This window comes from Bradyrhizobium sp. GW821-FHT12B03 (genome assembly GCF_058807535.1).
In genome coordinates this window covers 1-55,837 of record NZ_JBXAQU010000014.1, presented here as the reverse complement: position 1 = coordinate 55,837, position 55,837 = coordinate 1, and the positions used below count along the sequence as shown (strand labels likewise).

The following is a 55,837-nucleotide window of genomic DNA, read 5'->3' as shown; positions in this document are numbered from 1 at the left end:
ACACGCTCACGGGCTCGTCCGGCGAAGTGGATTTGCCTTGCCGAGAGAGATCCAGCATTGCGGGGATCGACTCTGACGTAGAGCATCTCCTCAGGCGTAAACGCCGCATGGATTTTATCAAGCATACCGACACTTAGGACGGAAAACCGCAATTGAGAGGGTTCTGAGCGGGCCATAAGGCGTCGCGTACGCTCAACGTCCCTCACGGCGAGGGCAGTACTCGTATACGGAAGCGTTCCGTAGGCCAACGCAAAGTCGTCGGCGAATCTCTCGTAATCTATGTTGTCGAACGGATCGGTGCCGCTGTAGCAAATGCTCCGGGACGCTGCCGGTCCTAGAATGTCCGACAGGGCATCCAGAATTCCGCGCCACAGCCGCGCATTTTCAGTTGTATACCGGAACACGTCCCCAAGTCTCGGCGGGTTCGCGCTGCAGAACCAGCAGCCGACCGAACATCCCCGAGACAATTCCAGACTCGCCGCGATATGAGGGTTCGCAACCATCGAAACGCCAGCCTCGAGACCAACGCGATAAACCTGTCGTTTGCGCCAGCTTTCGAACCGCTCGTCCTTCGCAACACCCCTTTGTTCTTCGTATTTCGCAACGAGAGAGTCACGTTCGAAGGCATAGAACCGCTGAAGGGCTGGAGAAACTTTCGCTTGATCGGGGTACAACTCACAATTGTCCCATATGGGACGCACGATCTCTGAACCAACTCTTAGCCTGGCCTTTCGTCCCACTTTTTCCGGATCGCGCGGATAAGTGTCGCGGAAATCCTTGTCGGCCCGCCATCGTTCAACGAACCGTTTGATGTCGGCCATCAACTGCATGTCTTCCGAAAGAAGACGGTCCCACTTGGGAAACGCAGTCGATGCCTTCACGCAACTCCCTCGCTCGGCTGTCCCGGGGCCCCCGGTTACGGCTTAAACCTGGAGGGAAAGGACGCGGGAGCGAAGCCTACCCCGGCAACGCCACCGGATACTTGATCCAGCATCCTGTCGCTGAGCTCCTGGATTCGACCGTCCGCAAGATCCTGCTCCGTAAACTCGCACCCCTTCGACCTTGCGAGTGACAATATCTGTGAAATATCTCCGCCGCGGATGACATCCTCGGCGTGCTCGTCCAGAGAAATGCTCTCTACAAACCTGGTCCACTCGTCGATTGTCATACCGCTTCCCTCCTCTCATGCGAATGTCCGAGACGAAATTCGCCCGATGACCAGGCTCCATATCATGGTCTCCGTCGCCGGGGGGATACGGCAGATGCCGTATTTCGTCGCCGGTCAGATCACCAGGCAAAGGCCCGAAAACAGCAACAAGCCCAGGACAATTCGCTTGAAGGCCAGTTCGTTTATCCGTCCGAACAGGAAGATGCCTCCGGCCGTTCCAGCAGCCAAGGCGGGCAGAGAAATGCCAAAATCGATCAAGACCTTTGACGAGATATTGTGGTGCGCAAGCATGAGAGCGAGCGCGAACAACTGCATGATTCCTATGTAAGGTTGGACCACGCCGCGCTGCTGGTTTTTCGGAAGACCATGGATGTCGCACCAGATCGCAGGAAGTGCGCCGGGCATGGCTGTCAACCCGCCGACCAGTCCCCCACCAAACCCTACCAGCGCATTCCTGATTTGGCTCTCCATCTGGCGCAAATAGGCAGGTGTCGACCGGAACAGGGCATACGTCGCGTAGAGCGATACGAGGGACCCGAAACCCAGCCTGAAGGTCACGGTGTCCACATTCTGCAGGAGATAGAGCGCGATCGGAATGCCCAACAGTCCGCCAGCGATGAAAACGAGGCTGGCTTTCCACTGCATGCTCTTGCGCAGCGCAAACAGATTGGCGCCTTGGACAGTGATGCTGCAAGCCATCATCAATGGCACGGCTTCCATGGGCGGAAGAAAGTGCAGCAGAACGGCGCCGGCGACCGCCGAGAACGCGAACCCGGAAAGGCCGGACACGAACGCGCCCGCAAAGACCGCGCCGCTTAGTGCCAGATAAATCACTGTGTCTGACATGGCATCGCATCGCCTGGAACGGTGATCGTCGCCGTCGTGGAACGGCGTGAGATCGTCCGGACTCGCTCAAATGGCACGCAACCGATCCATCTAGTCGCCCTGGATCGCCGCTGCCGCCGTTTCGATCGGCCGGATGCTCGCCGCGTGGTGCAGCGAGTACCCTGCCGCAACGTGCAAAATGCCGAAGCCAGCCAGGACTGCGATTGTCCACGCCTTGAGACGCGGCGATGGACGTCGGGCATGGAAGCCGTTGGCAATTGCCGCATCCGAACTGCGCCTTGCACGCGCTCGAAAATTCAGCGATGCGCAGTCCCCCACGATCAGATGTCGGTATTGGCGTAGTACATGCTTCGCCTGATAGCGCCGCGATTCGCGGAGGGGGGCGAGGAAATTCTTGAGAACACTTCGCATCTTGCTACCGTAAATTGATATTGAGGAGAACCTGGTTCCACTGTCTGTCAATCGAAGAATCGCGCCGTACATGACACATCGCCTGCTTCTCGTAGTGGAAGCGTCATGCCGCAAATTCAAAATCGACTGTCGCCGCTGGGTGGAATGGCACCGATAAACCCAGCGACGAGCGGCGAAGACGTGACTTAGATACCGTTGGATCAACGCGGGAGCGATACGGCAGATGTCGTATTTCGTCGCCGGCAAGGGGCTAAGTCGATAGCCGTGCACAATCTCCGGTCGTGGCGCGCAGGAGTTCGGCGGCGCAACACGTTCTCGGCCATCGGCGGGCTGATGGCCAATCTGAGAACGCGATCATTCCGTCAGCTATCGATCGGGGCCTTGCCACCAACGCAGGCCGCAACGATCACGTCGTGCAGTTCCTCGCCGCTGATCGGCTTGTGCAGGATGCGATAACCGCTGGCGGTCGCTTCCTTGATGCGCGACGGCGACGTATCGCCGGTCACGATAAGGGCCGGGACCGCGCGGCCGATATGGGCGCAAAGAGCCTCGATTGCGTCCAGGCCCGTGGCACCGTCTTCGAGGCGATAGTCAGCGATGATGAGGTCGACCGGGGCATCGCCGACCACCCTCGCCTCGGCATGAATTCGCTGCACCTCGGCGGCCGATTGGCCGGCATACACGCGATGTCCCTGCAACGTGAGCAGCTGCACCATTGTTTCGCGAACATCCTGCTCGTCTTCGACGACCATGATGCTGACGGCGATGCCCGCGGGTGACACCCTCGCATCGGACAAGGGAGTCGACATCGCACTGGCTATCGGAGCTGTGATGGAAAACATCGAGCCGCGCCCCATGACGGAAACCAGCTTCAGCGGATGTTCCAGCAGCGCGGCGGTGCGGCGAACGATGGCGAGGCCAAGGCCAAGGCCTTGCGTGCGATCTCGCGCCGGGTTCTGCAACTGCACGAACTCCTCGAAGACCATCGCGTGCTGATCTGCGGGGATGCCGGGCCCGGTGTCCCAGACCTGGATTTCCACCGAAGCGCCGCGCCTGCGGCAGCCGAGCAGAACGCCACCGGTTCTCGTGTATCGAAAGGCGTTCGACAGCAGATTGCCCAGGATCCGTTTCAGCATCATGGGATCGCTGTCCACGTGAAGCCGGCTTTCAACGACACGCCAATCAAGGCCGCGATCATTCGCAGTCGGCGCGAATTCGTTGCTGAGCTGGTTGAAAAGCTGGGACAGATTCACCGTCTCCCTCTCAACGGTGACGACGCCGGCATCAAGCCGGGAGATGTCGAGCAGTCCGTTCAGAAGGGCGCTGAGGTTGCCGACGATGGATTTCGCCTTGCCGGCCAAGTCGCGCGCATCGCCGGATTGGACGGCGCCACGGCGACTCAGCGTCGCGAGCGTGGTAATCAGCAGACTCAGGGCGTGGATCGGCTGGCGCAGGTCATGACTGGCGGCCGCGAGGAAACGTGTTTTCGCATGATCGGCGGCTTGCGCGCGGTCGCGTTCTTGCTCCAGGTGGCCAACCAGCTCGACATTTTCCAAGCGCAACCTGATGGTCTCACGCAGCATGCGGTGCGTTGTGCGGCAGTAATAGAGGTTGATGGTCACGAGTCCCGTAAGCAGGGCGAGATATGCGCCGGAGGTATCACCTCCATTGATAAAGGCGCGTACCATGACCGGCAGCACCGTTGCGATGATCGAGCCGACCAGAGCCGGCGGAAAGGCCGAGAGCGACGGAACCGTGCCGCAGACCAGACCGGTCAGGGCAACAATGGTGAATAGGAAAGCAACGGGGTGTTCAGGAACGAAGCCGACCCAGCCGAGCATTCCCCACAGCAGTCCTGACACGCACGAAAACGCAGCCGCGAGCCACGCCCATCGCAACACAGACGCCGGTTCTCGATTCCGGCTGAAGAACCGGCGCGCCGCCAGGACGCGCATGGCGGTGAGCAGATACAGCGCACCGAGCCATCCGACCAACCAGCTCGGCGGCACAGTGCTCCTCAGTACGTATGCCGCCGCCAGGGAGATCAGGACGTTGGAAGCCACTACTCCATAGGAATTGCGATACAGGAGCTCGACGAGCGCCTCGCGTATCTTGTCTTCTTGCATCGGAAACCTCTCCGTGCGTCGGCTTCGTTTGCGAATTGCCGTGAGCTAACCTGCTGGAAGGCCGAGGCGAACCGCGTAGGCTGTCAATTCCGCACCACTGTGAAGATCGAGCTTCCGCATCAGATTCTCGCGATGTTTCCGGGCAGTAAGCACACTAATACCGAGACGGTTGGCGATGTCGCGGTTGGTGGCGCCGTGAGGGATCATCGCCAGGATTTGCCGCTCGCGCCTTGTCAGCGCAACCGAAGATATGATCGCTGCCGAGGGCTCCGGGATTTCGCTCGGGCCGTCATGGCGCTCGACTGCAAAGCGAACCTCCTGCGCCACATAGGTGTTGCCTTTCCTGACGGCATCGATCGCAGCGATGAGTTCGGATGGATCGCCACTTTTGGTCAAATAGCCGCTCGCGCCTGCGGAAAAAGCCGCCCGAACGGAACGTGGCTCGACATTGGCGGTGAGAACGAGAACCCGTAGCTCCGGCCAAGCGGTTCTCAGGTGAGCTATGAATTGAAAGCCGCTCACACCGGGCATGCCGAGATCGAGGACGAGAAGATCGGCCGAGTTTTCGTTCAGCAGGCGCTGAACGGCCTCTGCGTCCGCCGCTTCCCCACTGACAATCAGTCCGTCCACGGTCGACAGAAGCTGCTTCAGACCTTCCCGCATAATTGCGTGATCGTCAGCAATGATCGTCCGCACCGGTCCGCACCTGTGTTGCCCGCCAGTAACGGTAAGGTATCAATCAACTCCAATCAAGATTGGGAGCCGCAAATCCTTTGCCGGCTGAGGTCGCCTAGGCAGTTTGCAGTGGTCGTGCCAGTTGCCGTGTTGGACGGCTGGCGGCGAGTGGACGCTGATCCCGATCGATTCACCGCGTTTCGGCCTTTTCAAGAGCGGCTCTTGACCACCTCCGGTTGTCCGCGCCGTGCGAGGCGTGGTTGCCTGACTACGCGGCGGAGCTGCAGCTTCGCAGCACAAGGGCCCGGCAATGCGTCATGACCGCAATGGTTGTAACGCCGGCCACCACGACTGCGCCAGGGCGACGCGCCAGCGCAACGTGCCGGGCTCAGGTCCGTGCATCCGCTTCCATCGAACCGCGGCGCCCTTCGCATCATGGCGGCAGACTGTCCGCTTTGCCCGCCCCCGATATCCTATTCTACGACGGGCAGGCAATTGACCTGTATCATCGGGGGCTGCGCGCTGTATCAAACGGATGGATGAAGATACAAGGAAATCGCACGACGGGCTGGCCGCACGACATCCGCCCCCCATAAGCGACGCGCGAGACGCGTCTTTGTTCGGATGCCGGAAATGAAAAAAGCTCTGGATCAGCAGGAGCTTGAAATGGTGGGCGCACCAGGGCTCGAACCTGGGACCCGCTGATTAAGAGTCCGCCACGGGTAGAGAACAATCAATGACTTACTGGTCGCACCACTGGGCTTGTCCGATCTAAAATGGGCATTCGTCGCACGATCCTAGTCATTGCACTGTCTGGTGTCTGAATACGCGTTACTCTGAATTTACGGGGTGAAACTGCGGCTAAAAAGCCGTCGATCGATAGGTTCAAATGGGGGGCACAACCCACGGATACGGGCATTCGGTTCAGGTCGCGATCTGAGCTTGGTCGGCGCCATGTCCGTATACTTCCTTCTTTGGACATGCGTGAACGGCCCCGTTTGGTTCAAGCTCGTTTCGACCAATTGTCGATTGCGACTTAGGTGTGGTGTTTCCCAGCGAAGCGGAACGTGACGCCCGTTGCGTGTTCCCGAGCCGCCGGCAGCAACGCCGAACCGTTGGAGCGCCGTTAGCAGCAATCGCACTGTAATCGCAGCAATCGCACTGGAATGACGAGGTGGCAGGTCTGCTAGATCGTTGCGGGTGTCATCCCCAGAGCTCCCAACGTCTCAATTTCCGACCGCCACGCTCGCGGCGATCATCGATGCACTGAAAGCGGTCGGCGGTGATCCGCCAAAGGTACGCACGAGCTTTGCCAAGGGCAGATGCGTGCGCGGCACCTATATCCCGTCAAATCGGGCGGAGGAAATTACGAGATCCCGGAGCTTCACAAAACCATCGCGCGTGCTGGGGCGCTTCTCGATCGGCAGCGGCAATCCCAATGTCGCGGATACCGAGAACCTCGTGCTGCGCGGCTTGAGCCTCAGGCTCGGGGACATTCACCACCGCTCGGACATTCTCGCGCAAAGTGCCCCCGTACATTTTGCGAAAACGCTGGACCAGATGCTGGCTTTCCTCAAGGTGCGCATTCCCGGGCCAGACGGCAGTCCGGATATGGAGAGGGTCAAGGCATTCTCCGCCGCCAATCCCGAAACGCTGCATCAGGCCAGTTACATCGCCGCGCATCCACTGCCCCGGAGTTTTGCCGGCACGACCTACTGGGGCGTGCATTCGTTTCCTGCGACGAATTCGGCAGACGAGACACGATTCATCAAATTCAAGGTCGCACCCGTCGGCACGGAGGCCACGCTGACGGAGAGCGAAGTCACGGCGAAGTCCGCCAGCTTCCTGCACGACGACCTCCAACATCGGGTTACCAGCGGTGGCGTCCGCTTCAGTGTAATGGCGCTGCTCGATCGTCCCGGCGATCCCACCATGGACGTGACCATCCGATGGCCCGACGAGGACAGTCGCGAAGAGGTTAGGCTCGGAACGATCGTGATCACTGGCCTTGAGCCAGACGAAACGTGCGACGTCTCCGTCTTCGATCCGGCCAATCTCGCCGAAGGCATTGCCCATCCGCCCGACGAGATCTTCGCGGCGCGCAGCGCCGCCTACGCCATCTCGCTGGGGAAGCGTCGTTGACCAGAGGATGCGCGCGCATCCCCAATCACTTGTCGTTTTCCGTGATGTCCAGTGATTCGCGACGCCATGTCGCCGGACTAACGCCGACCTGCACCGAAAACACCTTCGTAAAGTGGCTTTGATTGGCAAATCCGATCGCGATCGCAATTTCGGACAGCGGCAGGTCCCGCACGGTCATCAACTGCATGGCCGCCTTCACGCGCTGGCGCAGCAGCCATTGATGCGGCGGCAAGCCGGTGGAGATACGAAACGCGCGCGAAAAATAACTGACCGAGAGACCGAAATCGGCTGCAACCCGCTGCAACGAAACCGTCCCGCCGAGATCGGAGTCGAGCTTTTCGCAGGCTCGCTTCAACTGCCATGGGGCAAGACCGCCCCTGGGCACTCTGACGCCCCACCTCAGCCCGCCATAGGCCTGTGCGGCATGCGTGGTAAATGCGAGCATCATGTAGTCGATGAAAAGCTGGTTGGTCTCAGCCGGCCGACGCAACGCTTGCAGGAGCGCCCCGCCGATATGACGAATGATCGAATCGTCATGGCCGACGCCGAGCTGAGTGGGGAGCTCACCGACGCGCGGCGCGGCCGACTGCTCAGCGATGCCGTCGAGCGCCGAGCGTGGAAGATAGAAATGAAGGGAGTGGAACGGCTTGTCGATGATGAACCGCGGATCTTTCTTCATGTCGTACAGATATGTTGCACCGGCCCGGATATCGGCCTTGATGGCGCACCCTCGCTCCCAGACCTCGCAATTCGGGTAATCGTTGAGTTTCAGGCTGACAACATAGGCATCCTGAAGGCCCATCGCGCCGGAAGGGCCTGACAGGGGAGCATCGTCCCGGGTCTCGGTGACGGCGATCTCGGCGTTGCGCAGCGAACGCGTGATCAACGACGGCGGTTCATGCTCCAGATGCAAGAACTGCTTCACCGTCTGACCGTAAAAACCCATCGGCTTCATGTGTACCGCCTCCTTGATTGGAGTTGGACCGAGTGACTATTCATGATCGACCAAAAATCGCGACCTCATGAGCATCACGAAGCAACCCTCCCAGGGTAACCCGTATGATCATGTCTCGCCCTCGGAAACTCCCAGTGATTCGCGACGCCAAGTCGCCGGACTAACGCCGACCTGCGCCGAAAACACCTTCGTAAAGTGGCTTTGATTGGCAAAACCGACGGCGATCGCAATTTCGGACAGCGGCAGGTCCCGCACGGTCATCAACTGCATGGCCGCCTTCACACGCTGGCGCAGCAGCCATTGATGCGGCGGCAAGCCGGTGGAGATACGAAACGCGCGCGAAAAATAACTGACCGAGAGACCGAAATCGGCTGCAACCCGCTGCAACGAAACCGTCCCGCCGAGATCGGAGTCGAGCTTTTCGCAGGCTCGCTTCAACTGCCATGGGGCAAGACCGCCGCGAACCGGTCGGGTCATGCCATGCAGCCCGCCATACGCCTGGGCAATGTGCGCAGTGAATGCGAGCATCATATGATCGATGAAGAGCTGGTTGGCCTCGGCCGGCCGACTGAGCCCTTCCAGCAGCGCTGCTCCGATATGACGCATGATCTTGTCATCATGGCCGAAGCCGAACTGACAGGCGAGATCATCAACACGCCGCGCACGTGACTCCCTTGCGATGCCGTCGAGCACCGAACGCGGAAGATAGAACTGGAGGGAATGGAATGGCTTGTCGATAACGAAGCCCGGATCACTCCGGAGGTCGTACAGATACGTCGTGCCTGCCCTAACATCCGTTTTCATCACGCACTTGCCGTGATCCCAGAGCTCGCAGTCCGGATAATTGTGAAGCTTCAGGCTGACAATATAGGCCTCGTCGGCCACCGAGCCGGAACGGCCCGGCACGGGGTTGTCATCGCGGGTTTCGGTAACCGCGAGTTCGATACCGCGCCGTGAGCGCGTGATCAGCGAGGGCGGCGCATCCCTCAAGTGCAACTGCTGCCTGACCCTCTGTCCGAAGGTACCCGCCTGTGCCATATGGGTCGGCCTTGTCTGGAGTTGGGACCCGCCGGGTCACCGAGCCCACGACGCCGAAACCATTATTGGAGATTGACAAGCTGCGGTCCAGCCTTGCTCACGGAATCGACATCTGCGCCAATCGGCTTCGATCAGGTCTCGTCCGAACGATTTTCAGAGCAATTCCAATGAGATTTAGCTCCTTCCAGCCTCGCCCCAGCCGGGCTCTAGTCCGGTTCCATCGTGCGTTTGTGAAATCCCGACGGGGCTTTGTCCGGCGCATGTTCAGGCAGACGCGGCATCGAAACCTGCCTCCACGAGGATTCTGGCAAGCCGCTTGCGCGCGTAAAAGATCCTGCTCTTCACGGTCGCCCGCGGAATGCCGATGATTCCGCTGACCTCGGCGACGGAATTTTCGCGATAGTAGAACAGGTCGATGATTTCCCGATGAGCCGGGGAGAGCTTGTCGATGCATGCGCGCAGGATGCCCTCCGTGTCCTTGCGGTCCAGGGCGACATCCGGCGCATCCCGGGCGTCGACGATTCCACGGGCATCGTCTTGATCGATATTCTCGTGCGTTCGCTCTCGCCACGAGTTGATGGCCTTGAACCGGGCGATCGAGAGCAGCCATGTGGAAACGCGCGCGCGACTCTCGAACAGATTTGCGGTGCGCCACACATCGAGGAACACCTGACTGACGATATCGTCGACGATCGCCGGATTGCGAACCAGGCGTCGAATGAATCGGGACACTCTTTCGCGGTGGCGCGCAAAAATAATGTGCATTGCCGCTTTGTCGCCCATCGCAACGTTCTTGAGCAGCATCTCGTCGCAGGCAGCTTCCTGCACAAAGCGGAGATCGATTGCCTGATCGCGTGACTCGCGTCCTGCAGCCGGCTCCGACTCCCCTGTTTGGAAAACGGCAAAAACCAGTTCCTCATGAGTCACCGCGCTGGAGGATCCTTGCCACGACTTGGGCCCGTTGCCGGCCCTGCACGGGCTCACGCCCTGGCGGGGCGGCGCGTGGCCGGATGAGGAGATTCTCGACCGAGGTCGACGTAACCTTGCAGGTTCCCCTTGTTGCCGCCCTTCGGTGATGGACATCGCCCTCTCCGCTTGTTTTTGACGCGATAGCGGTGAGGATGCGTCGCACGAGGCTGTTCGGGCTATCCTACGAGGGGCTCATGTTTCTAATCCCCTGGTCTAGGATGATCAGCCGTCGGCAGAACATGGGCTGAGCCGCGAGCCCTGCTCCAGTCAACCGTCACTTTCCGAGGCGCCGTGCAGCGCGTTCATCACATGCAGGTGCGCAGGGGCGGCTTGGAGCAGAATCTGACAAAGCAGGCCTGTTTTGGGAAAGACGGTGGTACGGCGCAACCTTAAGACCCGTAAAACCCCGGGTGGCCGTTCCTTGAGACGAGGCTTCAAGACCCTCTGTGAAAGGCACGCCGACAAATCGGGCAGCAGGAAGCGATCAAGGGACCACGCCATGCTCGAGACAATCGCCGGCTCTCGTACCTTACATCGCCAATCTCGCTATCCCATGACCGTTGATGCCGATTCCACAAATCGCCCGCTTGTCGTGATCGTGGACGACGACGAAGAGGTCCGCTTCGCGCTTCGCGAACTGCTCCTGTCTGTTGGACTCGATGCGTGCTGCTTTGGTTCAACGCAGGAGCTGCTGCATGCCGATCTTCCGGAGCGGCCGGGCTGTCTCATCCTCGACGTTCGCATGCCCGGAGCGAGTGGCCTCGATCTCCAGCAGCATCTCGTCGCGAACGGCCACACGCTGCCGATCATTTTCCTGACAGGTCATGGCGACATCGCAATGACGGTGCAGGCGATGAAGGCGGGAGCCATCGACTTCCTGACCAAGCCTGTCAGGGATCAGGCGCTGCTCGATGCGGTCGCCGCGGCGATCGAGAAGGACACCGCGCAACGGGCGGCGGCCCATCACGTCAGGCAACACGTCGACCGCTACGCGACACTGACCCCTCGCGAGCGCGAGGTGTTGCGCGAGGTGGTCAGGGGTCGCCTCAACAAGCAGATTGCATTCGATCTGGGCATCACCGAGATCACGGTCAAGCTGCATCGCGGCAACGCGATGCGCAAACTGCAGGCCGGATCGGTCGGCCAATTGATCCGGATCTGGGAATCGCTGCCTGCCGCACTCCAAGGGAAGCAATCGGCCTACACCAAAGGATAGGTACAACCCGGCCTACATAGGGCGGATGGTCGTCGGGCCATGCCAGCCAAAACGATCCGTTCGCCCAAACTGCCCGTCGTCGCGGTCGTAGATGACGACGAAGCTGTGCGAGAGGCGCTTTCCGATCTCCTCGTCGTGCTGGGACTCGCGTGCCAGACATTCGATCGGGCGGAAGCTTTCATGGCCGAATACCGGCCGCATCACTTCGACTGCCTGATTACCGATGTGAGCATGCCAGGCCGGAGCGGCCTCGAACTCCAGGAAAGATTACGGGAATTGGGTTCGTCAATGCCGGTCATCATCATCACCGCAGATACAAGTCCGGCCACACGGGCACGCGCGCTCGGCGGCGGGGCTCTCGCCTGCTTGACGAAGCCGGTCAATGACGACGTCCTCTTGCACCATCTGCAGTCCGCGCTGGACCGCGCAGGCTGTTCGCGCGGCGACGATCGCCGGGATACGCCTTCAGATGAGTAACCTGTTCCAACGGGCCGCGGGAGGTGACCACACTTTCCCTCACGCCATGGAGTTGGCCGATCTCGCCTCCGAAAGCATCATCGTCAGTGACGCACACGGCGTAATCAGATACTGGAATGCTGCCTCCGAAGCTCTCTACGGCTGGCCTGCCATGGCGATGGTGGGGCAGCGCGTCCAGACGATCGGCTCCCTCGCCCACAGCGGCACCGATCATTTCAGCGAACTCCTGCGCGAAGGCCGGTGGGAGGGAGTGGTCCTCCGGCGCGGTCTGACCGGAACGGACATCATGGCTGCGGTGAGGCAAATCGTCCGCCGGGATGCAGCGGGAGGTTTTCTCGATATTGTCGAGTTCGGCCGGAACGCGGGCTCGCTCTCTCAAACGGCCTACCTGCGCATGGATGCCGAGCTGCAATCTTCCCTCGCCGCGTCCTGGGAACTCGATACGTCGCCCGCGCGCCACTTGCTCGATGCGATCGCCGAGCATCGGCGCGGCGGCATCCCCGTCGATTTCGACCAGCACCCGGATTGGGTCGACGAGATGCTGAGCGCAACCCGCATCCTGGTCGTCAACGATCGCGCGGTCCGCATGTTCGGCGCGCACGCCGGTTACGAGCAGATGATAGGAAAATCCATCAGCGACTTCTGGCCGGCCGAGAGCCGCGCGTTGCTGGCCACACTGATCGAGAGTGTCGCGAGCGATCGCACGCGTCTCGAGATACGCAAGATGATCTTGAGCGGAAGCTTGCGCAATCCCGTGGTCAAGGCCTGGCATTCGGCCGAGCCAAAGCCGCCCGACACGGTGTTCGTGACGATCAACGGCGTGACGAATGATGACCGGACGACCTGGGAATTGCAGGCCAGCGAAGAGAGATACCGTCAGCTCGTGCAATATCTGCCGACCGCGCTCTGGCAGGTCGATTCCCGTCGCGCGGGCGAGGCCTTCGACCAATTGAAGGCAAACGGCGTCCGCGATATCGCCGGCCATCTCGAGCGCAATCCGGACCTCGTCGAACATGCCAAGGACGTCGTCCGCGTCACCGACGTCAATCGCGACGCCGTATCGCTGTTCCGCGCCCACAACCCTGCCGATCTCATCAAGCCGGTCCGGTACATTTTCGCCGCTGCCCCCGGGCTCGCCGAACGGGTCATGGTCGCGCATTTCGAAGGCCGGCGGAACCTGATCGAGGAAACCAGGATTCGCGCTTTCGACGGCTCGATCATCGACGTCCTGTTCACGGTGACCTATCCGGTGCCGCCCGAGCAGCTCGACAACACCTTCATTACCATGCAGGACATCAGCGAGCGATTGAACGCCGAACAGCAGCTGCGGAAACTGCAAGCCGACTTCACGCATGCCGGACGGATCGCAACGCTCGGAGAGCTCGCGACGTCGATTGCGCACGAGATCAACCAGCCGCTTGCGGCCATCGTGACCAACGGCGAGACCAGCCTGAGATGGCTCGCGCGCACGGATCAAAACACGGAGAAGGTCACACAGCTCACCTCCCGAATCGTATCGAACGCGCGGCGCGCCAGCGACATCATACATCGTATCCGCGGCATGGCGGCGAAGCACGAACCGGAGAAGTGTCTCATCGACTTGAACGAGGTGGCCGAGGAGGCGCTGTTGTTCATCCGCCATGACATCGATTCAAAGTCGATCATCCTGTCGGCGACCTTTGGCGCTGACCTCCCCAAGGTCCTGGGCGACCGGATTCAGTTGCAGCAGGTGATCATCAACCTGCTGGTCAACAGTGTCCAGGCGATCGTACAGTCGGGCCAGCCGAAGCGCCGGATCGAGATCAAGACGTCGGTCGATGACGAAGACTCGGTCGTGCTCTCCGTTGCCGACAATGGGCCGGGCGTTCCCGCCGCGGATTTGGCGCACGTCTTCGACAGTTTCTTCAGCACCAAGGACGCGGGGCTCGGCATCGGCCTTGCCATCTGTCAGTCGATCATCACCGCGCATGGCGGCCGCATCGCGGGCGCGAACCGTCCGAATGGTGGCGCGCATTTCCACTTCGCGGTTCCGGTACCGAGGGTACCCAGCCTGGAGCCGGGGTAGGACACGTCAGCGTGAGGCGCGTCCCGCGCTCCGGTGAGCCGCGGCTTCAGTGCGAATGATCGGGCCAAGCTCCGCCCGCCCTATCCCAAGGTACAGGTGACTCTAGTCGCTGAACCAGCGAGACCACACCCGCTGCACGATAGCACCGAGAGCTGCTTCCCATATCGTTACGCACACGATCGAGGCAACCGCTCCGTTCGCCGGCCAATGAAGCGGCCGGCGAGAATTGAACGCAAGACCTCCGCCAAACACGAGCACAATCCATGAGCACGCCGATGGTCGATCCCCAGAACGCTCTGCCGGCCGAATCCAGGACGCGCGAGAGAGACCTTCCGGCCAGCGACCGGCGCGCTGCCGATATGGAGATGACGCGCGTTCTCCACACCGCTCCACTTCATATGGCATTGGACGCCTCCGGTGCCGGGATCGCCCACTGGCAGCATGAACCATTGCACGACGTCGTCGAGCCGATGAGCCACCACGTCATCATGGCCTACAACGGCTCGGTGCAGCGCATGGAGCGGCGGTCTGGAAGCTCGGTCGTCAAAGGAACGTTTCGTCCCGGGGTCGTGATCATCATCCCGGAAGGCTCAAGCTCCCGGTGGGACATTCCGAAACCTGTCGACGTCGTCCAGCTTTATCTTCCTCACGCCATATTGAGGCGCGTTGCCGACGAAGCCGAGACCCACGACCCGACCGACCTTTTGGAGCGAACTGCACATCCCGATCCCATTACATCCCGATTGCTCCTGAGCGCGGCCGGTGTGCTGGAGGGCAACCGGGCACTGGATGCGCTATTCAGGCATCAACTGACCGATCTCCTGGCCACACGTCTCCTGGCCGCGCATACCGGCTCGCCAACGACGTTCCAGCCGACCGCGGGAGGGCTTTCAGCGAAGGTCCTGCTCCGTGCCGTCGAGCGCTTGCGCTCGGACAGCGATGCGGACGTCTCCCTCGATGCCCTGGCTTCGGACGCAGGCCTGTCGCGCTTCCACTTCTGCCGCGCTTTCAAGGAGAGCACCGGGCTTTCACCTCTAGCCTGGTTGCGGCAACACCGGCTCGAGCAGGCGATGATTATGCTGCGCAACACCGACGCATCGATCGTGGCGGTGGCGGTGGAGCTTGGCTATGCCTCCCAGACCGCGTTCGCTGCAGCATTCAAGCGATCGACCGGGGAAACCCCGAGCGATTGGCGGCGGCGCATGCGTTAGCAACTGTCCCCCTGCAGTTAACGAAGTGCCTTTCGAACGCGAGGAACAGCCCGATGAACCAGCCAATCCTGAAGGATCCTTTGAAGGCTCTGCTCGTCGACCCCGGCGCTCGACATCGCGACACCGCGGTCACCGAGCGGCGCCGCGCCGACGTGGAAATGGCGCGCGTCCTCAAGACCGCACCGCTCCAAATGGCTTCGGACCCTTCCAGCGGCGTCATCGCGCATTGGAAGCACGGGGCGCTGCATGACGTGGTCGAACCCATGACCGACCACGTCATCATGACTTACCCCACAGGTGTTCAGCGTCTGGAACGTCGCTCCGGGACATCGGTTGCGATTGGAACGGCGCGCTCCGGGGTTGTGACAATCATTCCGGCCGGTTCACGCGCAAGATGGGATATTCCCGGGTTCGTCGACGTCATCCAACTCTACCTTCCGCATGCGGCGCTCGAACGTATCGTCCGCGAAGCCAACGCGCCCACCCTCGGCGACCTTCTGGAACGAACGGGTCATCCAGACCCCGTCCTATCCGGATTGCTGATGAGTGCAGCGGACGTGCTGGAAGGCAATACGGCCTTGGATCTGCTGTTCAGGCAGCAGCTGACGGAGGTTCTGGCCACACGTATCCTGGCCGAGCACACTGGCGTGCCCACGACGTTCGAGCCGATCATGGGCGGCCTGTCCTCCCATGTTCTGCGACGCACGATCGAACGCCTGCGCTCGGACATCAATTCTGACGTGTCGCTCGCGGCGCTTGCTTCGGATGCCGGCCTGTCGCGCTTCCACTTCTGTCGTGCCTTCAAGGAAAGCACCGGGCTTTCACCTCATGCCTGGCTGCGCCAGCAGCGGCTGGAGCAGGCGATGAACATGCTGCGCGAAACCGATGTGCCGATCGTGTCGGTGGCCGCCAAGCTCGGCTACGCCTCACAAACTGCGTTCACCGCCGCATTCAAGAAACTGACCGGCGAAACCCCCAGCGATTGGCGACGGCGCATACGGTAACAGCAATCGCGATGCAGGTGCCGCAATCGCACTGGCGCAGACGTAGCGTCGATCCGGTAAACGATCAGGGTCCCCCACGCTCCAATAGACGGAGACGAACATGACCTCGAAGACCTTCAGCCTCTCTGCAATCGCGCCGCGACGCAGACTAGTCGCAGGCACAATCGTCTACGGATTGTCATTGGCGGTACGCTTCACCTCTGCAACGGGCGAGGAAGTGGAAATTCCACCCCAGTCCATGCACAGGACGACTCCGGCGATGTCCGTCATGCTCAGCGACGACACACGGCTCCCCTACGCCGACTGGAGCGGCCCGAACGCCGCCGGAGCGGCTTTCTTCCGCCGCTTGTCCCTGCGGGCGTCGTCGATGCCGAGCTGTCCCTCCCCTTAAGACCGGCGACTTCGTTTCACGTCTTCGCGTCGTCGTCGAGTTCGAGTGGCCGCATCCAGGCAGCGGCGGCGGCAACGCGCGTATGCCCGAAGAGCAACCACAGGAGAAAGTCACATGCGAATAGTCATCATTGGCGCCGGTTTCGCCGGCATGTACGCTGCACTTCAGCTGCCCGTTTGCGCGATATCCAGGGCGTCTTGCCCGAAGAGCTGGAGATCGCGCTGGTGGCTCCCGAGCCGACACTGGTGGTTCGTCCGCGACTCTACGAAGGGAAGCCCGAAACGCTGACGGCGCCGCTGCAGGATGTCCTCAAGGCCATTGACGTCGTCTACGTGCAAGGCAGCGCCGAGACGGTCGACACCACGGCTCGCACGGTGGAGATCGCCGGTATCAAGGGTGCGAAGAAGCACCTGTCCTACGATCGGCTGGTGGTGGCGACCGGCAGCCGGCTGTTTCGTCCGAATATCCCCGGCCTTGCCGAGCACGGCTTCAGTGTCGACCAGCTCGACGATGCAATTGCGCTCGACCGGCATCTTCACGGTCTGGCCGATCGGCCGGCAAGGAACGGACGCGACACCGTCGTCGTTGCCGGCGGCGGCTTTACGGGGATCGAGACGGCCACGGAGATGCCCGCCCGGCTTCGCGCGATCTTCGGCAAGGATGCCAGGCCGCGCATCGTCATCGTCGATCGGAACAGTGCGATTGCACCCGACATGGGGGCCGGCCCCCGCCCCGTCATCGAGGATGCGCTGCGCACGCTCGGCGTGGAGACCCGGCTCGGTGCCAGCGTCGCATCGCTCGATGAATCCGGGGTGACACTGACGTCCGGCGAGCACATCGAAAGCGAGACCGTGATCTGGGCAGCGGGCATGCGGGCAGCGCCTCTGACCGCGCAGATTCCCGCCGAACGCGACAATTTCGGGCGGCTGCTGGTCGACCGCGACTTGCGCGTGCTGAACGTCGCCGGCGTCTTTGCCACGGGCGATGCCGCGAGAGCTGCCAGCGACAACATCGGCAATTACGCGCTGATGTCGTGCCAGCACGCCACGCGGATGGGCGCCTTTGCCGGCAACAATGCCGCGGCCGAGCTGTTGGGAGTCGCCACGAAGCCGTATCACCAGGAGGCATATGCGACCTGTCTCGACCTGGGCGAGGCCGGCGCGATCTTCACGCGTGGCTGGGATCGGGCGCTCGAACTCGTCGGGACCGAGGCCAAGAAGACCAAGCAACAGATCAACACCGTGTGGATCTATCCGCCGCCGGCCGAGCGTGCCGCCGCGCTCGCCGCAGCCGATCCCGAGCGTGTCGGCGAGGTGTAGGCCGCCTCACCAAACCAGGCCCGCGCTTCTCGCGCAGGAGCGCGGCCCGCTCAAAATCGACCAACCTGGAGATCACCGCAATGAAACCCGAGACCGTCCGCGCGACAGCGTTTGCGATGCCGGTGACGAACCCGGCTTTTCCGCCGGGCCCCTACCGCTTCGTCAACCGCGAGTACTTCATCATCCAGTACCGGACCGACCCCGAGGCGCTGCGCCGGATCGTGCCCGAGCCGCTCGCGCTCGCGGAACCGGTCGTGAACTACGAGTTCATCCGCATGCCGGACTCGACCGGTTTCGGCGACTACACAGAAAGCGGTCAGGTCATCCCTGTGTCCTATCAGGGCCAGGCGGGCAGCTTCACCCACCAGATGTTTCTCAACGACCATCCGCCAATCGCGGGCGGGCGTGAGCTGTGGGGATTTCCCAAGAAGCTGGCACAGCCGAAGCTCGCGGTCGAGATCGATACGCTGGTCGGCACCCTGAACTACGGCTCGGTGCGCATCGCAACCGGCACCATGGGATACAAGCACCGCGCCCTCGACAGCGCAGCCGAGGCGAGGAAGCTCGCCGCGCCCAATTTCCTGCTCAAGATCATCCCGCATGTCGACGGCTCGGCTCGAATCTGCGAGTTGGTCCGCTACCACCTCGAAGACATCACCGTGAAGGGCGCATGGACCGGCCCCGCTGCGCTCGATCTGTATTCGCACGCGCTCGCCCCCGTCGCTGAACTGCCGGTCCTTCAAGTGCTGTCGGCCAAGCACATCGTGGCCGATTTGACGCTCGGGCTCGGCACCGTGGTCCACGACTACCTCTCGCCGGGCGCAACCGCGCAGCGACGCGGATCCAGATCCGAAATCCTTATCGAAGCGAACGCGGGCTGATCGGATCAGCCACAATATCGGAGGGTTCGAAATGCTTAAAGTCATGCGCGAGCAAATCAGTCCGGCGCCGCAGCAATTGGGGTCGATGCCATATGACGTGGTCGCTCTGGTCCTGCAGGGCGGCGGAGCTCTCGGCGCCTATCAGGCCGGAGTCTATGAAGGCCTGCACGAGGCCGGCATCCGGCCGAACTGGCTGGCCGGAATCTCGATCGGGGCCCTCAACGCCGCCATCATTGCCGGTTCGCCTGAAGGCGAACGCGTGCAAAGGCTGCGCGAATTCTGGGAAACCATCTGCGCCTTCTCGATCGAGTGGCCCCCAGGCGAAGGGCTGGCCAATGCCTTGCCCTTTGCCTTCGACATCAACTCGGTGCGCAACGCGATGGCGGCGGCCAGAGCCCTGGTCCAGGGCCAGCCCGGCTTCTTCAAGCCGCGCTTCCCCTCGCCGCTGTGGTCGCCATTCTCGGGCGATGCCGCAACGAGCTTCTACGACACCGCACCGTTGCACCGAACGCTGGAGCGGCTCGTCGATTTCGACCGGCTGAACTCGGGCGACGTGCGCGTCAGCGTCGGCGCGGTCAACGTCCGCACTGGCAATTTGACCTATTTCGACACCGCCGAACGTCGGCTGGGACCGAAACATTTCATGGCATCCGGTGCCCTGCCGCCAGGATTCCCCGCCGTCGAAATCGAAGGCGAACATTACTGGGATGGCGGCGTGGTGTCGAACACGCCACTCTCCCGTGTCCTGTCCGGCGAGCCGCGCGACACCCTGACGTTCCAGATCGATCTCTGGTCGGCCAGAGGCCGCGTTCCCTACGACCTGATGGACGTGTCGAGCCGTCAGAAGGACATCCAGTATTCGAGCCGCACACGCTCCGTCACCGACCAGGTGTTGCGGATGCAGAAGATGCGCCGGGCATTGCAACGAACGATGGAAGAGTTGCCGGAGAGCGCAAGGGCGAAGCCGGAAATCCGCGCCATTGCAGATATGGCCCGGCACCGCGCCTACAACATCGTTCACCTGATCTACCAGTCCAAGACCTACGAGGGTCATTCCAGGGACTACGAGTTCGGGCTGAGTGCGATGCGCAGGCATTGGCAGAGCGGGCTCGACGACATCCGCCGCACCCTGGCCGACCCGGGCCGCCTGGACCCGCCGTCACCAGAACTCGGCATCGTCACTCACGATATTCATCGCCGCGATTGAGCTCTAGCGCTGCCCGCAGCTTCAGGAGAATGCCATGTCGACCATTTCTTTTGTTCCCGAGGAAAAAGCCCAGACCAAGCTTCGCCCGTCCCGGCAGGCGATCAGGCGGGCAGCGCTGGCGTTTGCCGCAGCGCTCGGTGTCGCCGGGGCGGCCGAGTTCGCTCGCTACTACCTCACGATCGGCCGCTACCTGGAAACCACCGACGACGCCTATGTCAAAGCCGATTCCACGATCATCGCGCCGAAGGTCTCCGGCTACATCGCCGAAGTCCTTGTCTCCGACAACGAGCCGGTCAAGACCGGTCAGATCCTGGCGCGGATCGACGACCGCGATTTCAGGACGGCGCTCGATCAAGCCCACGCCGATGTCGCCGCAGCCGATGCCGCGGTGCGTAACCTCAATGCGCAGATCGAACTGCAGGAGCCGGTAATCCAGCAGCAGGCCGCATTGGTCGAGGCCGGTGAAGCGGGGCTTGAATTCGCGCGGGAAGAACAGGCCCGTTACGACGGCTTGATGAAGACCGGCTCCGGCACCATCCAGCGCGCGCAGCAGACCGACGCGGCGCTACGCGAGAAGTCCGCCCAGTTGCTCGGAGAGAAGTCGGCATTGATCGCCGCCAACAAGAGGATCGAGGTGCTCGCGACCGACCGCGCCAAGGCGGTTGCCCAGCTCGATCATGCCCGCGCGGTCGAGCAACAGGCAGCGCTTAACCTGTCCTATACGCGGATCACCGCGCCCGTTGACGGTACGGTCGGCGCGCGCTCGCTGCGGGTCGGCCAGTTCGTGCAAGCCGGCACCCAGCTGATGGCAGTCGTGCCGCTCGATGCGGTCTATGTGGTCGCCAATTTCAAGGAGACGCAGCTCACCCATGTGCGCGACGGACAGCCGGTCGAGCTGCGGATCGACAGCTTCCATTCGACCAGACTGACGGGCCGTGTCGACAGCCTGTCGCCGGCGAGCGGCCTGGAATTCGCGCTGCTGCCGCCCGACAACGCTACGGGCAACTTCACCAAGATCGTGCAGCGCGTGCCGGTGAAGATCGTGCTCGACGACCGCAGGCTGAAGGGCCTGCTACGCCCCGGCATGTCGGCGCTGCCGACCATCAACACCAAGACCGCCGTCCTCGCCGAGCGCGAAGCCGAAAAGCGCGTTGCATCGCGCGCCCCTCAGCCCCGTAGCTGAACGACAATCGTTCCTCCTGCGCACGCGAAGAGACGGCCATGACCACGGATCGAACCATCGGCGACGTCGCCCCAACCGGCGATGCCGGGTCGCCCGGCGCGGCCCCGGCTGCTCCCGTCGTCTCCGCAAGAACCTGGCTTGCGGTGATCGGCTCCACGCTTGGCGCCTTCATGGCGGTCCTCAACATCCAGATCGTCAATGCCTCGCTTGCCGACATCCAGGGCGGGATCGGCGCGGGGATCGACGATGGCGGCTGGATCTCGACCTCGTATCTGATCGCCGAGATCGTGGTGATCCCGCTCAGCGGCTGGCTCGCACAGGTATTCTCGGTTCGCATCTACCTGTTGACCAACGCCGTCCTCTTCCTGGTGTTCTCGGCGGCCTGCGCGCTCGCACAGGACCTGTCGCAAATGATCGTGCTGCGCGCCGTGCAGGGCTTCACCGGTGGCGTGCTGATCCCGATGGCGTTCACGCTGATCATCACGCTGCTGCCGAAGGCGAAGCAGCCGATCGGCCTGGCGCTGTTCGCGATTTCCGCGACCTTTGCGCCCGCGATCGGACCGACCATCGGCGGCTATCTCACCGAGAATCTCGGCTGGGAATACATCTTCTACGTCAACGTCGTGCCCGGCGCGGTCATGATCGCCATGCTGTATGTCTCGCTGGACGCGACGCCCATGAAGCTCTCGTTGCTGCGCGAAGGCGACTGGGCCGGTATCGTCACCATGGCGATCGGGCTCGCCGCGCTGCAGACCGTGCTGGAAGAAGGCAACAAGGACGACTGGTTTGGCTCGCCGTTCATCGTCCGTCTCGCCGCGATCGCCGCAATCTCGCTCACGCTGTTCGTCGCGATCGAGCTGACCGCCAATAAACCGCTGCTGAACCTGCGCCTGCTGGTTCGCCGCAATTTCGGCTTTGGCGTTCTCGCAAATCTGCTGCTTGGAGTCGCTCTATACGGCTCGGTCTATGTCCTGCCGGTCTATCTCTCGCGCATCCAGGGCTATAATTCCGAGCAGATCGGCATGGTCCTGGCCTGGACCGGGTTGCCGCAGCTCCTGCTGATCCCACTGGTGCCGCAGCTCATGAAGCGCGTCGACCCGCGCATCGTGATCGGCGCCGGCTTTGCGCTGTTCTCTGCCTCCAACTTCATGAACATCTACATGACCAATGACTATGCCGCCGATCAACTGTTCTGGCCCAACGTAATCCGCGCCTTTGGTCAGGCCCTCTGCTTCGCGCCGCTTTCAGCGGTCGCCACGGCCGGCGTCGAGTCCGAGAATGCCGGGTCTGCATCCGCGCTGTTCAACATGACGCGGAATCTCGGCGGCGCCATCGGCATCGCCGCGCTGCAGACACTTCTCACCAAGCGCGAGCAGTATCACTCCAACGTGCTGATGCAATCGGTATCGATGTTCGAGCAGGCGACCCGGACCCGGATCGAGCAGCTTACGCAGTATTTCATGAACCACGGCATCATCGATCGCGTCGACGCTGCGCACCGCGCCTATGTTGCGGTCGGCAAGGTCGTGCAGAAGCAGGCTTTCATCCTGGCCTTCAGCGACACCTTCTACGTACTCGGTGCAGCCCTGATCGTCGCGCTGCTCGCCGCGTTGCTGCTGAAGAAGTCCGGCCCGCTCGAGGCCGGCGGTGCCCATTGATCATCGTTCAACCCGCATCTCCTAAGGAAAGGAAACTCCCATGTTGAAGAACAAGGTTGCCGTCGTGACCGGATCGACCAGCGGCATCGGGCTCGGCATCGCCAGAGAGTTGGCCAGGCTCGGCGCCGACCTCGTCTTGAACGGCTTCGGCGATGCCGGTGAAATCGAGACGATCCGCAGCGGGATTGCGCGCGAGTTTGGGGTGCGTGTCGTCTACGACGGCGCGGACATGTCGAAGGCAGACGCCGTACGCGGCCTGATCGCCGCGACGATCGACAAGTTCGGGCACCTCGACATTCTCGTGAATAATGCCGGCATCCAGTTCACCGCGCCGGTTGAAGATTTTCCGGCCGCCAAGTGGGATGCGATTCTGGGTATCAACCTGTCGGCGGCGTTCCACGGCATCGCGGCGGCCGTGCCACAGATGAAGAAGCAGCGCTGGGGGCGGATCGTCAACATCGCTTCGGCGCACGGCCTCGTCGCGTCGACACACAAGGCGGCTTACGTCGCTGCCAAGCACGGGCTGGTCGGCTTGACCAAAGTGGTGAGCCTGGAGACCGCCGGAAGCGGCGTGACCTGCAATGCGGTTTGTCCTGGATGGGTACGAACGCCGTTGGTGGACAAGCAGATCGACGACATCGCGGCGCAAAGAGGGATTGGACAAAAGGAAGCCGCCAGGGACCTGCTGGCCGAGAAGCAGCCATCCCTGGAATTCGTCTCTCCGGCACAACTTGGGGCCACCGTGGCTTTCCTGTGCTCGGCCGCCGCCGATCAGATCACGGGCACAGCGATCTCGGTCGACGGCGGCTGGACCGCGCAATAGGAGGCTCTCTCATGGTGCAAAGGTCGGCTGATTCATCTGACGACGTAGTGGAGCTGTCGCGCCTCGAGGCGCGGCTGCCACCGTTGCTCAGCGTCATCGCCGGAATGGTCGACTTCACCGGCTTCTCCACCCTGGGCCATATCTTCACGGCCCATGTGACCGGCAATATCGTGCTGGCCACCGTCGTTGCCGTCGACCGCGGCCCGTTTCATTGGGCCCAGTTGCTGGCCATCCCCGTCTTCCTGTTGGCACTGGCAACCGTCGCGCTGATCGCCCGAGCGTCCCGGAGGCACGGTCCGAGCCTGGCACGGCTGCTGCTTCTGGTTCAGTTGCTTGTACTTGCCGCGCTCTTGATTTTCAGCGTCATCGCGAAGCCCTCTGCCGATCCGGTTGGCGTGCGAGCCGGCACGGCCGCGATGATGGCCGTGTCCGCGATGGCCTGCCAGTATGCGCTCCTTCGACTCGCCATGCCCGGCGCGATCTCGACGGCGGTGATGACCGGCAATCTCGCCAACGCCGTCTTGTCAGCGATGGACCTGCTCTCAGCCAGCCGTCCCTTGCTGCCGCCCGATTCAACGCCGCTGTACCGCTCGCTTGACCGCTTGCTCGGATTTCTCGTGGGATGCGTTGTTGCCGCGGCCGCGATTTCGTTGGTGGGAGATTGGGCCTGGTCTCTCCCGACGGCGCTGGCTGCCGTTGCAATTGGGGTGCGCTAACGGCTGCTGGCGGAGGAATCGCGCGGACGGCTAGCCCTTCGACCGCACTCCCTAATTCAGTTCAGGCGCCCGGGGAATCTCGAATATGCCGTGATGTCGTCCTGAACGTGTGCACGTGATCGCCCGAGGCGCCCTCAAGGCTTGCTTACGTTGCCGGCAGCGAGGTTTTGCTTGATCTCCCGGTGCACACGCCGCCTCCTAATCGATTGAAACGCTTAAACTCTTGCTCCAATCCATCATGGGCAAGTTTGAGCTGCTCCAGTAATTGGTGTCCAATTAGATGCATCCAGTTAGATGCAACCAGAGACAGTACGTCGCCAATGACAAATCAGGAGGCCACCCTGCCCCGGTCCGGTCAGCCCATCGGTTCAAATAATGGAGGCGGAACCCAGCTATTTCCCGTCTCGACATTCGTCCGCTGACCTCATGTTCAGAAGCTGCCGTTGGCGCGATGACCAGGCTAAGGAAAATCGAGTCCTGTCACATCAGACCTAGGCTGCGGACCAGCATGTAAATCGCAACCGCGAATATGAGCGCCGCAAACACGGTGTTCAACGCGCCCTTGCGGCCAGCGAGCGAGGTCGCGGAGCGGGCGCCAAGAAGCCCGCCGAGGACGCCGCCGACGATGAACAACGTGGCGAGAGACCAATCTACAAAGCCGGACAGAGCGTAGTTCGCCGCAGTGGTCAGCCCGAAGGCGGTGACCGCCAGGAGAGACGACCCCACCGCGTACAGGATCGGCATGCCAGTGGCGGCGATCAGGGCCGGGACGATCAAAAAGCCACCTCCGATGCCGAAGAAGCCGGACAAGGCTCCCGTGACGAGTGCCAAGGCCAGAAGCTTCGGCAGATTTTCACGGGTGAGCCGAACCGACGCCTCGCCCCCGCCGGAGCCGCCCCTCAACATCAGCACGCCTACCACCAACATCACGATGGCGAACAGGGCGAGCAGCTTCTGACCATCGATGATCTTGCCGAGGGTAGAGCCGAGAAAGGCACCAGCTATTCCCGCGAGCGCGAACACGGAGGCGCAGCGCCACTTCACATTGCCGGCGCGCACGTGAGTCGCAAGATTCGCGGCAGCATTGGCCGCGACGGCGATCGCGCTGGTCCCGATCGCCACATGCGGGTCCGATACCCCGACCACATAGATGAGGAGCGGCACGGCCAAAATCGAGCCGCCTCCTCCGACTAACCCCAGCGAAAAGCCGACCAGCGAGCCGGAGGCGATGCCGAACGCGCCTTGGGTCAACGACAGCATCGTAGACTCCTCGATCGCACGTCACGGCCTCGCGAGACGCAGGGACTCTGGTTCCAGGTCCGCCTCTATCGGGAGGCGACCCACGCAGCAAAACGGGTAAGACCTACCGCGATCAGCTCGACGCCGGCTTAGGCCGACATCGCGAATCACTCGGCTGACACCAGCTGACGAGAAGCGTGGCCGCGAGGGCAAGGCTGCTACCACCGATCTGCATTTGGCGTCGAAGCTCGAGCAGTTAACGCCGGTCGGTCGCGACCGGCAGACCTGCCTTGCGCCAAGCCTCGAGCCCGCCTTCGACTATGAAAGCCTCGCAGGTTTGGTCGAGTTTCGCCGCGAGCCGAGCCGCGTTGGCCTGGGTGCGGGCGCCGCTCTTGCAGTGAAAGATGACCGCCTTGCCTTGGTGCGCAGCGAAATTCACTTCGTCGAGCTTCGACAACGGCAGATGCCGCGCACCGGGAATCTTCTCGCGGGCGTGTTCATCCGCCTCGCGGATGTCGATGAGAATAGCGCCGCTGTCGAGAAGATCGCGCGCCGCTTTCGGCTTGATTGCAGGTAGAGACATTCTTACCTCCTTGTTACTTATCTGCGTTTCGTCTTGACGGGTGCGCAAAACAGCCTGTGCAGCGTGGCGAAGAGTTGCTCGATGCGCGGATCGGCAATGCGATACCAGAGCGTTTGGCTCTCCCGCCGGAACGTGACGAGACCCTCCTCGCGCATTCTTGCGAGGTGCTGCGAGAGGGCCGATTGCGACAGATCGACGGCGCTCGCGAGGGAGCTCACATTGGCCTCGCCGCATTCGACGAGCCTGCACAGGATCATCAACCGGCGTTCATTGGCGAGCGCCCGCAAGATCCCGGCCACCTCGACCGCCTGCTTCTCGAATGCTTCTGGATCGAACGTTAGGGTGGCCATCGGCCAATACCTCTTACTTTAGCTATCACTTTTTTAGTGATATCTAATATCTATGTCAGGAGCCGACCGAAAGATAGCGTCCGGAGGTTTCACAATGTCACAACCGGTCATCCGATCCTTGACGAGACTGTTCATGTGTCACGACTACAAGGCTCCCGGTCGTGACACCTTCGCCTGGGAGACCACGGTGCGCGAGCAGCGTGAGAACAACGTCCACGTCAAGCAAGGGGTGTCGGAAGACGAATTCGTGGCCATGCGTCAGGCGCGGGACACCAAATTGCCGGCCCCGCGGCGGCGGCTGCCCTCCATCCAGGTCAACATCCGTGCCGGCAAATTTCCGCCGGCCGAAGCCAACGGGGTGCGCCACCTCACCATCCCGGTGACGCTGAAGGGAGGCGCACAGACCTGCGTCTAGGCGCGAGACGTTCGCGCGGGACGCGGCGGCACCCATCGTTGCTCAAAGATCGAACGTCAGCTCCGATCTGGTTCCGCTGCGATCTTCGCGGTTCGCTATGGTGAGTTCCGCCCCGACTTTTGCAAGCACCAGCTTGACGGTCGCAAGACCCAGGCCGCTTCCGATCGGACTCCTCGGTCTTCCCCGGAAAAAACGCTTGCCGATCTGGTCGAGCGCGTCCGCAGGAATCCCCGGCCCTCGTCCTCGATCGCGATGGCGTTCTTCCCGGCGATCCAGACGACACGTCTCTTGCGGGTATGCTGCATGGCGTTCTCATGCAGGCTGCGAAGCGCGAGCTGGGGGCATTCGACGTTCCTGGCAAGCACGCCGAACCCACGGGCCTCGAGCGCGGCTATTGTCCGGTCGTCGGCTTCCGGAAAAGGAACGTCTAGCCTCTTCGCGAAGTATTAGGACATCCCGGGCTTCTCTACTGAGTGACGGGCAGAGCTGTGCGGGGCCTCTTGGCGATATTCGGCGGAATAAGCGACATTGGCCCGCATTTCTCGGTTGATACGGCAATTGTCGCTCTCTGCGGAGTGGAGAAGTACCCGGTTTCGCGTCGTCGTCATCATTTCCTCCGCGCTGGCAACGACTACGCCGGGATGATCGGATTCGTTCTAACCTGGTAAAGTCAGGTTGTCTGACTGATACGCCTAAGTCTGACTGGAGCGGATCCAACTCACGGTGGAAGCCCTCAACCTTTCCAAGATTTCACAGGACGTCAAACGCTTTTGAGTTGATCTTCCTGCTCGCTCAGCGAGAGTTCTGTCGGAGATGTTGCTTGATTGCGACCCGGACACCGCGATGAATGGAGCCGTAGCAATGCCCCAATTCGATCTTGATCTCGTGCGCACGATGAGGACGGCACTCGAAGAGGCGATGTCGAGAGTACCTTCTGATCTGGCGACGATATCAACCAAGGCGCTTCTCGCCGAATGCATTCTCAAGGCCGCGGCCCAAGGGCACACCAACTATGCCGAACTCGTTACCGCGGCCACCGACCATATCCAGACCATCGCATCGATGCTTTCGTAGGAACGTCGGATGGTCACGGACCAGCAGGCGCGGCGGCCTAGCTCCGCATCTGCCGGGCTTCCGTGGACTCGACCCACCAGAAGAACAGCCCGGCACCGACTGCAAGCACAGCGAACCAGGCGATATCAGGAACGCCCGTCACATCCGGAAGACGAACCTTGCCCAGCGTCCAGACGTTCAGCACGTGAGCCTTCAGCCAGTCGAAACTCAGCGCGTAGAGGATGGCGCCTGCGATCATGCCGAACGCACCGACCAAAGCATGGATGCTGCCCGTAGCGATGGCACCTAGCGCCGTTCCCGGGCAGTAGCCGTACACCACCATGCCAACGCCGAACAGGGCGGCGCCGAGCGCGACCGCCAGCATGTTGGCGTCCTTCACGTAGTATTTTGTATTGCCGGTATCGACGAGCAGCAGCACGCCAATGCCGCCGACGACGATCGCGGTGCCCATCACCTTCAGCACGGTAAAGTCGCGCAAGCGAAACTGGTTCTCGATCACGTTGCAGCTCGTGACTTTGCCACGCTGCAGCAGGAAACCGAAGGCTGCGCCCATCAGCAGCGGGCCAAGGATCGTCATTATCGCGGTCATGGCATCCTCCTCAGTTCTTGCGGAACATGAGCGCGGAAATGCCGAGCCCTGTCGCAAACATCACCGCCAGGAATAGCCAACTTGACACTGCGAGCTGCAGACCGCCGGAAATGCCATGTCCGCTGGTGCAGCCGCCGGCCAGCCGAGCTCCGTACATGATCACGGCGCCGCCGAGAAACGCGGCGACAAATCGTTTCGTGACCGACGACCCGAACCGCTCCCTCCAGACGTCCGGTATAAGCTCGAGCCGCCACGTTCCCGACATCACGGCCGAGATGAACGCGCCGAACGGAATGCCGAGGAGAAACCAGACGCCATAGTCCCACTTCAGCGGCATGCTCTTCCAATAGGCGTTCTGTGCCACCGCCTCGGGCCCGATCGCCGGTAAGGCGAATAACGAGGCGATACGTGAATAGGCAGTGGTGACGCCGAGCGGATCACCGAACACCGCGAAGGCGATCCAGCTCAAGAGCCCGATCCCGGCGCCGACGAGATAGGGCGACCAGTCGACCCGCGCGGCGTGCGGAGCTTCGCGAACGTAGCTTTCCGTGATGTTGGTCATGTGCGTTTCCCCGTCAGAGCAGGACGGCCGCGTCCTTCCGGAACGATCGACCATATGGAACATCATATTCAAAAATTGCAATTTAGCAAATTCTAAAGTAAGCGCGTCAGGCGCCCGATGCTGCCGGACCCGCCCGCTGTGATTGCGGCATGCCGCCGCGGTCGACGAGCAGGTCGGTGAGCCCTGCTCCCAGCCACATGCCGCCGAGCACCAGCCAAGCGGTGAGCGCGAACACCGAGGCACCGGTCACCCCGGCGCCCACCGCGCAGCCGCCCGCTAACATCGCACCGAATCCCATAAGCACCGAGCCCAACAGATAGCGTCTCATGCCGAGCCCGTCCGAGAACCCCTCGAGCCGCAGCTCGCGCGAAGCCAGCGCAGCGACGAACGAGCCGAGAAACACGCCGGGAATGATGCCGAGGTCGAAGCCAAGCCGAAGCTGCGAGCTGTTCAGCACCAGCATCAGCAACTCGGCCGACGGGCCGCTGAAGGTCAGGCTCTTGAGCGTCACCGGCGCGAACGACGCCTGGGACAGCTGATAGGTGAAGAGCCAACCGCCGACGACCGCCGCCCCGGTCGCCAGCGCGGACAGGATCAGGCGGCGCGACAACCGGCTGCGGAAGGCGAAGGCGAGCCCCATGAGCAGCCACAACCCTCCGAAGGCCAGCTTCTCGGACGTGCCGGCGCCGAACACGGCCAGGACATCGCGCGACCGCCCGCCATCCACCAGCCAGAGACTGGTCAACCACTCGCGCGCGGGAGACAACAGGCCACGATAGGAGGCCTGTGCCGTCACTGCGAACACCAGACCTGACAACAGCGCTCTCAGATTGCCATTGGCTGAGAGCACGAGCAGCCGGCTGGCGCAGCCGCGCGCGAGGATCATTCCGACACCGAACATCGCACCACCCGCCAGCGCTCCGGAGACACTGCCCTGCTGCGCGAGTTGGCGCGCCTCGGAGACGTCGAGCACGCCCACAGCGACAAGCGCCTGCGTGCCGACGAGTGCAGCGGCAAAGGTCAACAGCCAGACCGCGAGCCGCGGCCCGCCTTCGCCGCGGGAGAATTCGACCGCGGCGGCACGCAGGCAGAAGCGGCTGCGCTGGGCGAAAAACCCGAACACGGCGCCCACCAGAAGGCCACCGAGCCAGGATAGCCGGTCTTCGCCCAACAGATCGATGGCTGACGTCAGCACGACCGCCTCAGCTTCCCTCAGAGCCCGCGAATCTACCGATTTCGCGGGCCTGGCCCATGAGCCAGATCAAACACCGCGGAGATGCACGGCGCTCCCTAGCCCGCGCTCAGGGCCGCAGATAGGCGTATCCTTGCTGTTGCAGTTCTGCGAGCCGGACCACGCCGCCCTTCTCGGCCACCGCAAATCCCGGGGTGAGGTCGTCAAGCTTCACGCCCTGCGCCTTCATCGTATTGGCGCAAGCGTCAAAGCCAACGCCGGCTGCCGCGAGTTTCTGCATCATCGCAACGATATGATCCCGAGCGGCCAGCGCGTGGAAGGCCCGCAGCGCCGGTCCATGCACGACCAACCTGATGTCGGCCCTGCCCGGTCCGCCGACACCGTCGACGTGATTCTGCAGATTGCCGAGAGCGAAAACGACGCGGTCGGCATCCGCGAGGTGATACACGACGCGCTGCCGCGCCGGCGCCTCGGTCGCCGCGACCGCCTCTCCTACCCCGAATGCACCGAGTAACCCGGCAAGGCTCGCGCGAAGCATGGATCGACGCCGCATGTCTCCTCCTATCGTGTCAGCTTGATGAATTCGATGATACGATCGGCCGCGTCTTCCGCGAACAGGTCGCGGAAGAAATGGTCGGCGTCCTCGATCGTGACGAGCTGCACGCGACCGTTGCTCGATCCCGCGAGCGTCGCAAAGGACGAGGCCACGTCGGGCACGACCGAATCCTTGCTCGCCGCGAGCACGAGCACGGGTATCTTGAGTTGCGCGACGAGCCCCACGGTATCCTCGCCCGGATCGGCACCGTAAAAGGAAGCAAAGGTGCGCGCCGTGACCACCGCGTTGCGGCAATAGATGAAGCCGGCCGCATCCATCCATTCGCCGCCGCGACCTGCCGCGACGGCCTTCATTGCCTTGTCCAGCAACGGCTCAAGCGGCTTGGCGTAGTTCGCGGCATAGGAGGCCCGCAAGGTCGCCTCGGCCCCGGCGGTCACCGGCGCGAGCAGCACCGCGCCTTCGAGCGGCGGGTTCCAACCTGCCGCCAGATAGCGCGCCACCTGGTTGCCGCCACGCGAATGGCCGACAGCGTAAACCCGCCGTGAAATGCCCTGTGCGCGCCGAACCCAAGCGCCGATCTCAGCAACGGCATCATCCGTGACGTAATCGTGCCGCGCCGCGCAGTCGTACATACCCTTGCGACGATCCTGTCCCAGCGACAGCGTATGCGCGAGCGAGGCGATGCCGCGCTCGGCGAGCGCCTGTGCCAGCGTCTTGATCGCATCCATGTCCTTGTGCGCCAGGGTGCCGTGGGTCATCACGACGAGCGGGGTGTCTGGCTGCATCGATGCCGGCGTCCGCAACGTCGCGAGGGCCGTGCGGCCGCCGATCGACAGTTCGAGTTCCTGCTCGGCGGCGCTGACCGTTCCCGTCAACGACAGCACCAGCGCCAGTCCCATCGACCATCGCATCGGCGAAAATCCCCTCATGGACGAACGATCGTCCAGTTCCTCTGCGCAAGCTCCATCAGGGTCGCAACCCCGACCTGGGCGATGCTGACGCCCTGCATCAGCGGCGGCCGCTTGCCTTCCTTGACCGCAAGTGTTTCCAGTGTATTGCCGCAAGCGACGAAGCTCACATTGGGCATCGACTTCAAGAAATTCGTCAGCCGCTCTCGCACCGCGGAGCGATCCTCGAGCAGCATGTCGAGGCCGCCATTGAAGGCGACCACGACGATCTCGACGTCCTCGCCCTGCCCGGAATAATGGCGCGAGACGTTCGCGGCCACATCGAGCACGGCACGCATCTTGGAGGGCTCATCGTCGCTGATCTGGAGCGCGAGCCGATGCGGCTCCGCTGCCGACGCCGGAGCCGCACATGTCGCGATGAGCAAGCCGGTGGCCACCACCGCGCGAAGCAGGGTGCTGCGGCTCGCCCTGCCCGGGTTCACTCGACGCCCCGGGACTTCCCGCTCTTGGAATCCTCCGGCGTCACGTCGATCGCGGCGGCACGCGCCGTGATCTTCACCGGCGCAATGCAGTCCTTCATGCAGGGATCCTTCTGCCAAAAGGATTTCTCGGTATTCGCGCGGTCGTCCATCACAAAACCCTGCTCGTTCGGCATCTTGATCGAGGCGAGATTCTTGTTGTTCAGCTCGAAATCCTGGTCGGTGATGACGTCGTTGAGATAGAGGACGTAGGCGACCAGCGCATAATATTCGTTGACCGAGAACGACTCCGCGTTGCCATAGGGCATGGCATGGCGGACATAGTCGAACACGGTCGATGTATACGGCCAGTAGGATCCGACCGTCTTGACCGGGTTGTCGCTGGTGAGCGAGCCCTTGCCGCCGGCCAGCACCGGCCAGCGGCCGTTGCCTTCGCCGAATTCGCCATGGCAGGCCGCGCAATTGTCCATGAAGAGCTTCTCGCCCTGCGCGACCGTGCCCTTGCCTTCGGGCAGACCCTGGCCGTCCGGCCGCACATCGATGTCCCAGCCGCGGATTTCGTCAGCGGTCGGCGCCCGTCCGATCTTGTAGCGCAGGCCAAGTTTAGCTTCCGGCCTGCCTTCCATCTTGCCTTGCGCCAGCGCGGTCGTGGCGATCGCGGCAGCCAGCAGCGCTGCTGCAACGAGCTTAAGCGACTTCGACATTTTCGACCTCACCATTGGCCAGCACATGCCAGGTCTGGATGCCATTGTTGTGATAGATGGAGTTGACGCCGCGAATCTTGCGCAACTCGGCCTTGCTCGGCTGCACGTAGCCGGTTTCGTCCTGCACGCGCGATTGCAGCAGCAACGGCTCGCCGTTCCAGTCGAACTCGTAGTAGAAGCGCGTCAGCGCCTTGTCGAGGACCGGCCCGTCGATTCGCGCCGGCGACCAGTTGCGGCCGCCATCGAGCGAGACGTCGACGCGCTTGACCTTGCCGTTGCCGCTCCAGGCCAGGCCCGAAACGATGGTAAAACCCTTGCCGTGCCTGATCGGCGCTTGCGGACTCGGATTCGTGATAACCGACTTGGCGTCCATCGACCAGGTGAAGCGGCGAGCCTTGCCGTTCGGCATAAGGTCGGTGTACTTCGAAGTTTCCTCGCGGGTGTGCCAGGGCTGATCGCCGATCTTGATCCGGCGCAGCCACTTGACCCAGAGATTGCCCTGCCAGCCCGGCACGACCAACCGCATCGGATAGCCCTGCTCGGGATAGAGCGCCTCGCCATTCATCTTGTAGGCGATGATGCAGTCGTCGAGCGCCTTCTCGATCGGCAGGCTGCGATCCATGGCGGCGGCATCGGCACCTTCGACCAGGAGCCATTTGCCGCTGGTCTTGACGCCGGCCTCCTCGAGCAGCGTGCGCAGCGACACCCCGGTATACTGTACGCAATGGATCATGCCGTGCGTGAACTGGCAGCCATTGAGCTGGGCTCCGCGCCATTCCATGCCCGAATTCGCCGCGCATTCCATGAAGTGGATGCGGTTGACGCGCGGATAGCGCTTCAGCTCTTCCAGAGTGAGGATGAGCGGACGCTCGACCAGCCCATGGAGCATCAGGCGGTGATCGGCCGGATCGATCTCGGCGATGCCGCCGTGATGCCGCTCGAAACAGAGTCCGTTCGGCGTAATGATGCCTTCGAGCTCATGCAGCGGCGTGAAGCTCACCGAGGACTCGCGCGAGGCGGTCAGCCATTCGACGTCGCGCCGCACGACGTCCTTCTCGAACTTCGACGGCTTGCCATAGGGGCGGACGGCGACGCCCTCGCCGAGCGACTTCGTCCATTCAGGGACGTTGGGCGGCTGGTTCGCAGGATTGCCGGCTCCGGCCGCGGCGGGCTTGGCGAGCAGCGACGCCGCAACGCCGGCACCAGCGGCCAGGAAACTGCGTCGGGATTGCCGGGGACTGTCCATCTTCGACATCGCTTCTTACGCTCCGGTAACTTTGACGGCCCTGTTGGGCTCGAGCCGAACGGTTTTCTGTCGCGTCAGGTAGTTCGCGACGACGTCCCAGATCGGCGGTCCTTCGGTTCCTTCGTTGACGCTGGCCCAGCCGGCAACCTGGTATTCCCTGGCGGGATCGATCGGCGTGCCGGTCTTGAGAACCCGCATGTTGGAGATGCGGCTGCCTTGCGGCTTCGTGACGTCGATCGCGTAAGACAGTCCGCCGATCCGCACCATGTCGCCGCCCTGCTGGTAGTAGGGATCGATGTTGAAGAGATTGTCGGCGACGTCCTCGATGATCTCCTTCAACCGCGCGCCGGTCATGCCCATGCGGTAGACCGCGGGATAGGTGATCGCGGTTGCGTTGGTGACGTCCTCGAAGGTGATGTCTTGCCCCGGCAGCACACTCGTGCCCCAGCGGAAGCCGGGCGACAGTGCGATCTCGGCGTCGCGCTCCTGCAGCAAGGCCTGACAGATCAAATCGTCGAAGGTGCCGTTGAAATTGCCACGCCGGTAGAGCAGCGAGTCGGTCTTGCCGAGCACCTTGACCAGATCGGACGCGAAGGGCTTGCGGACCTCGGCGATTTTCGCCGCCATCTCGGCGTCCGCCGTGATCACATCGGAGAACAGCGGAATGAGCTTGTAACGGAACGCCTTGACCTCACCGTCGCGAACGTCGAGATCGAGCCGCGATACGAACTTGCCGGACGAGCCCGACGCGATCAGCAGGGTCTTGCCGACCTTGACGGCTTCGGGCAGCGCGTCATGGGTATGTCCGGTCAGGATGACGTCGATGCCCTTGACGCGGCTCGCGAGCTTGCGGTCGACGTCGAAGCCGTTATGCGACAGCAGCACGACGAGTTGCGCGCCGCCCTTGCGCGCCTTGTCGACCTGCGCCTGGACATCTTCCTCGCGCACGCCGAAGGACCAGTTCGGGATCATCCAGCGCGGATTGGCGACCGGCGTATACGGAAACGCCTGGCCCAGTACCGCGATCTTGACGCCGCCGCGCTCAATCATGGTCGAGGCATCGAAGGCCGCCTCGTTCCACTCGGTGTCGCGGATGTTGAGGCCGAGAAAGGGGAAGCCGAGCCCGTCGATCGCCTGCTTGACGCGCTCGGTGCCATAGGTGAACTCCCAATGGCCGGTCATGGCATCGGGCTTGAGCAAGGCCATGCAGTCGATCATGTCCTGGCCGCGCGTCTTGAGCGACGACCATGAGCCCTGCCAGGTGTCGCCGCCATCGAGCAGCGCGACCTTGTCGCCGCGCTCGGCGCGGATCGCCTTGATCACCGTCGCGGCGCGATCGAGGCCACCGATCCGGCCATAGCTCCTGGCGAGTGCCTCGAAACCCTCCGAGGTCAGGGCGTAGGCCGCCGACGAGCCGGGCGGGATGCCGAAGCGCGCGAGAAACTCCTTGCCGGTGACGTGCGGCGGCAGCCCCTTCGCCTCGCCAACCCCGAGATTGGTCGATGGCTCGCGGAAATAGAGCGGCATCAGCTGGCCGTGGATGTCGGTCACATGCACCAGCGTGACGTTGCCGACGGGCTCGAAGGCCAGCAATTCCTTCTCGGTCAGACGCTGCTGGGCGACCGCCCGGGTCAGGCCGGGGCCCACGCCGGCCGAGAGCGCCGCCGTTGCCGCAGCCACCTGGATAAATTCGCGGCGCGAGATCATGCGCAATGCTCCTGCATGCTCGTCGTTTCAGTTACGGACCGACGGCGTCTCGACGGGCAAGCCGATGCCGCGCCAGGCAACGAAGAGTTCGAGTGCGAGGAAGTCGTCGGACAACGGCTTGAACGGTTCGGCGCGCACGTCGAACATGCAGCCCTCGAAGCGCTCATGAAGCGGCACAACACGCTGATCGCGCAGCCGATAGGTCGGAAAGCCGTTGGTTTGGCCCTGGCTCAGAAAATCGGCGCGCATGAACTTGCCGTTGTTGCGCTCGTGGCAGGAGGCGCAGGCGAGATCGAGCTGTCCATAGCGCGTGTAGTAGGTCTGCTTGCCGCGCTCGAACCACGGCGACATCGGACCGTCGGTCTTCACCGCCACCGGTATGCCGTGCGATTGGTAGCGCACGAAAGTGGTCATGTCGGTCAGCTCCCTGGATTTGAATTTCCAGGGCTCTGCCTTCATGTGCTCGGTGCGGCAGATGTTGACGCGCTGCTCGAGATTGACCGGCTTCTTCAGCTTGTCGTCCCATTTCGGCATCGCCGCGCCGACGCCCTTCATGCTCGTCTCGGCCTCGCCATGGCAGCTCATGCAGGACTTGCCTTCGTTGCCCTCGACCCTTTTCCAGACGTCGGCGGCGCGCTCCACCGCGAGGAAGCCGGGGTTCTCCAGGTCGTCGTCCTGCAGCGCTCGCGTTTCCTTGCTGCGGAACTGATAGCCGGAGATGATGGTCTTGAAGACGTGTCCGGGGGGCGCGGGGATGCCCTTGCGTTCCGCCTCCTGCGCGGAGGCACACGTCGCCGCCGATGCGGCCGCGGCGATCACGACGGCGAGTCCAATATATCGCGACAGCATCCGCCCTCTCCCTCGAAGCTCTACAGCACTACGCCTTGAGCGCGACCTTCTCTTCGGCCGTAATCACCGAGCCGTCGTCATCGGTCCAGGCGAACTTGAACGTCCCGGCCTCGTCCACCCTTGCATTGAACTGGATGTAGGGGTTGGCCGAGATCGCGGGTTCTAGCGCGCAGCTGAAGACCGGCTTGCCGTTGAACTCGCAGGTGAACTTGTTGATGATCTTGCGCGGAATCGGCTTGCCCTGCGCATCTTTGCGCTGGCCCGATTCCATGACGTGCGAGACCAGGGATTTGATCTGGATGATTTCGCCCTTGGCCGCTTCCTTGGGAAGCTTGAGGCGCGGTTTCTCTGCCATCGTCCGTCTCCTTTAGCTTTAGCCGCCGCAGCCGCCGATCGTGACCTTGACGGTCTTCTGCTCCGTGAACAGCGAACCGTCGCTCATCTTCGCGATCGCAACCACGTTCTGCGTGGCTGCGAGCCGGATCCGGACCGAGGCTTCCGCCTTGCCCGAGAGCGGCGTGAACATCAGCGTCGCAACGCCGGCGTTCGGATTGCCGTCGGCGAGAAGCATGACTTCCTTGACGTAGGATTCCGCCGTCATCGGGCTCTCGACCGTGAGCGAGAGCGGCACGGTGTTGCCATTCTCCGCGATCTCCGGCAGGTCGAGCGCGATCTTGCCCTTGATCGGCTGCTTGCCGCCGGTGAACTTCTCGATCCACTTGGCGGCGTCGTTGCTCACTTCGGCATCGGCCGCCATCGGCATCAGGGTCAGCATGACGAAGCCGCCCCCGAGCGCGAATGCCTGCCGTCGATTGATGGCTTTCATTCCTTGATCCTCCTCGCCGTCAGTTCAGCGTCTTGAGATAGGCGACCACGTCCTCGACCTGAGTGGCCGTCAGAATTGACTTGCCGACGAACTCCGGGCGCACCCGGCTCAAGCCGTCGTTCTTGAAGAACGCCGGCATGACCGTATCGGTGAAGATGCGCTTGGGATCGGCCACGATGAGGCGAAGCTGCGCCTCGGTATAGCGACCGGCGACGCCGTCGAGCGACGGGCCGAACTCGCCGTGAAATTCCTCGGACTTCAAGCTGGTAACCTGGTGGCAGGCCAGGCAATTGCCGAGCGTGCGCGTCAAGAACACCTTCTTGCCGGCATCGGCATTGCCCAGTGTACCGGTCAACGATTTGGGCAGGGCGTCATCGACGACATCGAGCTTGATCGGCTCCTGCGCGCAGGCGCTTCCGGCCGAAAAACACAGTGCAAACGCAGCCGCGAGCGAGCGCCGCATGTTTCCTACCCTTGATGGCGAGGTGACGCCCGCCTCGTTTTGTGATGGACCCACAGGCCATCAAATTCAATTATTATAATATGTTCATATGAACGGGGGCGTCAAGACAAATTCGCAAGACGCCGCGACCTAGCCGTTAACGGCGAGAAAGTCCTTGAACGAGCCGCGCTCGTAGGCGCGCTCCCGCACGAAGCGGAACATCGCCAAAAAATGCTGCGGCTTGAGATAGCCGGGCGCCCGCGCAACCTCCCGTGCCATCGGCGCTTTTGCCTCGATGCCGCCGGATGACGGCGGAAAGAACTGGAAGGTCGGAGTGAACCGGATCCCGTACTTCTGGGCGATATCCTTTTCCGACAATTCCTGGCCGTCGAAATCCCTAACTTTGCGGGAGCCGATCAGATTGAGCTGCAGCACTTCAAAATTGCCTCGGATGTAGTCCGTGATCGCGGCGTCGGCGAAATTCACCAGATGCGTCTCGCGGCAATAGGGACAGCCGCGCAGCTCCCACATGACCGCAAGGCGCTTGCCGCCCGACGCGGCGCTTTCGAGGTCCTCGCGCAGGTCCAGAAAGCTCTGCAGGAACCAGGGCTCATGATAGAGGCCATCATCGCCGAGCGCCGGCTCAGCTCGCGCCTCGCCGCGACTGGCGGCAATGGCGGCCCCGGACGCAACGGCGAGAAAGCCGCGGCGCGTCAGCCGCCGCGGCGAAAGCGGGGAAGCATGCATTTGAGGAGCTTGCGCATCGATCATTTCTATCATGATATTCAAATACTAGAATGTGACAAGGATTTCCCATCATGCGCTGCATCATAGTTCTGCTGGCGTGGCTCGCAGCAGCCGGGGCAGGCGCCGGTGCGGAGGCCGCCGAACCTGCGGATTTCGCATCGGCAATCCGGTCGATCATGGAAAATCTCCGGACCGCAACGAGCTATGCACGAACAGGCAACATCGCGTTGGCACAGATCGAGACCGAAGAAGCTGCAGCGATATGGAAGACCCTTGAGGGCGGCGCCAGCGCCGCTCCACTGCTTCCTTTCGAGCCGGCGGCGCTGGGCGATTTTCTCGCCAGGGGCCGGATGCGGCTCGCGACCGCGATCGGCGGGCTCGAGCGCGGCGAGAGCATCGTCGCAGGGCGCGACCTGCTTGCGGTCCGCCAGTTGTACCATGACCTTCGTCGCAAAACGGGACTATACGATCTCGGCGATTGCATCCTCGAGATCGCGCCGGCGATGGAGAAGCTGCGAGCCGCGGCGACCCGCTACGGCGAACAGGCCGCACCATCCCACGCCGAGGATACGGTTTCCACCGCGGGTGTGCTTCGCGATCGCCTTCAGCGCTGCAATGATTGGGCTGGCCCGCAAGTCGCACGGCAGGCTCAATTCCGCCGGCTGATCGATGGCGCTATCGCGAGCGCCAGCGAGATCGCCCATGGCGCGATGGCCGGCGACGGTCCGCTCGTGCATCGCTATCTCATCGAGCTGCAGTCGTACGCGCAACTGCTCGACTTTCGCTTCGGTTAGATCAGCCGATGCTGGTCAGGCCGGGGAAGCGCTCCAGCAGCCATTCTGACACTGTGGGCATCAGACCCGTCAGGAACATCAGCCCAGTGAGGACCAAGAACGCGCCCATGGTCTTTTCAACGATGCCAAGATACGCCCGCGCACGGCCAAGCACCTGCATGAAGCGGCCGGTAAAGGCAGCCGCAATCAGGAAGGGAACGCCCGTCCCGGCTGAATAGGCAAGCAGCAACAGCGCGCCCCGGCCCGCAGTGTCTTCGGCGCCTGCCATCAGCAACACGGCCGCGAGGATTGGTCCGGCGCAGGGCGTCCAGCCGAACGCAAAGGCGAGCCCCATGATGAACGCCCCCGCCAGACCCGCCGGGCGGTTCTCGACCTGAACGGTTGCGCTCCGATAGAGCAGCGGAATCCTGAACAGGCCGAGAAAATGCAGGCCCATGACGATGATCAGGGCGCCTGCGACCGTGCCGAGCATCGACAGATGGGAGGAGATGAGACGGCCCGCGAGCGAGGCGGTCGAACCGAGTGCGACAAAAACCAGGGAGAAGCCCGCTACGAAGGCCAGTGCCGAGACCAGGACATGCGGCCGCAGTTCCGGCCGGTCGCCCGCCAGGTCCGTCACGGAAACACCAGCCATGTAGCAGAGGAAGGGCGGCACCAGCGGCAGGATGCAGGGTGAGAGAAAGGACAACAGACCGGCAACAAAGGCCGCCCCGAGCGTGACGTCCAAACCCATTGGGTGCCCTCATCTATATCACATATGCGAATTTAATGATATAAAGGGCGAAAGAAGTCCAGAGATTGTCACACTGGGATGCTCCGTTTCACCGCCCCCCTCGCCACTGTCGCGGGTTTCGCGCTGCTCTCAACCGCTCCCTTGCGCGCTGCGGAGCTCGTCATGTTCGAGCGCGCCGGCTGCGTCTGGTGCGCGCGTTTTGACGCCGAGGTCGCGCCGATCTACAGCAAGACCGAGGAGAGCCGGACCGCGCCGTTGCGCCGCGTCGACCGGGACCATCCTTTGCCGGCGGACCTCGCCCGGATCGATCCCGGCGCCTTCACGCCGACCTTCGTTGTGGTAGATAAAGGACGCGAGATTGGGCGTATTCGTGGCTATCCGGGGGATGCCTTCTTCTTCGGCCTGTTGGGGCGGATCCTGACCAGCTTAGGATCAACGTCCAGCCGGTCCTGACCAGCCGTTCTTGAGGATTGTGAAGCAATGCCACTGCCAAAGCTCAAAGATATCGAGGGTTCCGCCGAGCTCGAGAACATGATCGAGAAGGCGCGCGAGGCCAGCGACATGTTGAAGGCGCTCTCGCACGAATCGCGGTTGCTGCTGCTTTGCATCCTGGCCGAGGGAGAGAAGTCGGTAACTGAGCTCGAACAGTTCCTGGGCGAACGTCAATCGACCGTGTCCCAGCAGTTGGCCCGCCTTCGCCTCGACCGATTGGTGACGACCCGACGCGACGGCAAGGCAATCTACTACAGTCTCGCCAATGAGGACGTACGCAAGATCCTCACCGCCATCTACGACGTATTTTGCGAGCCAGTGCGCCGGCGCCGCCGCTAGATCTGCGGCGCTGGATATTTGCACCTTTCTGGCGCAGACTTCCCGAAACGGGAAAATAGAGAGACGTCCGGGAGGAAATGCTGACCCCTTCGATCGTCGCGTTCGCCTGCGGGCTTGCTGCCGGCGCCGTACTCGGCGTCGCGGGCCGGGCGGGACGATTCTGCACGCTCGCGATGCTGGAAGACGCGTTCTTCGGAGCGGATTTTCGCCGGTTGAAGTCCTTCGCGCTCGCAGCAGCCGTTGCCCTGCTGGTAACCCAGACGCTGGTCGCGTTCGGCATCGTCGATCTGTCGCGCTCGATCTACCTGACGCCGTCCATCGGACTCGGCGGCGCGATCATCGGTGGCCTGATGTTTGGCGTCGGCATGGCGCTGGTCGGCACCTGCGGTTTCGGAACGCTGGTGCGGATCGGCGGCGGCGACCTGCGCGCAATCGTCGTTTTCCTCGTGCTCGGTCTCTCGGCGCTCGCCGCGATGCGTGGCCTTACTGGGATACTGCGCTTGACGCTGATCGAGCCGCTGACTTTGCGTCTTTCCGATGGTACCAACCAGAGTTTGATGTCCCTGTTCGGTGTGGGTCCCGGTGCCGCCGCACGCCCCGTCCTGGTCGCAATCATCGTCGGTGCACTCGGATTTTGGGCCCTGGCGGATGGCAAGCTCATCCACTCGCCGCGACTGCTGGTGTCCGGCCTCGCCGTCGGCGGCGCGATCGCGTTCGGCTGGTTCGCGACAGGCTGGCTCGCGGACGACGATTTCGATCCGGCCCGGGTCAGCTCGCTGACCTTCGTCGCTCCGCTCGGCGACGCCATCCTCTACATCGCGACCTTCTCCGGCGCGCGTCTGAACTTCGGCATCGGCTCGGTCGCCGGCGTCGTCGTCGGCTCGCTTGCCGCGGCGACGCTGGCGCGCAGCTTTCGCTGGGAAGCCTGCGACGACGCGCGCGAATTGAAGCGGCACATGGCCGGCGCGCTGCTGATGGGCACCGGCGGAATAATGTCGATGGGGTGCACCATCGGACAAGGCTTGAGTGCATTCTCAACGCTTGCTGTGTCTGCCCCGTTGACAATGCTGGCGATTGGCTGCGGCGCGCGGCTCGGCCTCGAATTTACGATGACCGGGGAGTGGTGGCCGACGATCCGAAGGCTCTTCGGAGCATGGACCTGACGCAGCCCTCGCCCAACTGCAAGCCTGCCGGATTAGTGCCCAAACGAGAGCGAATCCGCCGTAGGGCCGCGTGCCGGGCGGGAGCGGCCTTCTCGCTTGTACAAAGCGCATCATCCGGGTCACCACCATCCGCCGGCGCTGACGAAACACCGACTGCTTATCTTCGTACAAGATCGCAAGTCTGGTGACGGACCCGGTGCGGAGACGGACCTTCGCCGAACCGAGGCACTTACCTTCCAGTGCTACCGCGCCAGAGTGCCCCAGATGACGCCCAGTACGATCCGACGCACAAAGCCTGGCAGTTGGTAAATGCTCATCGATTCGGAGCATCGATCACGCCAAATTCCGAGACAGGCATGATCCAATAGACGATCCTAGATCCAGCGAACACCTGCCTTGAGGCGTTCGAGCAACTCCGTCGCGCCCTGCACCTGGAGAATTGTCTGCACGATCAGTTCGTCGGCGTGGCCCTTGACCCTCTCGGCCGATGTCTGCAATCGGACTTCGGGACCGTGTCCCGCAGCGTCAGATGCCGTAAAGCCGGAAACGAGATCGCGCTGTTCGCTGAGATAGTCAAACAGCTCGTCGCGGAGAGATCGGCCGGCGATCAGCGTCAAGGCGGTCGAGGAGAGCAACCCGCCAATCACCACAATCGCGAGCGGACGCTGGATCTCTGATCCTGGACCGGTCGCAAACAAGAGGGGAATCAGGCCCAAGGCGGTGATGCTCGCCGTCATCAGCACCGATCTGAGCCTGCGCTGGGCGCCGTCAACGACAATGCGTCCCTCCGGCACGCCATGGGCGCGGAGCTGGAAGGTCGGCACCATTTTTCTGGCGGCGAGATCGAGTTATCTTGCTGTCCGCGAGCCAGGTTCGGTCACCTCCAATGCGGCGCAAATCGGATCCGAAATTGGCTCCATCTAGAGGCTACGATAATTCACAATCGTGGAGAGGTCAGGCAAAAGGTCGAGCCCCGGTCCCTCGCCCAAGCTGATCATTCCGCCTTTTACGCTGGCGACAGGACCACAAAATAGATCGCGTAGCGGGTTGTCGTTGGCATCAACCTCCAGCCACCCGTCTCCTCCTATGCCGGCCAGCAGATGCGCCGAGGCCAGTAGTCCGATGCCGCCGCCGAGATAATGCGGGCAGAACGACTTGCCGGCCTCGAGAATGTCACGCGCCAATCCGGCGCAGGCGCTGAGCCCGCCCCATTTCGCGATATCGGGCTGAACCACGCCGAGCACGTCCTCCGCGAGGACTTGCTTAAATCCTTCGATGCTCGCGATGTTCTCGCCGGCGGCAATCGGCATTTCCGCGCTCTCCCGCAGCTTGCGCCATTCCTCACGCGGCCGGTCGGCGCGGATCGGCTCTTCCAGCCAGCGCAGATCGAACTCGGCGAGCCGCGGCAGCATCGTCAGCGCCTGCGTCACGGACCAGCCCTGATTGGCATCCACAGCCAGCATGCCCGCGCCGACGATCCCGCGCAGCGCGGCCAGATTGGCGAGATCGGTCTCGGCACCGAAGCCGACCTTCAGTTTCAGCGCGCGATGGCCGCGCCTGAGCGCGGCTTCCGCTGTCTGCGCCGCGCCGCCGGGGTTGATGCCGCTCGCGTAGACCTTGATCCTGCTCGACTGTCCGCCAAGCAGCCGCCACAGCGGCAGGCGCTGGCGGCGCGCCGAGAGATCCCACAGCGCGAGATCGATGCCCGAAATTGCCTGTGCGAACGGACCGGGCTCGCCGCATTGAAGCGCCAGCACTTCGGTGCCTTTGGTCAGGGCTTCGAAGGCCTGGGCGGGACCGTCGAACCTGCGCCCGACGAGGCCCGGTGCGAGCACCTCGTTGACGAGCCGGGTGCGATGCTCCGCACCCGGTGCTGGAAAGTTGGACCAGGCTTCACCCCATCCCTCGACGCCGTCTTCGTCGACAATGCGAACGAAGACGGCGGGACGGTCGAACATCTTGCCGAACGACGTCACTACCGGGGTCGCCAGGGGATAGCGATAGCAGAACGCCTCGATCGAGCGGATGGTGAAGCTGTCAGTCGTCATGCTGCAGATCCTGCCAGGCCACGCGGAGCCGCGACCATCTCAGTAGGCGCGCGCGAAGTCACCTTCCTGCTTGATATCAGTGAATACCGGAAAGCGCGCCTTCCACGGCGTGCCCTTGGCCGTGGTCAGCTGGTTGAGCCGGTCGAGTACGCCGAGACCATCCTTGCGCAGGCTTGCCGAAACCGCAGCCCGGTCCGGGAAGTTTTTCAGGACGGCGTCGAGCCAGATGGTGCGGCCGGCGAGGAAGCCGCCGGCGCCCGCGGCATAGGCGAAATCGAGAACGCGCTCGAACTTTTCCGGCGCCGCGCCGCCCGACAGCAGAACCCAGGGGATGTTCCGTTCGCGGCAGATATCTCCGATCGCATCGAACTCCTTCTGTGCGGCTTTCGCTGCAGCGCTGTCATCGCGAGCCGGCAGGCCGTTGGCCGCAAGCGGGCTCTCCAGCTTGAGCAGATCGACACCGTATTCGGGCTTCGCAAATTCGCGAACACTGTCGATGACGAGACCGGGAAGTTTTCCGGGCGATTCCACGTAGTCGGCGGTGTGATTGGCACTGCCGAGGAACGGATAGACCAGGAGCTCCAGGACGTAAGGGATGTCATGGCGGGCGCAATCCTCGCCGATCTCGCGGACGAACCGCTTCTGATGCTCGTTCACCGCGGCATCGGCATCCGGCCGGTACCAGGCCAGCACCTTCACGGCGTCGCCGCCCATGGCGCGGATCTTCTCCACGCTCCAATTGGTGATCGCCCTCGACTTGCGTCCGCCCGAGGTTTCCTCGACGCGGTGCTCCTCGAGAGTCATGATGAGACCGCAGCGCGGCGGCAGCAGGTCGATCGCGGCGGGCACCGCGAAATTCGGATCGAACAGCATCGAGCTGCAATGCGGCGCGAGGTTCTCCACGAGCAGGCGCTTCGCTGCCGTGACGTCGGAATATTCGACCTGATCCCGCGTGATGCCCTTCGCCTTCGCTATGGCGTCGAACAGTGGCGGCCGCTGATCCAGCGCGACCATGCGAAAGTGGCCGTCCGCGTCAGCAAGCCGTGCCAGGCCGCGGTTCTTTCCAATCGTTCTCATGGCTTCGTCCTCATGAATGCAAGACACTCGTTGATGGTGGGGATTCCGTTACGGCCTCCGGCGTGGCGGCATTTCATCGCAGCCGTCGCCGCCGAAAACGCCATGGCGTCGCGCACGTTCAGGCCGACGCCGATCGCGAGCGCATAAGCGCCGTGGAAGACATCGCCCGCGCCTGTCGTGTCGACGACGTCGACGGCATAGGCTGCCTGCCGGTGCAGCTGGCCGTTCTCGTGCCAGCTCACACCACCTTGGCCGCGCGTGACGGCGATGACGCGGCAGCCGAAGCGCGCGAGCGCGGCCAAGAATTCGTCCTTGGCCGAACCGGCAAAGGATGCGAGCGCAGGCTCGGAGAAGATGGCATGGTCCGTTAGCGGCAGCAGCCGCTCGAAAACCTCGGGATCGGCCATGTCGCCGTCAAGCACCGTCGGAATGCCGCGCGCACGCGCTTCCTGTAACAGCGTCGCGGCGCCCTCCACCCAGCGCGGATCGGCCAGCACGGAGGATGCGCGGGCGACGGCTTCGAGCGGAAGCCAGTCCGCGGCCTCGGGATAAAGGCCGCGGAAATTGACGATCTGCCGCTCGCCGGAGTTGTCGACGATGATTCCGGAGACCGAGGAGCGGCCATCGGGAAACAGACGAAAATGCTCGACATCGACGCCTTCGGCGACGAAGGCCGATCGCATCTCTTGGCCGGCGGCATCATTCCCTGCCCGTCCCCAGAATGCGACAGATGCGCCGAGCTTTGCGACTGCGACCGCGGCATTGGCGGCCATGCCGCCGCCAAGCGTGCCGTAGCCAACGGCCCTGATCTTCTCGCTTTGGCCCGCTAACAGACGATCGACACGCCAGACCTGATCGAGCGCGGACAACCCGAGGCAAATCACATGGACGTGCCTGGCCCTGGACGCCACGTCCGCCAGCGCCGACAGATCTGCGATGTCGGCCACCGCGCTCACCGCAAGACCTCTCCCTTGGCGGCATCGAACAAATGCGTCTTGCCCGGTTGCGGACGCAGCGTGATGCGGTCGCCGACCTTCGGCCGCAGCGACGGATCGACCCGCGCGATGGCGGAGACGCCAGCGAGATCGAAATGGATCAGCGTATCCGAGCCGAGCGGCTCAACCAGCTTGACGGTGATGGCCATTCCATCGGCAGCCTGCGTGGCCGCGACAAAATGTTCAGGGCGAATGCCGAGCACGGCGTTGCCGGCCTGACGCAGACGGCTCGCGGTCTCGCCATCCAGCGGCACCGTCGTTCCACCTTGCGAGAGGATCGCGCGCTCCTCGCGCCATTCGACCGGAAAGAAATTCATCGCGGGCGAGCCGATGAAGCCGGCGACGAACTGGTTGGTCGGCCGCTCGTAGACCGTCTCCGGCGTGTCGTATTGCTGGATCGTGCCGCTCTGGAGCACCACGATCCGGTCGGCCATGGTCATGGCCTCGATCTGGTCGTGGGTGACAAAGACCATGGTGGTCTTCAGCTGCTGCGACAGCGCCTTGATCTCGGCCCGCACCTGCCCGCGCAGTTTTGCGTCGAGATTGGAGAGCGGCTCGTCGAACAGGAACGCCTTGGGATTGCGCACGATGGCGCGGCCCATGGCGACGCGCTGGCGCTGCCCGCCGGACAACTCCTTCGGCTTGCGGTCGAGATAGGGCTCGATGTGCAACAGCGCGGCGGCGCGTTTCACCCGCGCATCGATCTCCGCCTTCGGCGTTCCCCGCAGCTCCAGCGCGAACGACATGTTGTCGTAGACCCGCATGTGCGGATAGAGCGCATAGTCCTGGAACACCATCGCGATGTCGCGTTGAGCGGCCTGCACGCCGTTGACGCGCTTGTCGCCGATATAGATCTCGCCGGACGTGATCGGCTCGAGGCCCGCGATGATCCGCAGCAAGGTCGACTTGCCGCAGCCGGACGGGCCGACGAACACGACGAATTCGTGGTCCGCAATCTCCAGATTGAGATCGGGAATCACGGTGAAATTGCCGTAGCGTTTGACGAGGTTGCGGATCGAGATCGAGGCCATGATTGCTCAACCCAGCGCCAGGACGGGCTTGAGCAGCTCGCCCTTGGCGAAGCGCGCAAAGTTTTCGGGCAGAGCCGACAGGCCGAACTCGCCGTCGACGAGGACGCGGTATTCGTCCTTGTACTTGCGCAGCAGTTCGACATTCGGTTCGAAATCCGAGACCGGGAAGTAGAAGGTCCGGATCATGAAGAAGTCCTTGCGGCGGAACACTTTGCCTTCCTCGATGGTCCAGGGCGCGGCGTTCTCACCGACCAGCACCAGCGCGCCGCGGGGCAGGACCAGCTCGATGCCGAGGTTGCGCGCCGCATGTGCGCCGGAGCATTCCATGATGAGGACGAAGCGCTTCGAGGTATCGCCGACCGGATGCGCCTTCGCACCGAAGCATTGCGCGATCTTCAGGCGCGCTGCATTCGGATCGGCGACGTAGATGTCGTGATAGCCGAGCGCGCGGAGCACAAGCACGACCCCGAGGCCGACTGGCCCTGCGCCCATCACGAGGACCGGACCGGCCTCGCTTGGCGGCACCACGCGACTGACGAAGCGTACGGCGTGGCCGGAAGTGCCGATGGTGTCGAGCAACAACGGCGCGAGACTGTCCTCGATGTCGTCGGGGACCGGCAGCAGGCAGTTCTCCGGCACCGGCACGTATTCGGCATAGCCGCCCGGCCTGTTCCAGCCGATCAGGCTGGAGACCTCCAGGCACATCTGGGTGTCGCCACGCTTGCAGGCGGCGCAGTGATCGCAATGCAAAGGGATGTAGACGGCGCAACGGCGGCCGTGCAGGCGATGGCCGGGCTGCGCGACGACGCCGAAGATTTCGTGGCCCGCGGTGAACTCGGCGCCCTTGTGCCAGAGCTTGAAGTCCGAGCCGCACAGCGCGGTGCGCGAGACACGCACCAGCACCTCGCCCGGCGCGACGTCGGGCATCGCCACGCGCTCGATGGTGATGCGGTCGCCGCCGTGGAAGACCGCAGCCTGCATGATCGAATTCGGACGGGGTGATACGTTCATAGATTACCTAGCCTTTCACCGCACCGAGTGTCAGTCCCGACACCAGCCAGCGCTGAACCAGGGCGGCCAGCACCAGCGGCGGCAATGCGATCAGCGTCGCCGCGGCCATGAGGGCGCCCCATTGCGTCGAGCCTTCGCCGATGAAGTTGAAGGCCGCCGCGATCAGCGTCTTGGTGTCGCCATTGGAGAGCACCAGCGCAAACAGGAAGTAGTTCCACGAGAAGACAAAGGCGAGAATCGCCGACACTGCGACGCCGGACGCCACCAGCGGCAGCGCAATGCGCCAGAGGATGCGTGTGACGCTGCAGCCATCCACCTGCGCCGCCTCGAAGACGCTGCGCGGGATGCCGTCGAACGACGGCAGCAGCACCCAGATCACGATGGGTAGGGTGATCACCGCATGGCTGAGGATCAGCGCGGTATAGGAGCCGATCATGCCGACCTGCCGAAACATGACGTACCACGGCAGCAGGAACAACGTGCCGGGTGCCATGCGCGCAGCCAGCGTCAGGATCGCCGGCCACGAGATCCGCGTCCAGGAAACGGCGAAGGCAGCTGGGATGCCAAAGAGCAGCCCGAGCGCGGTCGATCCGACGGTGACAATCAGGCTGTTGAGCGCATAACTCAGGAACGGCGTGGTCCTGGTCAGTTCGACATAGTTCTCCAGCGTCGGCGAGAAGATCAGCGTCGGCGGATAGGCGGTGACCTCGAACGAGGGCTTGAACGAGGACAGCACCATCCAGACCGTCGGCGCCATGATGAGTACGCCGGCGAGGACCAACTGCACGGTGTTGAGCCAGCGGATCCAGCGGTCGGTGTTGGCTGCGTCGGTCATGAGGTCACCACGCCACCGCGCCGCGCAGGCGGTTGAAGGCGAGCACGGCGCCGAACACGATTGCGGTCAACGTCAGCATGAGAGCACTGGCGTAGCCGATGTTGAAGAACTCGAAGCCAACGCGAAAGCCGTAGATGTTGAGCGTGTTCGAGGCGTTGCCGGGGCCGCCCTGGGTGGTGATGTAGATGATGTCGAAGAAACGCAGGAGATCGACGCTGCGCAGGATGGCCGCGGTGACGATGGTCGGCAGCAGCAGCGGCAGCGTGATGCGCTGGAAGGTCTTGAAGGGAGATGCGCCGTCGATCTGCGCGGCCTCGTAGACACTCGGCGGCAGCGATTGCAGGCCGCCCAGTACGATCAGGGCGACATACGGCGTCCACTGCCAGCTGTCGATCAGCGCCACCGTCGGAATGACCCATGTCGGCGAAGCCAGCCAGTCCGACGGCGGCAGGCCGAACGACTGGAGGATATAGTTGGCTGCCCCCAGCGAGGGATCGAGGATCACGAGCCACATCATGCCGGCCACCACCGGCGGCATCATGAAGGGCGAGATGAACAGCGAACGCACGATGCCCGGCATGCGCTTGGCGTGAAACAGCACCAGCGCGAGCCAGACGCCGAAGACGAGCTGGAGCACCAGCGACAGCACGAACAGCGCGATCGTGATCCACAGCCCGTGCCAGAACTCGTAGTCGGACACCAGCTTCGAGTAATTGGCGAGACCCGCAAAGGACTGCTTACCGGTCGAGGAGAACGTCTGGAAACCGAGCCAGATCGTATAGACGACCGGAAACGCGATCATCGCGATCGTGAAGATCACGGCCGGCGCCGAAAGCGCCGACATCTCGAGCTTCTGCCGGTCCTGCGTGAGTGTCGCAGCCGTATCAGACATGCGTCCGTTTCCCCGATCCAGTGAGGCGCCGGCTAGCGCGAAGCCAGCCGGCGTCAAGCGGTCACTTCTGCGCGATCAGCGCATCGAGCGCCCTGTCGGCGTCCGCACAGGCTTGGTCGACCGGCTTCTGCTTCAGGATCAGATCCTGCACGGCCTGGCCGATGAACTCGCGCGATTCCGGGTTGGCGACGATGGGATAGCCGACCTCGGAGGAGCCTTTGGTGGCGAGCACATCGAGCGAGGCCTGCCATTCCTTGCGCACCGGCTCCTCGTCGATCCACTTGCGATATTCGGGGTCCTTGGCGACCGACGGGCGCGGCGGGGCAATGCCCTGAAGCGCCATTTTCTTCTGCACATCGGGGCTGGTCGCCCATTGCACGAAGTACCAGGCCGCATCCGGCTGCTTGCTGCGCGAGGACACCGCCATGCCCCAGCCGATCGTGGTCGGCACCTGCCCTGCTTCGCCCGCCGGGAACGGCAACAGGCCGGTGTCCTTGAGGCGCGCCCCGCCGTCCATCACGGTGCGCAGCTCGTTCGACGATTCGAATGCCATCGCGGCACGGCCGCTACGGTAGAGCGCCGAAATCTGCTGGAAGCTGTAGTTGACGACACCGGGCGGTCCGAAATCGCGCAGCAGCCGGCTGTAGGTGTCGAGCGCCTCCTTGCCCTTGGCCGAGCAGAGATTCGACTTGCCATTGGCAATGTAGCTGCCGCCGATATTGTGCAGCATGTTGCTGAAGGTGTAGGCGATCGCGGGCTTCAGGCCGCGCGAGACGAACGGCGTCACGGAGCTGTCGCAGGTCTTGATCTTCTCGGCGGCGACTTCGACGTCCTTGATCGTCTTCGGAGCCTCGAGGCCGCACTTCTTGAAGATGTCGGTGCGGTAATAGAAGATAGGCCCCTCGATGTTCATCGGCATGCTGGTCAGCTTGCCGCCGAAGGTCGCGGCCTTCAGCAGGGCCTGGCTCAGCCCGTTCGGGTCGTAGTCCTTGGCGACCTCGCTCTTGGCCATCGCCGTGAGATCGGCGTACCAGCCGGCAGCGGCGAACTGTTCGCCTTCGCGCGAGGGCAGCGTCATGAACACGTCGACCTCATCGCTGTTCGCATTCATGACGGTGACCAGACGCTGACGCATCTGCTGCTCCTGATAGCCGTCGACCTTCAGGGTCATGCCGGTCAGCTTCTCGAAATCTGCCTTGTAGGTCAGCAGCGCCTGCGAGACAGGATTGTTGTTGGCGAGAAAGGTGACGGTCTTGCCCTTGAACTTCATCCAGTCGAAATCAGCCGCGTGCGCCTGCGCGCTCACGGCAGCAATCGCGAGAACGGGCAACGCGACGTGAGTCGCGAGCATTCTGGCCTTCATCGAACTCTCCTCCCGGCTGGCCGCCTTAAACTGGCGGACCATTTTGAACTTTGAACATTCTTTGAAAACGGTTACATCCTAAGCCTCGCATCCGCCATGTCAAGCGATGGACAAGCGGCACAATCTGCAGCAAATTTGCGACATCCCCGCTATTGAGCGCTACCTGATCCGGATGTAACGTTACATCTATGAGACTGAACGACGCCAAGTCTGTGAAACAGGGAATCCGCGCCGTGGCGGCCCGGGCCGGCGTCTCGACGGCATCGGTCTCACGCGCCCTCAACAATCCCGATGCGGTGAGCCCCTCCTTGCGCGCGCGCATCGAACAGGCCATCGAGGCGCTCGGCTACATCCCGCATGCGCCCGCACGCATCCTGTCGTCGCGGCGCTCGCGCACTCTCGGCGCGATCGTGCCGACGATTGACAACACGATGTTCGCGCGCGGCATTGCCTCGCTCCAGCAATATCTGTCTTCGGTCGGATACATGCTGTTCCTCACCACGAGCGGATACGATCTCGACGTCGAATTGCAGCAGGCCCGCAATTTGATCAGCCGCGGCGTCGACGGCCTCGTGCTGCGCGGCGACTGCCATCACGACGGATTGCGCAAGCTGCTCGCGGACAACGCGGTACCCTTCATCAATGTCGGCATCTACCAGCCTGACCGGCCCTACCCTTGCGTCGGAACCGACAACGAGGCCGCCGCCCATCGCGCCGCCGCCCATGTCATAGAGCTCGGCCACCGCCGCATCGGGATCGTCTCGGCGCTCCAGCGCAACAACGACCGCGCCAGCGCCCGCGTCGCCGGATTTTGCCGCGCACTGGCCGAAAACGGTATCGAACTTCCTCCCCAATGGCACGTCGAGGTCCCCTATACGCTCGACGACGCGCGCGAAGCCGCCCGCTATCTCCTCAACCTCACGGACCGTCCGACGGCTGTGGTGTGCGGCAACGACGTCATCGCCTATGGCGTACTGCTCGAGGCCGAGCGCAGCGGCTTTTCAGTGCCGCACGACTTGTCGGTCATCGGCTTCGACGACCTCGACTGGAGCCGCCATTTGCGGCCGAGCCTGACCACGATCCACGTTCCGACCGGAGAAACCTGGCAGCGCGCCGGCGAATATCTGGTGCGCAGCCTCGCCGGCGAGCAGACCATCATGCATCGCGAGATCGATTTCTCGCTGGTGGTCCGCGAATCCACGGCTCCGCCTCCGAAATCCCTGAAATGAGACCCTCGCGATGAGCTCGAATTTTTCTCTGGCGTCCGGTTTTCACGCCGTCGTCATCGGCGGCGCCGGCGACATTGGCGCGGCGATCAGCAACCAGTTCTGCGATCTCGGCGCGACGGTGACCGCAACCGGTGCCAACGAGGCCGATCTCGCGCGCACCCTGCTCAAGCCGCGTGCGTGCCTCACGCTCGCGACGCTGGATGTGACGAACGACGACGCTGTGACGTCATTCGCGCGAGCGCAAAAGCGCGTTGACGCGCTGGTCAACTGCGCCGGCATTCTCGCGCGCGACAAGGAATTCGAGATCGAGACCTTCATGAGGGTGCTCGACGTCAATCTCACCGGCACGTTCCGGACCTGCATGGCGTTCCGCCCGCTGCTCGCGGAGCAGAAAGGTTCGATCGTCAACATCGCCTCGATGAATGCGACGCTGGCGCTGCCGCGAATCCCGGCCTATTGCGCCAGCAAGGGCGGCGTTGTGATGCTGACCAAGGCGCTTGCCTTGAAGTGGGCCGAGGACGGCATCCGCGTCAATGCCGTTGCGCCCGGCTATATCGAAACCGCGATCAACGCCGCAGGCCGGACCGACCGCGCGCATTATCAGCGCATCGCCGACCGTACCGCCTTCAAGCGGTGGGGCCAGCCGGAAGATATCGCCGGCGCCGTTGCATTTCTTTGCATGCCGGCATCGCAATACGCGACCGGAACGGTTGTTGCCGTGGATGGGGGCTTCCTCGCGGGGTGATTGACTCGGAGCGTTCGGCCGATTGCTGCTCCGCACTCACCCAACTCTGCCAACGGGCCCTAATTCGCCGAATGTGATTTTTCTTGATCTACCGGTGCACGCGTCGTGCACACGCCACTCTCTAACCATCTCCACAGCAGCTGCTTGAGACGTCTCGCTTTCAGGAAAGCTTGGCGCAGGTCAAGTCGAGAGAAGCAGAGCTAAAGCATGATTACCAGTACATCGGCTAGTCAACGGAGATGGTCATGTCCGAGCAAAGCAGCATGCATTTTTACCTCACTTGGGCAAAGGAGCGGATCGACGAAATGGACGCCGCACTGGCTTCGTTCGAAGTGAAAGCGACGGAGGCTAAAGCCGAGTCCAGGGTCAAGGCCGACGAGATCGTCGCGGATCTGAAGAAACGGCGCGATGAATTTCAGGCGGTGCTCAAGACGCAAGCGGAAGCCGGCGAAGCCGCCTGGGCGCGCGAAGACGGATCTGGAAAAGCACTGGGCCGGGTTCGAAGCGCAGATGAGGACCTACTTCGAAAGCGCCGGCAAGCAGATCGAGCAGCAGCAGGCCACGTTCAAGGACATAGCAGCAGCGCAAGCGAGAGCCTGGCGTGAGGCGGCGGATCAGTTTCGGAAGGCGGCGGGCAAAGTGACCGAGGCCGCGACCATCGATGTCGACGCCGCGCTCAAGCAGCTCAAATCCGACGCGTCTGAAGCAGACGCACGTTTGCAAAAGCTAAAACACGCAGGCAACGATTCCTGGGCGGTGCTCAGTGCCGCGTTGGCGGAGTCCCGCAAGACGTTCGATCGAGCAAATCGGGCTGCGCGGGACACTCTGAGGGGCACTGGCCCAAAGAGCTGAACCGCTTTCATCCAACCTACGCTCGAACGATCCGGTTCTGGTTCTGCGGCAAGCGGTACCCTGCGCCGGTGGACAAACCAGATTGTCCGTTTTGCTCGCCCTAGTACCCTATTCTACGACGAGCACGTGATCGACCTGTACCATCGGATCTGCGCGCTGTATCGAATGGGTGAAGACGCGGAAACAAACGAAAACGTCGCACAACAATGTCATCGTGCGAAGACCGACCAAAAAACGTCGCATGAGACCGCTTTTGTTCTCGGCGACTATTTCCGGTAACTTATCGAAAGCGAAGTACTTTTATGTGGTGGGCGCACCAGGGCCCGAACCTGGGACCAGCTGATTAAGAGACAGCCACCGGTCAAGTACAATCAATGGCTTGGCGATCGCACCTCCGGCCTTATATGGCCGCTACCAGGCATTCGTCGCACGATCGTAGTCCCTTATTACGACGCGCTTGGACAGCCTGGAAGATCGCGGCGCAGTGAGGATTGCTGCCCGAGCGATGGCGGCCCATCTCGAAGTCACCCTCGCCCGCGCCACGATCGGGCCACATCAAGTCGCCTGAAACGTCCTCGCAATGGGTTCCCGCCGGGATCCATCGTCGGGTCATGCGTCACAGTCCTTGTAGACAAGCCCAAAGCTTGCGCTTCCCTGCCCGCCGGAATTTGTCCACGTTCGCGGTGATGCACTGGCGTTGTCAGAAAATGCGGCGCATTGCCGGATCAAAGATCGGCGTGGAGTTCAACATGCAAAATCCGTGCGAACCATCGCATCTCGCAGCGCATTCGCGCTCCGCTCTCGCTTTCGGCTGCTCGGACTTATCTTCCGATGCGCCAGCCGATAACTTGCCTTGCGCCGTGCGGCACGAGGTAGATGACGGCGAACAGGAGCACGCCGAACACGGCGCCGGAGAGGCCCTTGGAGATGCCTTCGGCGATGTTCGGCACGAAGATGATGAAGGCCGCACCGACGATCGAGCCGGGCAGCCAGCCGACGCCGCCGACCACCATGCCGAGGAACAGCGAGATCGCCAGCGTGATGGTGTAGCTGTCGGGCGCGACGAACTGCACCGCGATGGCGCCGAGCGAGCCGGCGATGCCGGTGATGGCGGCGGAGACGCCGAAGGCCAGCGTCTTGTACAGCGCGACGTCGACGCCCATGGCGGAGGCCGCGATCTCGTTGTCGCGGATCGCCATGAAGGCGCGGCCGGAACGGGAGCGCAGCAGGTTCACCGAGAAGATGTAGATCGCGAGCACGACGGCGAGCGAGAAGTAGTACAGCCACAT

At 62.8% G+C, this 55,837-nt stretch carries 59 protein-coding genes and 4 pseudogenes (1 of these 63 cut by a window edge); 24 read left to right on the top strand and 39 right to left on the bottom strand.

The genetic code is table 11. The features are described 5' to 3' along the window. The 6 genes from AC1RUR_RS24715 to AC1RUR_RS24690 all read right to left on the bottom strand — a co-directional run. Positions 1-881: the 5' portion of a radical SAM family RiPP maturation amino acid epimerase gene (locus AC1RUR_RS24715; protein ID WP_492848779.1), read on the bottom strand. It extends 517 nt beyond the left edge of the window; 881 of the gene's 1,398 nt are visible here — the first part of the coding sequence; its start codon is at positions 879-881; its stop codon lies off the left edge, out of view. 35 nt (positions 882-916) lie between these two features. After that, entirely contained in the window at positions 917-1,168 is a 252-nt protein-coding gene (locus tag AC1RUR_RS24710) for a hypothetical protein (RefSeq protein ID WP_492848777.1), read from the bottom strand. Between the two features lie 114 nt (positions 1,169-1,282). After that, a complete protein-coding gene (locus AC1RUR_RS24705; protein WP_492848775.1) occupies positions 1,283-2,014 on the bottom strand; it encodes a sulfite exporter TauE/SafE family protein in 732 nt (243 codons plus the stop codon). Between the two features lie 90 nt (positions 2,015-2,104). After that, positions 2,105-2,497, bottom strand: a complete 393-nt coding sequence (locus tag AC1RUR_RS24700; protein ID WP_492848773.1) for a hypothetical protein — start codon at positions 2,495-2,497, stop codon at positions 2,105-2,107. 290 nt (positions 2,498-2,787) lie between these two features. Further along, positions 2,788-4,551, bottom strand: coding sequence for a hybrid sensor histidine kinase/response regulator (locus AC1RUR_RS24695; protein ID WP_492848771.1), 1,764 nt, complete (start codon positions 4,549-4,551; stop codon positions 2,788-2,790). Between the two features lie 45 nt (positions 4,552-4,596). Beyond that, positions 4,597-5,247 (bottom strand): response regulator, encoded by a 651-nt coding sequence (locus tag AC1RUR_RS24690; RefSeq protein ID WP_492848769.1) that lies wholly within the window; start codon positions 5,245-5,247, stop codon positions 4,597-4,599. A gap of 1,179 nt (positions 5,248-6,426) precedes the next feature. Between AC1RUR_RS24690 and AC1RUR_RS24685 the strand changes: the two genes are divergently transcribed. Beyond that, on the top strand, positions 6,427-7,368 hold the full coding sequence (locus AC1RUR_RS24685; protein WP_492848767.1) for a catalase family peroxidase: 942 nt from the start codon (positions 6,427-6,429) through the stop codon (positions 7,366-7,368). Between the two features lie 25 nt (positions 7,369-7,393). Here AC1RUR_RS24685 and AC1RUR_RS24680 read toward each other — a convergent pair whose 3' ends face one another. The 3 genes from AC1RUR_RS24680 to AC1RUR_RS24670 all read right to left on the bottom strand — a co-directional run bounded on the left by AC1RUR_RS24680 (position 7,394) and on the right by AC1RUR_RS24670 (position 10,204). Then, positions 7,394-8,323, bottom strand: a complete 930-nt coding sequence (locus AC1RUR_RS24680; protein ID WP_492848765.1) for a helix-turn-helix domain-containing protein — start codon at positions 8,321-8,323, stop codon at positions 7,394-7,396. Between the two features lie 108 nt (positions 8,324-8,431). Continuing rightward, on the bottom strand, positions 8,432-9,361 hold the full coding sequence (locus AC1RUR_RS24675) for a helix-turn-helix domain-containing protein (protein WP_492848763.1): 930 nt from the start codon (positions 9,359-9,361) through the stop codon (positions 8,432-8,434). 264 nt (positions 9,362-9,625) lie between these two features. Next, a complete protein-coding gene (locus AC1RUR_RS24670) occupies positions 9,626-10,204 on the bottom strand; it encodes a sigma-70 family RNA polymerase sigma factor (protein ID WP_492849038.1) in 579 nt (192 codons plus the stop codon). A gap of 679 nt (positions 10,205-10,883) precedes the next feature. Between AC1RUR_RS24670 and AC1RUR_RS24665 the strand changes: the two genes are divergently transcribed. The 13 genes and pseudogenes from AC1RUR_RS24665 (at position 10,884) to AC1RUR_RS24605 (ending at position 24,481) form a co-directional block, all read left to right on the top strand. Next, positions 10,884-11,546 carry a response regulator transcription factor gene (locus tag AC1RUR_RS24665; protein WP_492849036.1) on the top strand — a complete coding sequence of 221 codons (663 nt, stop codon included), beginning with the start codon at positions 10,884-10,886 and terminating at the stop codon, positions 11,544-11,546. A 39-nt stretch (positions 11,547-11,585) separates the two neighbouring features. After that, positions 11,586-12,023 (top strand): response regulator transcription factor, encoded by a 438-nt coding sequence (locus AC1RUR_RS24660; RefSeq protein ID WP_492848761.1) that lies wholly within the window; start codon positions 11,586-11,588, stop codon positions 12,021-12,023. Then, positions 12,016-14,088 (top strand): PAS domain-containing sensor histidine kinase, encoded by a 2,073-nt coding sequence (locus AC1RUR_RS24655; RefSeq protein WP_492848759.1) that lies wholly within the window; start codon positions 12,016-12,018, stop codon positions 14,086-14,088. The genes AC1RUR_RS24660 and AC1RUR_RS24655 overlap by 8 nt, the downstream gene beginning before the upstream one ends. A 263-nt stretch (positions 14,089-14,351) precedes the next feature. After that, positions 14,352-15,299, top strand: coding sequence for a helix-turn-helix transcriptional regulator (locus AC1RUR_RS24650; RefSeq protein WP_492848757.1), 948 nt, complete (start codon positions 14,352-14,354; stop codon positions 15,297-15,299). A 53-nt stretch (positions 15,300-15,352) separates the two neighbouring features. Further along, the gene (locus AC1RUR_RS24645) at positions 15,353-16,303 is read left to right on the top strand and encodes a helix-turn-helix transcriptional regulator (protein WP_492848755.1); all 951 of its coding nucleotides are present in this window, start codon (positions 15,353-15,355) and stop codon (positions 16,301-16,303) included. A 100-nt stretch (positions 16,304-16,403) separates the two neighbouring features. Then, positions 16,404-16,694 carry a hypothetical protein gene (locus AC1RUR_RS24640; protein WP_492848753.1) on the top strand — a complete coding sequence of 97 codons (291 nt, stop codon included), beginning with the start codon at positions 16,404-16,406 and terminating at the stop codon, positions 16,692-16,694. Between the two features lie 114 nt (positions 16,695-16,808). Next, a pseudogene (locus AC1RUR_RS24635) lies at positions 16,809-18,013 on the top strand (NAD(P)/FAD-dependent oxidoreductase). Between the two features lie 80 nt (positions 18,014-18,093). Beyond that, a complete protein-coding gene (locus tag AC1RUR_RS24630) occupies positions 18,094-18,894 on the top strand; it encodes an acetoacetate decarboxylase (protein WP_492848751.1) in 801 nt (266 codons plus the stop codon). Positions 18,895-18,925: 31 nt separating this feature from the next. Beyond that, on the top strand, positions 18,926-20,101 hold the full coding sequence (locus AC1RUR_RS24625) for a DUF3734 domain-containing protein (RefSeq protein WP_492848749.1): 1,176 nt from the start codon (positions 18,926-18,928) through the stop codon (positions 20,099-20,101). A gap of 34 nt (positions 20,102-20,135) precedes the next feature. Next, the gene (locus AC1RUR_RS24620) at positions 20,136-21,284 is read left to right on the top strand and encodes an HlyD family secretion protein (protein ID WP_492848747.1); all 1,149 of its coding nucleotides are present in this window, start codon (positions 20,136-20,138) and stop codon (positions 21,282-21,284) included. 38 nt (positions 21,285-21,322) lie between these two features. Further along, complete coding sequence (locus AC1RUR_RS24615; protein ID WP_492848745.1) at positions 21,323-22,942, top strand: MDR family MFS transporter; 1,620 nt, start codon at positions 21,323-21,325, stop codon at positions 22,940-22,942. Positions 22,943-22,982: 40 nt separating this feature from the next. Then, complete coding sequence (locus tag AC1RUR_RS24610) at positions 22,983-23,765, top strand: 3-hydroxybutyrate dehydrogenase (protein WP_492848743.1); 783 nt, start codon at positions 22,983-22,985, stop codon at positions 23,763-23,765. An 11-nt stretch (positions 23,766-23,776) separates the two neighbouring features. Further along, positions 23,777-24,481 carry a DUF1275 family protein gene (locus AC1RUR_RS24605; RefSeq protein ID WP_492848741.1) on the top strand — a complete coding sequence of 235 codons (705 nt, stop codon included), beginning with the start codon at positions 23,777-23,779 and terminating at the stop codon, positions 24,479-24,481. 480 nt (positions 24,482-24,961) lie between these two features. Here the strand turns inward: AC1RUR_RS24605 and AC1RUR_RS24600 are convergent, their stop codons facing one another. The 3 genes from AC1RUR_RS24600 to AC1RUR_RS24590 form a co-directional block, all read right to left on the bottom strand. Further along, complete coding sequence (locus tag AC1RUR_RS24600; RefSeq protein ID WP_492848739.1) at positions 24,962-25,741, bottom strand: sulfite exporter TauE/SafE family protein; 780 nt, start codon at positions 25,739-25,741, stop codon at positions 24,962-24,964. A gap of 235 nt (positions 25,742-25,976) precedes the next feature. Further along, positions 25,977-26,303, bottom strand: coding sequence for a rhodanese-like domain-containing protein (locus AC1RUR_RS24595; RefSeq protein ID WP_492848737.1), 327 nt, complete (start codon positions 26,301-26,303; stop codon positions 25,977-25,979). Positions 26,304-26,320: 17 nt separating this feature from the next. Continuing rightward, positions 26,321-26,653, bottom strand: coding sequence for an ArsR/SmtB family transcription factor (locus AC1RUR_RS24590; protein ID WP_492848735.1), 333 nt, complete (start codon positions 26,651-26,653; stop codon positions 26,321-26,323). Between the two features lie 121 nt (positions 26,654-26,774). Here AC1RUR_RS24590 and AC1RUR_RS24585 point away from each other — a divergent pair. After that, positions 26,775-27,068, top strand: a pseudogene (locus AC1RUR_RS24585) (MBL fold metallo-hydrolase); the annotation flags it as partial. A gap of 42 nt (positions 27,069-27,110) precedes the next feature. On the opposite strand, the gene AC1RUR_RS24580 reads toward AC1RUR_RS24585, so the two are convergent. Beyond that, on the bottom strand, positions 27,111-27,296 hold the full coding sequence (locus tag AC1RUR_RS24580) for an ATP-binding protein (protein ID WP_492849034.1): 186 nt from the start codon (positions 27,294-27,296) through the stop codon (positions 27,111-27,113). A gap of 633 nt (positions 27,297-27,929) precedes the next feature. On the opposite strand from AC1RUR_RS24580, the gene AC1RUR_RS24575 reads away from it, so the two are divergent. Next, entirely contained in the window at positions 27,930-28,142 is a 213-nt protein-coding gene (locus tag AC1RUR_RS24575) for a hypothetical protein (protein WP_492848733.1), read from the top strand. A 37-nt stretch (positions 28,143-28,179) separates the two neighbouring features. Here the strand turns inward: AC1RUR_RS24575 and AC1RUR_RS24570 are convergent, their stop codons facing one another. From AC1RUR_RS24570 to AC1RUR_RS24505, 14 genes are all read right to left on the bottom strand, one after another. Next, the gene (locus AC1RUR_RS24570; protein ID WP_492848731.1) at positions 28,180-28,731 is read right to left on the bottom strand and encodes a YeeE/YedE thiosulfate transporter family protein; all 552 of its coding nucleotides are present in this window, start codon (positions 28,729-28,731) and stop codon (positions 28,180-28,182) included. A 10-nt stretch (positions 28,732-28,741) separates the two neighbouring features. After that, positions 28,742-29,293 carry a YeeE/YedE thiosulfate transporter family protein gene (locus AC1RUR_RS24565; RefSeq protein WP_492848729.1) on the bottom strand — a complete coding sequence of 184 codons (552 nt, stop codon included), beginning with the start codon at positions 29,291-29,293 and terminating at the stop codon, positions 28,742-28,744. A gap of 106 nt (positions 29,294-29,399) precedes the next feature. Next, a complete protein-coding gene (locus AC1RUR_RS24560) occupies positions 29,400-30,488 on the bottom strand; it encodes a YeeE/YedE family protein (protein ID WP_492848727.1) in 1,089 nt (362 codons plus the stop codon). A 106-nt stretch (positions 30,489-30,594) separates the two neighbouring features. Next, entirely contained in the window at positions 30,595-31,038 is a 444-nt protein-coding gene (locus AC1RUR_RS24555) for a DsrE family protein (protein WP_492848725.1), read from the bottom strand. Positions 31,039-31,046: 8 nt separating this feature from the next. Beyond that, positions 31,047-31,952 (bottom strand): alpha/beta hydrolase, encoded by a 906-nt coding sequence (locus AC1RUR_RS24550; RefSeq protein WP_492848723.1) that lies wholly within the window; start codon positions 31,950-31,952, stop codon positions 31,047-31,049. A gap of 14 nt (positions 31,953-31,966) precedes the next feature. Continuing rightward, positions 31,967-32,401: a DsrE family protein gene (locus AC1RUR_RS24545; RefSeq protein ID WP_492849032.1), complete on the bottom strand. Its 435-nt coding sequence runs from the start codon at positions 32,399-32,401 to the stop codon at positions 31,967-31,969. A gap of 26 nt (positions 32,402-32,427) precedes the next feature. Further along, complete coding sequence (locus tag AC1RUR_RS24540; protein ID WP_492848721.1) at positions 32,428-33,177, bottom strand: c-type cytochrome; 750 nt, start codon at positions 33,175-33,177, stop codon at positions 32,428-32,430. Continuing rightward, complete coding sequence (gene soxC, locus AC1RUR_RS24535) at positions 33,116-34,387, bottom strand: sulfite dehydrogenase (RefSeq protein ID WP_492848719.1); 1,272 nt, start codon at positions 34,385-34,387, stop codon at positions 33,116-33,118. The genes AC1RUR_RS24540 and soxC overlap by 62 nt, the downstream gene beginning before the upstream one ends. A 6-nt stretch (positions 34,388-34,393) precedes the next feature. Next, a complete protein-coding gene (gene soxB, locus AC1RUR_RS24530) occupies positions 34,394-36,085 on the bottom strand; it encodes a thiosulfohydrolase SoxB (protein WP_492848717.1) in 1,692 nt (563 codons plus the stop codon). Between the two features lie 27 nt (positions 36,086-36,112). Further along, the gene (gene soxA, locus AC1RUR_RS24525) at positions 36,113-36,934 is read right to left on the bottom strand and encodes a sulfur oxidation c-type cytochrome SoxA (protein WP_492848715.1); all 822 of its coding nucleotides are present in this window, start codon (positions 36,932-36,934) and stop codon (positions 36,113-36,115) included. Between the two features lie 28 nt (positions 36,935-36,962). Next, the gene (gene soxZ, locus AC1RUR_RS24520; RefSeq protein ID WP_492848713.1) at positions 36,963-37,289 is read right to left on the bottom strand and encodes a thiosulfate oxidation carrier complex protein SoxZ; all 327 of its coding nucleotides are present in this window, start codon (positions 37,287-37,289) and stop codon (positions 36,963-36,965) included. An 18-nt stretch (positions 37,290-37,307) separates the two neighbouring features. Further along, the gene (soxY, locus tag AC1RUR_RS24515) at positions 37,308-37,760 is read right to left on the bottom strand and encodes a thiosulfate oxidation carrier protein SoxY (protein ID WP_492848711.1); all 453 of its coding nucleotides are present in this window, start codon (positions 37,758-37,760) and stop codon (positions 37,308-37,310) included. Positions 37,761-37,779: 19 nt separating this feature from the next. Then, a complete protein-coding gene (soxX, locus tag AC1RUR_RS24510) occupies positions 37,780-38,223 on the bottom strand; it encodes a sulfur oxidation c-type cytochrome SoxX (protein WP_492848709.1) in 444 nt (147 codons plus the stop codon). Between the two features lie 129 nt (positions 38,224-38,352). Continuing rightward, on the bottom strand, positions 38,353-38,949 hold the full coding sequence (locus AC1RUR_RS24505; protein WP_492848707.1) for a SoxW family protein: 597 nt from the start codon (positions 38,947-38,949) through the stop codon (positions 38,353-38,355). A 71-nt stretch (positions 38,950-39,020) separates the two neighbouring features. Here AC1RUR_RS24505 and AC1RUR_RS24500 point away from each other — a divergent pair, with 71 nt between their 5' ends. Continuing rightward, a complete protein-coding gene (locus AC1RUR_RS24500; RefSeq protein WP_492848705.1) occupies positions 39,021-39,743 on the top strand; it encodes a hypothetical protein in 723 nt (240 codons plus the stop codon). A 1-nt stretch (position 39,744) separates the two neighbouring features. On the opposite strand, the gene AC1RUR_RS24495 is transcribed toward AC1RUR_RS24500, so the two are convergent. Then, positions 39,745-40,476, bottom strand: coding sequence for a cytochrome c biogenesis CcdA family protein (locus AC1RUR_RS24495; RefSeq protein WP_492848703.1), 732 nt, complete (start codon positions 40,474-40,476; stop codon positions 39,745-39,747). A gap of 78 nt (positions 40,477-40,554) precedes the next feature. Between AC1RUR_RS24495 and AC1RUR_RS24490 the strand changes: the two genes are divergently transcribed. The 3 genes from AC1RUR_RS24490 to AC1RUR_RS24480 all read left to right on the top strand — a co-directional run bounded on the left by AC1RUR_RS24490 (position 40,555) and on the right by AC1RUR_RS24480 (position 42,470). After that, a complete protein-coding gene (locus AC1RUR_RS24490; RefSeq protein WP_492848701.1) occupies positions 40,555-40,929 on the top strand; it encodes a thioredoxin domain-containing protein in 375 nt (124 codons plus the stop codon). 27 nt (positions 40,930-40,956) lie between these two features. Then, positions 40,957-41,307: an ArsR/SmtB family transcription factor gene (locus tag AC1RUR_RS24485; RefSeq protein WP_492848700.1), complete on the top strand. Its 351-nt coding sequence runs from the start codon at positions 40,957-40,959 to the stop codon at positions 41,305-41,307. A 77-nt stretch (positions 41,308-41,384) separates the two neighbouring features. Then, the gene (locus tag AC1RUR_RS24480; RefSeq protein ID WP_492848697.1) at positions 41,385-42,470 is read left to right on the top strand and encodes a YeeE/YedE family protein; all 1,086 of its coding nucleotides are present in this window, start codon (positions 41,385-41,387) and stop codon (positions 42,468-42,470) included. Positions 42,471-42,783: 313 nt separating this feature from the next. On the opposite strand, the pseudogene AC1RUR_RS24475 reads toward AC1RUR_RS24480, so the two are convergent. From AC1RUR_RS24475 to AC1RUR_RS24430, 10 genes and pseudogenes are all read right to left on the bottom strand, one after another. After that, positions 42,784-43,087: pseudogene (locus AC1RUR_RS24475) on the bottom strand (DUF3240 family protein). Beyond that, positions 43,076-43,282, bottom strand: a pseudogene (locus AC1RUR_RS24470) (efflux RND transporter permease subunit); the annotation flags it as partial. The pseudogenes AC1RUR_RS24470 and AC1RUR_RS24475, both read right to left, overlap by 12 nt. A 108-nt stretch (positions 43,283-43,390) precedes the next feature. Further along, complete coding sequence (locus AC1RUR_RS24465) at positions 43,391-44,518, bottom strand: mandelate racemase/muconate lactonizing enzyme family protein (RefSeq protein WP_492848695.1); 1,128 nt, start codon at positions 44,516-44,518, stop codon at positions 43,391-43,393. 39 nt (positions 44,519-44,557) lie between these two features. After that, the gene (locus AC1RUR_RS24460; RefSeq protein WP_492848693.1) at positions 44,558-45,595 is read right to left on the bottom strand and encodes a tagatose 1,6-diphosphate aldolase; all 1,038 of its coding nucleotides are present in this window, start codon (positions 45,593-45,595) and stop codon (positions 44,558-44,560) included. Continuing rightward, positions 45,592-46,542 carry a sugar kinase gene (locus tag AC1RUR_RS24455; protein WP_492848692.1) on the bottom strand — a complete coding sequence of 317 codons (951 nt, stop codon included), beginning with the start codon at positions 46,540-46,542 and terminating at the stop codon, positions 45,592-45,594. Before AC1RUR_RS24455 ends, AC1RUR_RS24460 begins: the two co-directional genes overlap by 4 nt. Positions 46,543-46,547: 5 nt before the next feature. Continuing rightward, positions 46,548-47,621: an ABC transporter ATP-binding protein gene (locus AC1RUR_RS24450; RefSeq protein ID WP_492848690.1), complete on the bottom strand. Its 1,074-nt coding sequence runs from the start codon at positions 47,619-47,621 to the stop codon at positions 46,548-46,550. Between the two features lie 6 nt (positions 47,622-47,627). Next, a complete protein-coding gene (locus AC1RUR_RS24445; RefSeq protein WP_492848688.1) occupies positions 47,628-48,632 on the bottom strand; it encodes a zinc-dependent alcohol dehydrogenase family protein in 1,005 nt (334 codons plus the stop codon). A gap of 7 nt (positions 48,633-48,639) precedes the next feature. Beyond that, the gene (locus tag AC1RUR_RS24440; protein WP_492848686.1) at positions 48,640-49,467 is read right to left on the bottom strand and encodes a carbohydrate ABC transporter permease; all 828 of its coding nucleotides are present in this window, start codon (positions 49,465-49,467) and stop codon (positions 48,640-48,642) included. 4 nt (positions 49,468-49,471) lie between these two features. Beyond that, positions 49,472-50,359 (bottom strand): carbohydrate ABC transporter permease, encoded by an 888-nt coding sequence (locus AC1RUR_RS24435; protein ID WP_492848684.1) that lies wholly within the window; start codon positions 50,357-50,359, stop codon positions 49,472-49,474. Positions 50,360-50,420: 61 nt separating this feature from the next. Then, positions 50,421-51,722, bottom strand: a complete 1,302-nt coding sequence (locus AC1RUR_RS24430; protein ID WP_492848682.1) for an ABC transporter substrate-binding protein — start codon at positions 51,720-51,722, stop codon at positions 50,421-50,423. 233 nt (positions 51,723-51,955) lie between these two features. On the opposite strand from AC1RUR_RS24430, the gene AC1RUR_RS24425 reads away from it, so the two are divergent. The 4 genes from AC1RUR_RS24425 (at position 51,956) to AC1RUR_RS24410 (ending at position 54,548) form a co-directional block, all read left to right on the top strand. Beyond that, positions 51,956-52,951 (top strand): LacI family DNA-binding transcriptional regulator, encoded by a 996-nt coding sequence (locus AC1RUR_RS24425; protein ID WP_492848680.1) that lies wholly within the window; start codon positions 51,956-51,958, stop codon positions 52,949-52,951. A 10-nt stretch (positions 52,952-52,961) separates the two neighbouring features. Further along, complete coding sequence (locus AC1RUR_RS24420; RefSeq protein WP_492848678.1) at positions 52,962-53,696, top strand: SDR family NAD(P)-dependent oxidoreductase; 735 nt, start codon at positions 52,962-52,964, stop codon at positions 53,694-53,696. Positions 53,697-53,941: 245 nt separating this feature from the next. Beyond that, positions 53,942-54,301 (top strand): sll1863 family stress response protein, encoded by a 360-nt coding sequence (locus AC1RUR_RS24415; RefSeq protein ID WP_492848676.1) that lies wholly within the window; start codon positions 53,942-53,944, stop codon positions 54,299-54,301. Continuing rightward, complete coding sequence (locus AC1RUR_RS24410; RefSeq protein ID WP_492849052.1) at positions 54,207-54,548, top strand: hypothetical protein; 342 nt, start codon at positions 54,207-54,209, stop codon at positions 54,546-54,548. Before AC1RUR_RS24415 ends, AC1RUR_RS24410 begins: the two co-directional genes overlap by 95 nt. 821 nt (positions 54,549-55,369) lie before the next feature. Here the strand turns inward: AC1RUR_RS24410 and AC1RUR_RS24405 are convergent. Beyond that, the coding region (locus tag AC1RUR_RS24405) for a branched-chain amino acid ABC transporter permease (RefSeq protein WP_492848674.1) at positions 55,370-55,837 on the bottom strand (468 nt) is incomplete at its 5' end.

Coding starts and splice junctions, on each gene's coding strand:
- AC1RUR_RS24630 (WP_492848751.1), top strand. CDS start 18,094: ATGAAACCCGAGACCGTCCGCGCGACAGCGTTTGCGATGCCGGTGACG.
- AC1RUR_RS24540 (WP_492848721.1), bottom strand. CDS start 33,177: ATGGCATCCAGACCTGGCATGTGCTGGCCAATGGTGAGGTCGAAAATG.
- AC1RUR_RS24640 (WP_492848753.1), top strand. CDS start 16,404: ATGACCTCGAAGACCTTCAGCCTCTCTGCAATCGCGCCGCGACGCAGA.
- AC1RUR_RS24590 (WP_492848735.1), bottom strand. CDS start 26,653: ATGGCCACCCTAACGTTCGATCCAGAAGCATTCGAGAAGCAGGCGGTC.
- AC1RUR_RS24610 (WP_492848743.1), top strand. CDS start 22,983: ATGTTGAAGAACAAGGTTGCCGTCGTGACCGGATCGACCAGCGGCATC.
- AC1RUR_RS24565 (WP_492848729.1), bottom strand. CDS start 29,293: ATGACCAACATCACGGAAAGCTACGTTCGCGAAGCTCCGCACGCCGCG.
- AC1RUR_RS24625 (WP_492848749.1), top strand. CDS start 18,926: ATGCTTAAAGTCATGCGCGAGCAAATCAGTCCGGCGCCGCAGCAATTG.
- soxB (WP_492848717.1), bottom strand. CDS start 36,085: ATGATCTCGCGCCGCGAATTTATCCAGGTGGCTGCGGCAACGGCGGCG.
- AC1RUR_RS24550 (WP_492848723.1), bottom strand. CDS start 31,952: ATGCGATGGTCGATGGGACTGGCGCTGGTGCTGTCGTTGACGGGAACG.
- AC1RUR_RS24480 (WP_492848697.1), top strand. CDS start 41,385: ATGCTGACCCCTTCGATCGTCGCGTTCGCCTGCGGGCTTGCTGCCGGC.
- AC1RUR_RS24495 (WP_492848703.1), bottom strand. CDS start 40,476: ATGGGTTTGGACGTCACGCTCGGGGCGGCCTTTGTTGCCGGTCTGTTG.
- AC1RUR_RS24620 (WP_492848747.1), top strand. CDS start 20,136: ATGTCGACCATTTCTTTTGTTCCCGAGGAAAAAGCCCAGACCAAGCTT.
- AC1RUR_RS24410 (WP_492849052.1), top strand. CDS start 54,207: ATGAGGACCTACTTCGAAAGCGCCGGCAAGCAGATCGAGCAGCAGCAG.
- AC1RUR_RS24680 (WP_492848765.1), bottom strand. CDS start 8,323: ATGAAGCCGATGGGTTTTTACGGTCAGACGGTGAAGCAGTTCTTGCAT.
- AC1RUR_RS24595 (WP_492848737.1), bottom strand. CDS start 26,303: ATGTCTCTACCTGCAATCAAGCCGAAAGCGGCGCGCGATCTTCTCGAC.
- AC1RUR_RS24575 (WP_492848733.1), top strand. CDS start 27,930: ATGCCCCAATTCGATCTTGATCTCGTGCGCACGATGAGGACGGCACTC.
- AC1RUR_RS24435 (WP_492848684.1), bottom strand. CDS start 50,359: ATGTCTGATACGGCTGCGACACTCACGCAGGACCGGCAGAAGCTCGAG.
- AC1RUR_RS24420 (WP_492848678.1), top strand. CDS start 52,962: ATGAGCTCGAATTTTTCTCTGGCGTCCGGTTTTCACGCCGTCGTCATC.
- AC1RUR_RS24710 (WP_492848777.1), bottom strand. CDS start 1,168: ATGACAATCGACGAGTGGACCAGGTTTGTAGAGAGCATTTCTCTGGAC.
- AC1RUR_RS24665 (WP_492849036.1), top strand. CDS start 10,884: ATGACCGTTGATGCCGATTCCACAAATCGCCCGCTTGTCGTGATCGTG.
- AC1RUR_RS24660 (WP_492848761.1), top strand. CDS start 11,586: ATGCCAGCCAAAACGATCCGTTCGCCCAAACTGCCCGTCGTCGCGGTC.
- AC1RUR_RS24700 (WP_492848773.1), bottom strand. CDS start 2,497: ATGTACGGCGCGATTCTTCGATTGACAGACAGTGGAACCAGGTTCTCC.
- AC1RUR_RS24675 (WP_492848763.1), bottom strand. CDS start 9,361: ATGGCACAGGCGGGTACCTTCGGACAGAGGGTCAGGCAGCAGTTGCAC.
- AC1RUR_RS24600 (WP_492848739.1), bottom strand. CDS start 25,741: ATGCTGTCGTTGACCCAAGGCGCGTTCGGCATCGCCTCCGGCTCGCTG.
- AC1RUR_RS24695 (WP_492848771.1), bottom strand. CDS start 4,551: ATGCAAGAAGACAAGATACGCGAGGCGCTCGTCGAGCTCCTGTATCGC.
- soxY (WP_492848711.1), bottom strand. CDS start 37,760: ATGAAAGCCATCAATCGACGGCAGGCATTCGCGCTCGGGGGCGGCTTC.
- AC1RUR_RS24570 (WP_492848731.1), bottom strand. CDS start 28,731: ATGACCGCGATAATGACGATCCTTGGCCCGCTGCTGATGGGCGCAGCC.
- AC1RUR_RS24505 (WP_492848707.1), bottom strand. CDS start 38,949: ATGCATGCTTCCCCGCTTTCGCCGCGGCGGCTGACGCGCCGCGGCTTT.
- soxA (WP_492848715.1), bottom strand. CDS start 36,934: ATGCTGTCGCGATATATTGGACTCGCCGTCGTGATCGCCGCGGCCGCA.
- AC1RUR_RS24650 (WP_492848757.1), top strand. CDS start 14,352: ATGAGCACGCCGATGGTCGATCCCCAGAACGCTCTGCCGGCCGAATCC.
- AC1RUR_RS24500 (WP_492848705.1), top strand. CDS start 39,021: ATGCGCTGCATCATAGTTCTGCTGGCGTGGCTCGCAGCAGCCGGGGCA.
- AC1RUR_RS24440 (WP_492848686.1), bottom strand. CDS start 49,467: ATGACCGACGCAGCCAACACCGACCGCTGGATCCGCTGGCTCAACACC.
- AC1RUR_RS24645 (WP_492848755.1), top strand. CDS start 15,353: ATGAACCAGCCAATCCTGAAGGATCCTTTGAAGGCTCTGCTCGTCGAC.
- AC1RUR_RS24490 (WP_492848701.1), top strand. CDS start 40,555: ATGCTCCGTTTCACCGCCCCCCTCGCCACTGTCGCGGGTTTCGCGCTG.
- soxX (WP_492848709.1), bottom strand. CDS start 38,223: ATGCGGCGCTCGCTCGCGGCTGCGTTTGCACTGTGTTTTTCGGCCGGA.
- AC1RUR_RS24460 (WP_492848693.1), bottom strand. CDS start 45,595: ATGAGAACGATTGGAAAGAACCGCGGCCTGGCACGGCTTGCTGACGCG.
- soxC (WP_492848719.1), bottom strand. CDS start 34,387: ATGTCGAAGATGGACAGTCCCCGGCAATCCCGACGCAGTTTCCTGGCC.
- AC1RUR_RS24655 (WP_492848759.1), top strand. CDS start 12,016: ATGAGTAACCTGTTCCAACGGGCCGCGGGAGGTGACCACACTTTCCCT.
- AC1RUR_RS24705 (WP_492848775.1), bottom strand. CDS start 2,014: ATGTCAGACACAGTGATTTATCTGGCACTAAGCGGCGCGGTCTTTGCG.
- AC1RUR_RS24445 (WP_492848688.1), bottom strand. CDS start 48,632: ATGAACGTATCACCCCGTCCGAATTCGATCATGCAGGCTGCGGTCTTC.
- AC1RUR_RS24465 (WP_492848695.1), bottom strand. CDS start 44,518: ATGACGACTGACAGCTTCACCATCCGCTCGATCGAGGCGTTCTGCTAT.
- AC1RUR_RS24415 (WP_492848676.1), top strand. CDS start 53,942: ATGTCCGAGCAAAGCAGCATGCATTTTTACCTCACTTGGGCAAAGGAG.
- AC1RUR_RS24615 (WP_492848745.1), top strand. CDS start 21,323: ATGACCACGGATCGAACCATCGGCGACGTCGCCCCAACCGGCGATGCC.
- AC1RUR_RS24485 (WP_492848700.1), top strand. CDS start 40,957: ATGCCACTGCCAAAGCTCAAAGATATCGAGGGTTCCGCCGAGCTCGAG.
- AC1RUR_RS24430 (WP_492848682.1), bottom strand. CDS start 51,722: ATGAAGGCCAGAATGCTCGCGACTCACGTCGCGTTGCCCGTTCTCGCG.
- soxZ (WP_492848713.1), bottom strand. CDS start 37,289: ATGGCAGAGAAACCGCGCCTCAAGCTTCCCAAGGAAGCGGCCAAGGGC.
- AC1RUR_RS24605 (WP_492848741.1), top strand. CDS start 23,777: ATGGTGCAAAGGTCGGCTGATTCATCTGACGACGTAGTGGAGCTGTCG.
- AC1RUR_RS24450 (WP_492848690.1), bottom strand. CDS start 47,621: ATGGCCTCGATCTCGATCCGCAACCTCGTCAAACGCTACGGCAATTTC.
- AC1RUR_RS24555 (WP_492848725.1), bottom strand. CDS start 31,038: ATGCGGCGTCGATCCATGCTTCGCGCGAGCCTTGCCGGGTTACTCGGT.